38 protein-coding genes are annotated in these 43,171 nt (G+C 70.8%); 21 read left to right on the top strand and 17 right to left on the bottom strand.

Annotation, left to right across the window (positions count from 1 at the left end; genetic code table 11):
* Positions 1–1,302: hypothetical protein (locus tag P1V51_23045; protein ID MDF1565931.1), on the top strand; the 1,302-nt coding region annotated here is incomplete at its 5' end.
* A gap of 1 nt (position 1,303) precedes the next feature.
* On the opposite strand, the gene P1V51_23040 is transcribed toward P1V51_23045, so the two are convergent.
* On the bottom strand, positions 1,304–2,449 hold the full coding sequence (locus P1V51_23040; GenBank protein MDF1565930.1) for a hypothetical protein: 1,146 nt from the start codon (positions 2,447–2,449) through the stop codon (positions 1,304–1,306).
* Between the two features lie 29 nt (positions 2,450–2,478).
* Positions 2,479–3,069: a TetR/AcrR family transcriptional regulator gene (locus P1V51_23035; GenBank protein MDF1565929.1), complete on the bottom strand. Its 591-nt coding sequence runs from the start codon at positions 3,067–3,069 to the stop codon at positions 2,479–2,481.
* A 67-nt stretch (positions 3,070–3,136) separates the two neighbouring features.
* On the opposite strand from P1V51_23035, the gene P1V51_23030 reads away from it, so the two are divergent.
* Positions 3,137–3,532, top strand: a complete 396-nt coding sequence (locus P1V51_23030) for a hypothetical protein (GenBank protein ID MDF1565928.1) — start codon at positions 3,137–3,139, stop codon at positions 3,530–3,532.
* On the opposite strand, the gene P1V51_23025 is transcribed toward P1V51_23030, so the two are convergent.
* The gene (locus P1V51_23025; GenBank protein MDF1565927.1) at positions 3,529–5,025 is read right to left on the bottom strand and encodes an amidase family protein; all 1,497 of its coding nucleotides are present in this window, start codon (positions 5,023–5,025) and stop codon (positions 3,529–3,531) included. The two genes, P1V51_23030 and P1V51_23025, sit on opposite strands and share 4 nt — an antisense overlap.
* Positions 5,026–5,092: 67 nt before the next feature.
* Between P1V51_23025 and P1V51_23020 the strand changes: the two genes are divergently transcribed.
* Positions 5,093–7,531 carry a thrombospondin type 3 repeat-containing protein gene (locus P1V51_23020; protein ID MDF1565926.1) on the top strand — a complete coding sequence of 813 codons (2,439 nt, stop codon included), beginning with the start codon at positions 5,093–5,095 and terminating at the stop codon, positions 7,529–7,531.
* Here P1V51_23020 and P1V51_23015 read toward each other — a convergent pair.
* The gene (locus tag P1V51_23015) at positions 7,496–8,284 is read right to left on the bottom strand and encodes a hypothetical protein (GenBank protein MDF1565925.1); all 789 of its coding nucleotides are present in this window, start codon (positions 8,282–8,284) and stop codon (positions 7,496–7,498) included. The genes P1V51_23020 and P1V51_23015 overlap by 36 nt on opposite strands.
* An 88-nt stretch (positions 8,285–8,372) precedes the next feature.
* Here P1V51_23015 and P1V51_23010 point away from each other — a divergent pair, with 88 nt between their 5' ends.
* The 4 genes from P1V51_23010 (at position 8,373) to P1V51_22995 (ending at position 12,850) form a co-directional block, all read left to right on the top strand.
* Positions 8,373–9,824, top strand: coding sequence for a coniferyl aldehyde dehydrogenase (locus tag P1V51_23010; protein MDF1565924.1), 1,452 nt, complete (start codon positions 8,373–8,375; stop codon positions 9,822–9,824).
* 100 nt (positions 9,825–9,924) lie between these two features.
* The gene (locus tag P1V51_23005; GenBank protein MDF1565923.1) at positions 9,925–10,128 is read left to right on the top strand and encodes a cation transporter; all 204 of its coding nucleotides are present in this window, start codon (positions 9,925–9,927) and stop codon (positions 10,126–10,128) included.
* Positions 10,125–10,412 carry a metal-sensitive transcriptional regulator gene (locus P1V51_23000; protein MDF1565922.1) on the top strand — a complete coding sequence of 96 codons (288 nt, stop codon included), beginning with the start codon at positions 10,125–10,127 and terminating at the stop codon, positions 10,410–10,412. The genes P1V51_23005 and P1V51_23000 overlap by 4 nt, the downstream gene beginning before the upstream one ends.
* The gene (locus P1V51_22995; GenBank protein MDF1565921.1) at positions 10,409–12,850 is read left to right on the top strand and encodes a heavy metal translocating P-type ATPase; all 2,442 of its coding nucleotides are present in this window, start codon (positions 10,409–10,411) and stop codon (positions 12,848–12,850) included. The genes P1V51_23000 and P1V51_22995 overlap by 4 nt, the downstream gene beginning before the upstream one ends.
* 1 nt (position 12,851) lies before the next feature.
* Here the strand turns inward: P1V51_22995 and P1V51_22990 are convergent, their stop codons facing one another.
* The 3 genes from P1V51_22990 to P1V51_22980 form a co-directional block, all read right to left on the bottom strand.
* The gene (locus P1V51_22990) at positions 12,852–13,817 is read right to left on the bottom strand and encodes a hypothetical protein (protein MDF1565920.1); all 966 of its coding nucleotides are present in this window, start codon (positions 13,815–13,817) and stop codon (positions 12,852–12,854) included.
* Positions 13,818–13,911: 94 nt separating this feature from the next.
* Positions 13,912–14,886: a calcium/sodium antiporter gene (locus P1V51_22985; GenBank protein MDF1565919.1), complete on the bottom strand. Its 975-nt coding sequence runs from the start codon at positions 14,884–14,886 to the stop codon at positions 13,912–13,914.
* A gap of 9 nt (positions 14,887–14,895) precedes the next feature.
* Positions 14,896–15,942 carry an NAD-dependent epimerase/dehydratase family protein gene (locus P1V51_22980; protein ID MDF1565918.1) on the bottom strand — a complete coding sequence of 349 codons (1,047 nt, stop codon included), beginning with the start codon at positions 15,940–15,942 and terminating at the stop codon, positions 14,896–14,898.
* A 147-nt stretch (positions 15,943–16,089) separates the two neighbouring features.
* Between P1V51_22980 and P1V51_22975 the strand changes: the two genes are divergently transcribed.
* The 5 genes from P1V51_22975 to P1V51_22955 all read left to right on the top strand — a co-directional run bounded on the left by P1V51_22975 (position 16,090) and on the right by P1V51_22955 (position 24,066).
* Positions 16,090–16,344: an acyl-CoA-binding protein gene (locus P1V51_22975; protein ID MDF1565917.1), complete on the top strand. Its 255-nt coding sequence runs from the start codon at positions 16,090–16,092 to the stop codon at positions 16,342–16,344.
* Between the two features lie 277 nt (positions 16,345–16,621).
* Positions 16,622–20,977 carry an acyl-CoA dehydratase activase-related protein gene (locus P1V51_22970; protein ID MDF1565916.1) on the top strand — a complete coding sequence of 1,452 codons (4,356 nt, stop codon included), beginning with the start codon at positions 16,622–16,624 and terminating at the stop codon, positions 20,975–20,977.
* A 9-nt stretch (positions 20,978–20,986) separates the two neighbouring features.
* Complete coding sequence (locus P1V51_22965; protein MDF1565915.1) at positions 20,987–21,706, top strand: hypothetical protein; 720 nt, start codon at positions 20,987–20,989, stop codon at positions 21,704–21,706.
* 73 nt (positions 21,707–21,779) lie between these two features.
* Complete coding sequence (locus P1V51_22960; protein MDF1565914.1) at positions 21,780–22,322, top strand: TIGR00730 family Rossman fold protein; 543 nt, start codon at positions 21,780–21,782, stop codon at positions 22,320–22,322.
* A 79-nt stretch (positions 22,323–22,401) separates the two neighbouring features.
* Entirely contained in the window at positions 22,402–24,066 is a 1,665-nt protein-coding gene (locus P1V51_22955; GenBank protein ID MDF1565913.1) for a Na/Pi cotransporter family protein, read from the top strand.
* A gap of 22 nt (positions 24,067–24,088) precedes the next feature.
* On the opposite strand, the gene P1V51_22950 is transcribed toward P1V51_22955, so the two are convergent.
* From P1V51_22950 to P1V51_22935, 4 genes are all read right to left on the bottom strand, one after another.
* Complete coding sequence (locus P1V51_22950) at positions 24,089–25,498, bottom strand: hypothetical protein (GenBank protein ID MDF1565912.1); 1,410 nt, start codon at positions 25,496–25,498, stop codon at positions 24,089–24,091.
* A gap of 118 nt (positions 25,499–25,616) precedes the next feature.
* Entirely contained in the window at positions 25,617–26,147 is a 531-nt protein-coding gene (locus P1V51_22945; GenBank protein ID MDF1565911.1) for a hypothetical protein, read from the bottom strand.
* Positions 26,144–27,556, bottom strand: a complete 1,413-nt coding sequence (locus tag P1V51_22940; GenBank protein MDF1565910.1) for a VCBS repeat-containing protein — start codon at positions 27,554–27,556, stop codon at positions 26,144–26,146. The genes P1V51_22945 and P1V51_22940 overlap by 4 nt, the downstream gene beginning before the upstream one ends.
* Positions 27,557–27,561: 5 nt before the next feature.
* On the bottom strand, positions 27,562–28,980 hold the full coding sequence (locus P1V51_22935) for a hypothetical protein (protein MDF1565909.1): 1,419 nt from the start codon (positions 28,978–28,980) through the stop codon (positions 27,562–27,564).
* A gap of 68 nt (positions 28,981–29,048) precedes the next feature.
* On the opposite strand from P1V51_22935, the gene P1V51_22930 reads away from it, so the two are divergent.
* Positions 29,049–30,275 carry an RtcB family protein gene (locus P1V51_22930; protein ID MDF1565908.1) on the top strand — a complete coding sequence of 409 codons (1,227 nt, stop codon included), beginning with the start codon at positions 29,049–29,051 and terminating at the stop codon, positions 30,273–30,275.
* Here P1V51_22930 and P1V51_22925 read toward each other — a convergent pair whose 3' ends face one another.
* Together P1V51_22925 and P1V51_22920 are read right to left on the bottom strand one after the other, a co-directional pair.
* Positions 30,276–31,925, bottom strand: coding sequence for a GMC family oxidoreductase (locus P1V51_22925; protein ID MDF1565907.1), 1,650 nt, complete (start codon positions 31,923–31,925; stop codon positions 30,276–30,278).
* Positions 31,922–32,617 carry a gluconate 2-dehydrogenase subunit 3 family protein gene (locus P1V51_22920; protein MDF1565906.1) on the bottom strand — a complete coding sequence of 232 codons (696 nt, stop codon included), beginning with the start codon at positions 32,615–32,617 and terminating at the stop codon, positions 31,922–31,924. The genes P1V51_22925 and P1V51_22920 overlap by 4 nt, the downstream gene beginning before the upstream one ends.
* A 109-nt stretch (positions 32,618–32,726) precedes the next feature.
* On the opposite strand from P1V51_22920, the gene P1V51_22915 reads away from it, so the two are divergent.
* Positions 32,727–34,937 (top strand): TonB-dependent receptor, encoded by a 2,211-nt coding sequence (locus P1V51_22915; GenBank protein ID MDF1565905.1) that lies wholly within the window; start codon positions 32,727–32,729, stop codon positions 34,935–34,937.
* A gap of 14 nt (positions 34,938–34,951) precedes the next feature.
* Positions 34,952–35,752: a TerC family protein gene (locus tag P1V51_22910; protein ID MDF1565904.1), complete on the top strand. Its 801-nt coding sequence runs from the start codon at positions 34,952–34,954 to the stop codon at positions 35,750–35,752.
* On the opposite strand, the gene P1V51_22905 is transcribed toward P1V51_22910, so the two are convergent.
* Together P1V51_22905 and P1V51_22900 are read right to left on the bottom strand one after the other, a co-directional pair.
* Positions 35,753–36,940: a zinc-binding dehydrogenase gene (locus tag P1V51_22905; GenBank protein ID MDF1565903.1), complete on the bottom strand. Its 1,188-nt coding sequence runs from the start codon at positions 36,938–36,940 to the stop codon at positions 35,753–35,755.
* A gap of 55 nt (positions 36,941–36,995) precedes the next feature.
* Positions 36,996–37,265, bottom strand: a complete 270-nt coding sequence (locus P1V51_22900; protein MDF1565902.1) for a hypothetical protein — start codon at positions 37,263–37,265, stop codon at positions 36,996–36,998.
* 101 nt (positions 37,266–37,366) lie between these two features.
* On the opposite strand from P1V51_22900, the gene P1V51_22895 reads away from it, so the two are divergent.
* Both P1V51_22895 and P1V51_22890 read left to right on the top strand, forming a co-directional pair.
* Positions 37,367–37,873 (top strand): PaaI family thioesterase, encoded by a 507-nt coding sequence (locus tag P1V51_22895; GenBank protein MDF1565901.1) that lies wholly within the window; start codon positions 37,367–37,369, stop codon positions 37,871–37,873.
* A 106-nt stretch (positions 37,874–37,979) separates the two neighbouring features.
* Entirely contained in the window at positions 37,980–38,174 is a 195-nt protein-coding gene (locus P1V51_22890; protein MDF1565900.1) for a hypothetical protein, read from the top strand.
* Positions 38,175–38,201: 27 nt separating this feature from the next.
* Here P1V51_22890 and P1V51_22885 read toward each other — a convergent pair whose 3' ends face one another.
* The gene (locus tag P1V51_22885) at positions 38,202–38,648 is read right to left on the bottom strand and encodes an HIT family protein (protein MDF1565899.1); all 447 of its coding nucleotides are present in this window, start codon (positions 38,646–38,648) and stop codon (positions 38,202–38,204) included.
* 28 nt (positions 38,649–38,676) lie between these two features.
* On the opposite strand from P1V51_22885, the gene P1V51_22880 reads away from it, so the two are divergent.
* The 4 genes from P1V51_22880 to P1V51_22865 are packed head-to-tail and all read left to right on the top strand — an operon-like array spanning position 38,677 to position 41,119.
* The gene (locus P1V51_22880) at positions 38,677–39,162 is read left to right on the top strand and encodes a YbaK/EbsC family protein (protein ID MDF1565898.1); all 486 of its coding nucleotides are present in this window, start codon (positions 38,677–38,679) and stop codon (positions 39,160–39,162) included.
* Positions 39,163–39,186: 24 nt separating this feature from the next.
* Positions 39,187–39,876, top strand: a complete 690-nt coding sequence (locus P1V51_22875; protein ID MDF1565897.1) for a hypothetical protein — start codon at positions 39,187–39,189, stop codon at positions 39,874–39,876.
* Positions 39,873–40,844, top strand: a complete 972-nt coding sequence (locus P1V51_22870; protein MDF1565896.1) for an alpha/beta fold hydrolase — start codon at positions 39,873–39,875, stop codon at positions 40,842–40,844. Before P1V51_22875 ends, P1V51_22870 begins: the two co-directional genes overlap by 4 nt.
* Before the next feature lie 2 nt (positions 40,845–40,846).
* Positions 40,847–41,119, top strand: coding sequence for a hypothetical protein (locus tag P1V51_22865; GenBank protein ID MDF1565895.1), 273 nt, complete (start codon positions 40,847–40,849; stop codon positions 41,117–41,119).
* Between the two features lie 37 nt (positions 41,120–41,156).
* Here P1V51_22865 and P1V51_22860 read toward each other — a convergent pair whose 3' ends face one another.
* Positions 41,157–42,899, bottom strand: a complete 1,743-nt coding sequence (locus P1V51_22860) for an ATP-binding protein (protein ID MDF1565894.1) — start codon at positions 42,897–42,899, stop codon at positions 41,157–41,159.
* Positions 42,900–43,171: the final 272 nt, after the last annotated feature.

The following is a 43,171-nucleotide window of genomic DNA, read 5'->3' as shown; positions in this document are numbered from 1 at the left end:
GGCAACGCGGTGAGCGGCAGCGACACCGGCTCGGACACCCTGACCATCGACAACCAGTCTCCGGGTGACGCGACCTGGGGCGGCGTCTCCCCGGCCAACACCCAGATCACCCTGAACTGGAGCAACCCGGGCGACGGCGACCTCGCCGAGGTGATGATCCTGCGCAACACCGTCGCCATCGCCGACCAGCCGGCCGAGGGCACGACCTACCTGCAGGGCAACACCCTGGGCACCAGCACCATCCAGTACGTGGGCGCCGGCACCTCGACGATCGCGACCGGGTTGACCAACGGCCAGGACTACTGGTTCGAGGTCTTCAGCCGGGACAGCAACGGCAACTGGGCCGCGGGCGTGGCGACCGGTCCCCACCAGCCCTCCCTGGTCGACTCCGACGCGCCCTGCGCCGCCGCCGACCTGCGGGTGACCACTCAGACCGACACCACGATCACGATCGCCTTCGTGGCCCCCTACGAGGACTGCACCGGGACCTCGGGCAACCCCACGGCCTACATGGTGCGCTACGGCTACGAGGCGATCTCCTCGGGCAACTGGGCCGACGCCCTCGTCTTCGACGACGCCTACACCCCCAGCGTGGCCGCCACCGCCACCGAGACGATCACCCTGACGGGCCTCGACTCGAACACCCGCTACTACGTGCAGGTGAGGGCGGTGGACGACTTCTCGAACGTCGGCCCCGTCGCCAGCCTCCTGGGGGTCGACACCGACAAGACCCAGTCCACCGTCCACGCGGGCTGGAACATCGGCGGCAACGAGAACAACCTCGGCGCCACCAACACCTGCAGCGGCGTCTTCGGCGTCAGCTCCTGCATGTACTGGGTCTCGAGCGGCGTCGGTGACTGGTCGGGGGCCTACTCGGACACCGGCCCCTCCGGGCAGGTCCACGACGGCTACGGCTACTGGCTGGGCATGGCCGGCGGCGAGAACCTCACCCCACCGGGCGACTCCACCCCGACCACCAACGGCAGCACCGTCGAGGTGCCCCTCCAGAAGGGCATGAACCTCCTGGCGAACCCCCACCCCGACGCGGTGCTCCTCTCGTCGCTCCAGATCGTGCAGAACCCCGGCGGCGGCGAGACGGTCAACACCTGGGAGAACGCGGTCCTCGCCGGCTGGATCTACTCCTCGATCTACGCCTACGACGGGGCCAACTACTTCCAGGAGACCTGGGACTCCGATCCCATCCTCTGCGGCAAGCTCCACCCCCGGAAGGGCTACTGGCTGAAGCTGGCGGTGGACGACGCCAACACCTACGCCGTCCGGATCACGAACCCCAACCCCTAGGTCAGGCGGCCCCGAAGAGCTCCCGCTCGACCTCGAGCTGAGCGGGATCGCGGGTCACCTCCGCGGCGAGGTAGTCGACGTGGTGGTGGCCCGTGCGGGTGGCTCGTCCGTAGAGGTTGAAGAGCTCGTTGAGGGCGCCCATCAGCAGCGGGCGCGGCAGCGGCAGCGGGTAGCCGCTCTTCTCGACCAGGGCGGCCACCTTGCGCAGGGTGGAGCCCCCGAACTCGAGGGCGTCGATGCCGAGCTCGGCGAAGTCCTCCTCCAGGTGGGGGATCAGCGCCAGCGCGGGCAGGAGCATGTTCAGGCGGGCGAGCCGGGCCCGCGGGTTGTGCTTCTCCCAGGGGCCCATGGGGAACTCGGAGAAGTAGTTGGTGGGCAGGCCGGTGTGGCGAGCCTCGTCGAGGTGGAAGAGGGCGAGCATCTCGAGCCCGGGCAGGTGACCGAGCACCCCGAAGAGGGAGAGCGCGATGCCCTCGACCAGGATGTTCATGCCGAAGAACTTCTCCAGGCCGTCGGCCTTCAGCACCCGCTCCAGGAAGAGGTACTCCCAGGCGCTCTGGCGGGGCACCGGCACGTCGAAGGCCTGGATGAGCTCGCGCAGCACGACGAAGTGCTTGGCCTCCTCGAGGACCTGCATGGTCAGCGCCGCCCGGGCGCCGGTGCTCTTCACGCTGCCGAGCAGCTCGGCGCTCACCAGCCAGGCGTAGGCCTCGCCGTGCCCGATGGGCGTGAGGATGTTCACGATCGCCTGCTTCTGCCGGGGCGTGTACTCGGCGTCGAGGCGGGCCTTGAACTCCGGGAGGGTCAGCTGCGCGCGGACCTCGCTCTCCTCCCTCGAGAGGGACTTCTCGGCCGAGGCGACGAGCGACTTCTCGACCTCGCTGGCGTCCTTGAAGGAGAGGTAGGGCGCGTTCTTCTCGGCCTTCCAGAGCAGGCGCAGGCTCTTGTCGTAGACCTTGCGCCGCAGCGTGTCGCTCGCCCCGCCGACGAACTCGTAGTGCTCGTCGTCGTAGGGCGCCTTGCGGCCGCCGAGGTGCGCGAGGCCCAGCACCCGATCGTAGGTGCGCAGGAAGCGGTTGGTGGCCTCCTCGAGGCCGCGGTTGATGCGGGTGGCCCGCTCGCTGACCGGGAGCTGCTCGAAGCGCATTTGAGTCTCCTGTGAACGACGACCGGCTATCAGGGACCCAGGAAGAGGATTCGAGCGAGCTGTCCCGAGTGATCGGAGGTACCCCAGACCTCCTCACGGAAGCTTCCGGAGGTGGCCTGGACGAGGGCGGCGGTGCAGACCTGGAGGACGGCGGCGCGCACCGGAAGATCCGGGGGGATGATCTCCTCGCCCCGCACCTCCAGGACGCCGGAGACCCAGTCGAGGAGCGGGACGATCTCCCGGGAGAGGAGCTGGGTGCGCGAGGCTCGACCCTCGAGCACCTCGCGCAGGAGGACCCGGGCGAGGTCGGGGTGGGTCTCCAGGAAGTGCACGTAGCGCTCGAAGAGGCGGTCGAGGAGCTCCTCGAAGGTGCCCCCCTCGTCGATGGCCTCCTCCATCACCACCCGCAGGCGCACCGCCGCGCGGCGGACCACCTCGGAGTAGAGCCGCTCCTTGGTCTCGAAGTGGTAGAGGAGCGAGGGGCGGGTGATGCCCACCCGGCGAGCGATGTCCTCGAGGCGGGTCTCGACGAAGCCGAAGCGGGCGAAGGCCTTCTCCGCGGCGCCCAGCAGGCGCTCGGAGGTCGAGGGTCCATCGGGATCGAGTCGGGGCCGGGCCACGGGAGACAGTAATCTACCGGTCGGTAGGTTTTGCAAGCAAAATCTACTCACTGGTAGGCTGGCCGCGATGGCGACCGACGAACCATTTCCCGCGAAGGACTTCGCCCTGGGCTGCCTCGGGCTGCTGGGCTTCCTGGCGGTGATGGCCGGGCTCCAGCTCGGGGCGGCCTGGGCCTTCGGGCTGATCGGCGCGGAGGGCGTCACCCCCTGGCACCTCGCCGGCGGGGTCGTCTTCGCCCTCGTGATGACCGGCGTGGTCTCGATCATGGGCGAGAGCTTCATCGAGGACGTGGTGAAGCTCGTCATCGGCGTGGTCCTCGCCTCGGCGGCCCACGGCAAGTTCGGCGATCCCGGCCTCGCGGTGGGCCTCGGCGCGCCGGTGGGGATGGCGACCCCCTTCCTGGCCCGCGCCCTCTCCCGCCTCTTCCCCTCCAAGAAGGAGGAGAGAGCGCCCGGGAGCTAGGCCCGGGTCGGAGGCCGCCGATCGAACCAGGGTCGAGCCCGCTCGAGCTGACCGGCCAGGGAGTAGAGGAGCTCCTCCTCCCCGAAGCGCCCCATGAAGTGCACGCCGATGGGCAGGCCCGCCTCGCTCCAGAAGAGGGGCACGCTCATCGCCGGGAAGCCCCCGGTGTTGGCGAAGGGGGTGTAGCCGACGTAGCGCAGGAGGGTCGCCTTCATCTCCTCGATGCTCCCCGTCTGGTCGAAGTGACCGGTGGGCCAGGGCGGCTCCCCCAGGGTGGGGGTGAGGGTGAGGTCGTACTCCTGCAGGAAGCCCGCGATCACCCGGTGCGCGGCCTCGAAGGTCTGGTAGGCGAGCCAGACCGAGCCGGGACCGAAGACCTCGTCGAGGCGGGCCAGGCGCAGGGTGAAGGGCTCGAGGGGCGGCTTGCCGGTCTTCAGGGTGAAGGCCCGCAGCGCGCCGCCCAGCACGCGGCGGTTCTTCAGGAGGCGCAGGAGGGGCTCCGGCGCGCCCGCCTTCTTCGCCTCGATCGGGGCGGTGCGCATGATCAGCCCGGGCCCGGCGCTCCAGAGGACCTCGAAGGCCTCGTTGTAGGCCTCGCCGTCCACCGCGGGGCGCGCCTCGACCACCTCGTGGCCCAGGCTCTCGCAGAGGCGGGCGGCGTCCTCCACCGCCGCCCGGCAGTCGGGGTGGGCGCGCTGGCCGAGGAAGTCGGTGTCGCTGAAGGCGATGCGCAGGCGGCGCGGCTCGCGCTCGACCGCCGAGAGGAAGGTCCCCTGCGGCGGCGGACACCAGAAGCGATCCCCGGGCCGGTTGCCGTGGATCAGATCGAGGAGCGCGGCGCTGTCGCGGACGCTGCGGGTGACCGCGCCCTCCACCACGTGCCCGTCCGGCGGATCGAGGGTGGTGGTCGAGTGCCGCCCCCGGCTGGGCTTGAGGCCGAAGAGGCCGCAGGCCGAGGCGGGGATCCGGATCGACCCGCCCCCGTCGTTGGCGTGCGCGGCCGGCACGATCCCGGAGGCGACCGCGGCGGCCGAGCCCCCGCTCGAGCCCCCCGGCGAGCGATCGAGATCCCAGGGGTTGCGGGTCGCGCCGAAGAGGGCCGGCTCGGTGGTGGGCAGGAGGCCCATCTCCGAGGAGTTCGTGCGGCCGAAGACGTTGAGGCCGGCGGCCAGCATCCTCTCGACCACCGGGTGGGTCTCCCGGGCCACGTTGTCGCGCAGGAGGTTGGCGCAGAAGGTCATCGGGTGACCCTCCCAGGCCAGGAGATCCTTGAAGAGGAAGGGCACCCCCCGGAAGGGGCCCTCGGGCAGGCCTCCCCTCGCCTGCTGACGGGCGCGGGCGGAGAGGTCGGAGATCAGGGCGTTGAGCCGGGGGTGCAGGGCCTGGTGGCGCTCGAGCGCGGCCTCGAGCACCTCCTCGGCGCTGACCTCACCGTCACGGATCAACCCGGCCAGGCCGGTGGCGTCGTGCTGCTCGTACTCGGGGAATCTCATCGCTGGCGCCTCCCCGGTGAGGATAGAATGGCCGCCTGCTGGGGGGGAAATGCCGGTGGGTCTCGTGATGAAGAACCTTCGCAAGCTCGCGCTCCTGCTCGCGCTCTCCGCCCTCGCCCTCCCCTCCTCCCCGGCCCGGGCCGAGGGCTCCGCGCAGACCGATCAGCCCGCTCCGCAGGGGCTCTACCGCTACGTGACGCTCGCCGTGGACATCCTCGACGCGAGCACGGAGGTGATCGTCTGGAACGGCCGGGGGTCCATCGACGTGCGCGCTCCCAACGCCACCCTGCTCGGGACCTTCGCCTCGGGAGAGATCATCACGCCGGTGGCGGGGCAGAACGGCGCCTACCGGATCACCCTCGCCGAGGATCAGTTCTACTCGGCGACCGGGCAGCCTCCCTTCACCTATGTCCCCTGGGACGTGGCGGTCCGGGACAGCGGCACCGGCGCCCTCCACCTCGGGAGGCTCTGGTCCACGGTCTGGCAGCTCAACGCCGGAGGCTTCTCCCCCTCCGAGGCGGCGAACTACAGCGTCTTCGCCCTGGTCCCGGCGGGCTCGGCCAGCGACACCCTCGTCTACGAGCTGCGCCTCGACGGCATGGCCGGCTACATCTACATGATCGTCGCCAACCGCGCCGGCGTCCTGGGCAACGGCCTCCACCCGGGCGTGAGCGTGCCGCAGCTCGGCTACACCCTCCCCGCGGAGTACCCGATCTACCTCAACCCGCCGGCGATCGCCTCGCACACCAGCGTGACCCCCGTGCTCACCGCCGAGAGCTTCGCCAGCACCGGCGCGCTCTGCGACCTGGTGACCCCCGGGATCCACGACGCGCTCTTCGGCTTCGAGGCGAACGTCACCGGCACCTACCACCTGATCTGTGACCTGAACGACGACGGGGTCTTCGACCTCTCCAGCCTGGCGGACCTCCACCGGGTGGGCCAGGTCAGCCCGGGCAGCAACAGCTTCACCTGGGACGGCCGGGACAACGCCGGCAACGACGTGGCCGACGGTCTCCACGACTGCCAGGTGATGCTCACGGTGGGCGAGCTGCACTACGCGGCGGGGGACATGGAGACCTGCTACGAGGGCCTGCGGATCTTCCGCCTCGACGCCAACGGCGCGGCCTGGCCCACCTCGATGTACTGGAACGACGCGCTGGTCCAGTCGAGCGCAACCACGATGCCCAACGGCCTGGTGAGCGCCGAGACCTCCGGTCCCACCGGCGTCAGCTCGGGCGATCCCTCGCAGCCCGCGGTGCCCCACACCACCACCAGCGCGGGGAACGCGAGGGCTTGGGGCAACTTCTACACCCAGCCCACGACCGGCGGGGGCAAGGGAGACATGAACTTCCTCGACACCTTCACCTGGGAGGACGCCGACTACTCGAGCGTCCGGACGGTGGAGGTCATCGGCGCGAGCGTCGAGAGCGACGGCGACGGCCTCCCCGACCACCTCGAGCGCTGCACCCTGGGCACCGACCCCTCCCTCGGCGACAGCGACGGCGACAGCGTGGGTGACTTCGTGGAGACCCTCGGGGGGACAGCCACCCCGAACAGCGACGGCGACGCCCTCATCGACGCCCTCGATCCCGACGACGACGGCGACGGGATCCCCACTGCGGACGAGGACTACGACGGCGACGGCGACCCGACCAACGACGACGCAGACGGTGACGGCCTGATCGACTACCTCGACCCCCTCAACGACGACGGCCCCCTGGGGGATCTGGACGGCGACGGAGTGATCAACCCGCTCGACAACTGCCCGGCCGCCCCCAACCCCCTCCAGACGAACCTCGACGGCGACGGCGAGGGCGACGCCTGCGACGCCGACGCCGACGGCGACGGTGTGGACGCCACCGGCGACTGCGACGATCTCGACGCCTCGGTCCAGGCGGGCGTCGATCACTGGCCCGACGCGGACGCCGACGGCCACGGCGAGCCGGGCGCGCCCACCGCCTACTGCGGCAGCCCGCCCATGGGCTGGGTGACGAACGGCGACGACAACTGCCCGGCGGCCAGCAACCCCGGGCAGGAGGATCTCGACCTCGACGGCCTGGGTGACGTCTGCGATCCGGACGTCGACGGGGACGGAGTGGAGGCGGCCTCCGACTGCGACGACGTCGACGCCACCGTGAGCGAGGCCCAGGTCTACTGCTTCGACGGAGACGGCGACGGTCACGGCCACCCGGCCGAGCCCTCGACCTTCTGCAGCGCCACGCCCCCGCCGGGCTTCGCCCCGGACTGCACCGACAACTGCCCCTCGGATCCCAACCCCGATCAGGCGGACAGCGACGGCGACGGCGCGGGCGACGCCTGCGATCCGGTGACGCCCGACGGCGGCACGGGCGAGGACGGCGGCACCGACGGTGGGAGCGTCAGCGACGGCGGCGGTGGAGGGAGCGGCGACGAGAAGGGCTGCGGCTGCTCGAGCAGCCGGCGGAGCGGCGCCCCGGTGGCCCTCGGTCTGCTACTCCTGCTCGGCCTCACCCGCCGGCGCGCCTGATCCGTCGATCGCCCGCAGGCGCGCCTGCGCCCAGCGGATCAGCTCGTCCTCGAGGCCCAGGCCCGCGGCGCCGGTCACCGCCTGCACGTAGAGATCGCGGGCCTTCTCGCGCACCGGCGCGGCCTTCTCCTCCAGCGCCGCCTGGAAGATCGACTGCTGCTCGGGGGTGAGCGGGGCCGGGGCCGGGATCGTCGTGAGGCCCTCGGCGAGGTGCTCCCAGAGGGCACCCTCCTGCACCTGGGCGTGGTGACGCCAGGGCCCCGCGGGGAGCGCGATCACGCCCTCGTAGGCCGCGCCGAGGCGCTCGGCTCCGTCGAGCTTCTGCTTCAGCTGACGGGCCAGCAGACGGGTGGCCTCTCGCCCCTCCCCCCCACCGAGGGCGATCGCCTCGTAGCGCTCGTGGGCCACCTCCAGCACCTCCAGGACCGCCCCGGCGTGGGCCTCGCAGGCCGCCCCGCCCTCCCGCTCGCAGGCGCTGCGCGACTCGACCAGGGCCGGAGCGGCCGGGTGGCAGACCGCGCCCAGCGGCGCGAAGCCCTCCGGGCAGCGGGCCGCCGGGGAGGAAAGTGCCGGAGGTGCCGGGGGCGGCTCGGCCACACCGCCCATCCCGCGGGGGGCGAGCTCGGCCGGTCCGTAGACCGCGGCGGTCGGAGGCGCCTCGCCCTCGGGCTCCGGCGCGGGCCGGTGCGCCGCGCCCGGGCAGGCCGTCAGGCCGAGCGAGACGAGCGCGAGGACGAGTGGGGTCGGTCGCATCCGGACCTCCGAGCGAGGGGGACGAGAGCGGTGACGCATCGCGCCAGCGCGTGGGATAATCATAGGCTACTTTCGAAGGAGGCCCGTCATGTCCACGGCCGTCGCAGCCGATCCGAAGCCCGCGAAGGGCGGCGATCCCTCCCTCGCCCTGAAGGACCTGCTGGAGAAGCAGCAGCAGGCCTTCGACCGGGACCGCTACCCCACCCTCGCCGAGCGCAAGGCCCGCCTCGACGCCCTCGACCGCCTGCTGCGGGAGAAGCAGGATGCGATCGTCGCCGCCATCCAGGCCGACTTCGTCTGCCGCTCCCGGCACGAGACGGTGATCACCGAGATCATGATGGCGGTGGGCGCCATCAAGCACGCGAAGAAGCACCTGCGCCGCTGGATGAAGCCGGTGAAGGTGCCGGTCGCCCTGGAGTTCAAGCCCGCCACCGCGCGGATCGTCCGCCAGCCCCTGGGGGTGGTGGGGATCATCGCGCCCTGGAACTACCCGGTGCAGCTCGCCCTCCTGCCCCTGGTCAGCGTCCTCGCCGCCGGAAACCGGGCGATGATCAAGCCCTCGGAGCTCACCCCGAAGACCTCCCAGCTGATGGCCGAGCTCCTGGCCGAGATCTACGACGAGGACCTGGTGGCGGTGGTGCAGGGCGGCCCCGAGGTGGGCAAGGCCTTCTCCGAGCTGCCCTTCGATCACCTCATCTACACCGGCTCCACCGCCGTGGGCCGCCTGGTGATGATGGCGGCGGCGAAGAACCTGGTGCCGGTGACCCTGGAGCTGGGCGGCAAGTCCCCGACCATCATCCACTCCAGCTTCCCCCTCCACGAGGCGGTCAAGCGGATCACCTTCGGCAAGGGTTTCAACGGCGGCCAGACCTGCATCGCCCCGGACTACGTCTTCATCGACGCCGCCCGCCGGGACGCCCTGGTCGAGGGCATCAAGGCCACCTACGCCGACTTCTATCCGGGCCTGCTGGAGAACCGGGACTTCACCTCGGTGGTGAACGAGCGGCACCACCAGCGACTGCAGGGGCTGCTGGAGGACGCCCGGGAGAAGGGCGCGACCATCCTCGAGCTCAACCCCGAGGGCGCGGACTTCTCCTCGGCCGAGCACCGGATGGCCCTGCACCTGGTGCTGGACGCCACCGATCAGATGGAGGTGATGCAGGAGGAGATCTTCGGACCGATCCTGCCGATCCTCACCTACGAGTCGATGGACGAGGTGGTGGACTACGTGAACCACCACCCCCGGCCCCTGGCCCTCTACTACTTCGATCGGGATTCGGGCCGGGTCCGGGAGATGATGCAGCGGACGATCGCCGGGATGGTGACGGTGAACGACACCCTCACCCACGCGGTGATCGAGGAGCTGCCCTTCGGCGGCGTCGGGGCGAGCGGCATGGGCGCCTACCACGGCCTCCACGGCTTCGAGACCTTCAGCCACCAGAAGGCGGTCCTCTACCAGAGCCGCTTCCACGCCCTGAACCTGATGAACCCGCCCTACGGCAAGCTCATCGAGCGCTTCCTGGCCTTCATGATGCGCTGACCGGAGAGGGGGGCGCTTGACATCCCCGGGACGACGCCTATCCTGTGCCTGACCCCACCCCCCGGGGGGTGGGATGACCATCATCCACAGGAGAGCAGAGATGAAGACGCTGAAGGTGACGGGAATGACCTGCGGGCACTGCGAGGCCTCGGTCCGGGAGGCCCTGGAGCAGGTCACCGGAGTCGAGAAGGTGGTGGAGGTGGACCGGCAGACGATGCGGGCCGTGATCGAGGGCGACGCTGCCGACGAGGCCCTGGTCGCCGCCATCACCGAGGTCGGGTTCGAGGCCGAGGTGACGGGGTGAGCTGCCACGGTGGCCTCCACCTCGACGACGAGACCCGGAAGAAGGCGCGCAATCGCCTGCTCTCGGTCCGGGGTCACGTCGAGGGAGTCCTGCGGATGCTCGAGGACGAGGACATCTACTGCGTGGACGTCCTCAAGCAGCTCAAGGCCGTGCAGGGCGCGCTGGGGAAGGTCAGCGGGATGGTCCTCGAGAGCCACCTCCACGAGCACGTGGTCAACGCCGCGGCCCGGGGAGACTCGGACAAGATCGTCGACGAGCTGATGGAGCTGATGAAGTACCGATGAGCACCGAGCTTCGCTTCACGGTCGGGGGGATGACCTGCGCCAACTGCGTGGGTCGGGTCGAGCGCACCCTGAAGAAGGTGCCCGGCGTGAGCGAGGCCTCGGTGAACCTCGCCACCGAGACGGCGAGCGTGACCCTCGGCGAGGACGCGGGCCCCGAGGCCATGACCGCTGCCCTGCAAGCGGTGAACGCCGCCGGCTACGAGGCGGGCGAGGCCACCCTCGAGCTCGGCATCGGCGGGATGACCTGCGCCAACTGCGTGGGCCGGGTCGAGCGCCAGCTGAAGAAGCAGGCCGGGGTCGTCGCCGCCTCGGTGAACCTCGCCACCGAGCGCGCCACCATCCGCTACTTGCCGGCGATGCTGGACGCCGCCGGGCTGAAGGCGGCCATCGAGGGTGCCGGCTACGAGGCCATCGAGCTCGACGCGGGCGAGGAGGAGGAGCGGGCCTCCGAGGCCGAGGTCCTGGGGCGCGCCTTCTGGCTGGCCGCGGCCTTCACCCTGCCCCTGCTGCTGGTCTCGATGGGGCCGATGCTCGTCCCGGGCCTCGCCGGGCTGAAGACCTCCTTGATGCCCGCCCGGGCCTGGGGGGTGGTCGAGCTGCTGCTGACCTCGGCGGTGCTCTTCGGGCCGGGCCGCCGCTTCCTGCGCCTCGGGTTCTCGGAGCTGCGCGCCCTCTCGCCGGGCATGAACGCGCTGGTCACCCAGGGCAGCCTGGCGGCCTACGGGTACTCGCTGCTGGTGGTGATCGCGCCGGGGCTCTTCCCCGAGGGCACGGCTCACCTCTACTTCGAGGCGGCCGCGGTCATCCTCACCCTGATCCTCCTGGGCAAGTCCCTGGAGGCCCGCGCGAAGGGGCGCACCTCGGCGGCGATTCGCAAGCTGATGGAGCTGCAGGCCCCCACCGCCCGGGTGCGGAGGGAGGGTGAGTGGCGTGAGGTGCCGGTCGACTCGGTGAAGGTCGGAGAGGAGCTCGAGGTCCGCCCGGGCGAGCGCATCCCGGTGGACGGCGTGGTCGAGCGAGGCGAGGGCTGGGTCGACGAGTCGATGATCACCGGAGAGCCCGTGCCGGTCTCCCGGGGCGTGGGGACCGAGGTCATCGGCGGTACGGTGAACCAGAACGCCGTGCTGGTGGTCCGGGCCACCCGGGTCGGCGCCGACACGGTGCTCGCCCAGATCGTGCGGATGGTGCAGGAGGCCCAGGGTGGCAAGCCGCCGATCCAGGAGCTGGCCGACAAGATCGCCAGCGTCTTCGCCCCCGCGGTGATGGTCGCAGCCCTGCTCACCTTCGCCGGCTGGATGATCTTCGGGCCCCCGGGTGCGCTCTCCCACGCCTTCGTCGCGGCGGTGAGCGTCCTGGTGATCGCCTGCCCCTGCGCCATGGGGCTGGCCACCCCCACCGCCATCATGGTGGGCACCGGCCGGGGCGCCGAGCTGGGGGTGCTCTTCCGCAAGGGCCTCGCCCTGGAGAGCCTGGCCCGGATCGACCACCTGCTGCTGGACAAGACCGGGACCCTCACCCGCGGCCGGCCGGAGCTGACCGACCTGCTCCCCCTGGCCGACCTGGACGAGGACACCCTCCTGCGCCGGGTCGCCGCCCTGGAGGCCAGCAGCGAGCACCCCCTGGGCCGGGCGATCGTCGCGGCTGCCGAGGCCCGGGGGCTCGAGCTCCCGGAGGCCGAGGGCGTCGAGGCCCTGCCCGGCTTCGGGCTCACCGGGCGCGTCGAGGGCCAGACCCTCCGGGTCGGCTCTCGTCGCCTGATGGAGAGCGAGGGGATCGCGTTGGACGAGGCCGCCGCGGCGCAGCTCACCGGGCTGGCCGAGCAGGCCCGCAGCACCGTGCTGGTGGCCGAGGGAGACCGCCTCGTGGGGCTCCTCGCGGTGGCCGATCCCCTGAAGGAGGAGGCCCCGGAGGCCCTCGCCCGGCTGCGCGCCGACGGGCTGACCCTGGTGATGCTCACCGGCGACGGGCGGGCGACCGCCGAGGCCGTCGCCCGGGCCGCGGGCATCGACGAGGTGCGCGCCGAGCTGCTGCCCGCCGACAAGGCCGAGGTGGTGAAGGCCCTCCAGGAGGGAGGCGCGAGCGTGGCCTTCGTAGGCGATGGCATCAACGACGCCCCGGCCCTGGCCCGCGCCGACGTGGGGATCGCCATCGGCACCGGCACCGACATCGCGATGGAGAGCGCCGAGGTCGTGCTGATGACCGGCGACCTGCACGCCCTGGTGCGCGCCGTCGGCCTCGCCCGCACCACCCTGCGCACCATCCGGGGGAACTTCCTCTGGGCCTACGCCTACAACGTGCTGCTCATCCCGGTGGCCGCGGGCGCCCTCTATCCCCTGGTGGGCGTGCTGCTGAACCCCATGCTGGCCGCGGCGGCCATGAGCCTCTCGAGCCTCTTCGTCGTGGGCAACAGCCTGCGCCTGCGGCGCTTCGCGGGCTGACTCAGTCCATCACCGCGGGCACGGACGACCAGAAGAGCCCGAGGCTCGCCGCCTCGTAGCGGCTCGGATCGCCGTCGAGGTCGAGGTCGGCCGCGTCCTGGATGACGTCGAGGATGATCTCGCAGAGCCAGGGGCCGTTGGCGCCGGTCGTCGTGAGGTCCCCGCAGCGCTTCTCCTCGGGTCGCGTGCAGCGGGTGTGCGCCTCGCTCACGCAGCGGGTGTCCCAGATGCCGTCCACGTTCTTGTAGTAGACCGGCTCGGTGAGCCCCAGGCAGTCGCAGCCCCGGGCGATCTCGTTGTTGAGCCCCTCGTAGAAGTCGTCGAGGGTCAGGAAGCCGGAGAGGGTTCCCTCGGTGTAGCGGACCCAGCCCTCGCCGTCCTCCTGGCGCTTCGCCTCGACCCGGACGTCCCGGATCCGGGCGCGGAAGGGCACCCCGAGGACCGAGAGGCCCCAGACCAGGCTGCCGCCGCTGCCGCGCAGGGTGCCGCCCGCGTCGATCACCGCCTCGGAGAACCGGCCCCAGGGGACCCCGCTCCCCGGCATGAAGCTCTCCTCCCGCACCCGGAAGTGACCGCCACCCTGGTGGGCGCTCTGCCAGGTGGTGCCCTCGGCGAAGTCCACCTGGTGGGCCACCAGGGTGAAGGGCTCCTCCTGCTTCTCGTAGAAGGCGTGGTCGAGGACCAGCGCGAGGTTGCCGCTCTCGATGTTGGCGTCGATCTGGTCCTGGAAGTTCAGGCCGATGAAGATCGCAAGCCCATCGAAGAGGGCCGTCACCGCGTTGTCGACGCCCACCTCACCGTCCTCGATGAAGTCCCGGGAGCTCTCCCCGAAGTCCCGGCAGCACTCGTAGTGGAGACCGTCCCTCCGGGGCGCGAGGATCTCGTCGATGTAGGTCGGCGAGACGAACTCGTAGTCCGCGGGGCGCGCGGGCCATCCCTTCTCGCCACAGGCGAGGCAGAGGGCCACGATCGGAACGAGGGCTCCCCACCCTCCTCTTCTCGGCAGACGCATGGAGCGACAGGATAGCGCAGATCGCGGTCCGGGCACGCGCCGCGTCTCTCTAGGCGCCGGAGGTCGCCGCCACCACGAGCAGCGCGAGGTAGGCGATCATCCCGGCCAGCAGCAGCGCCCCCTCCCGACGGTCGAGCAGGCGACCGGTCCACATCAGGGGGAGGAGCAGGAGAGAGGCGCCCAGCATCCACCAGAGATCTCGCTGCAGGATCTCGGGCGGAACCGGGAGCGCCCGGACCAGGGCCGTGGTCCCCAGGATCCCCAGCAGGTTGAAGATGTTCGAGCCGACGATGTTGGCCACCGCGAGATCGTCCCGGCCCCGCCAGGCCGCCACCAGGGAGGTGACGAGCTCCGGGGCGCTCGTCCCGGCCGCCACGACCGTGAGCCCGATGATGGTGTCGGAGACCCCCAGGGCGGCCGCGATGCCCGTCGCCCCCCGCACCGTCAGGGAGGCCCCGCCGGCCAGCACGGCGATCCCCAGCGCGGTGGCGGCGAGGTTCAGCCCCCAGGCCCGGGCCCCCTCCTGGCCGTAGCTCGCCGTGGCCAGGGTCTCCTCGTCGGCGAGCTCGCCGGTGAGCGCGGTGCGCCGCCCGATCCAGACGAGGTAGGCGACGAAGGCCGCGAGCGCCACCAGCAGGAAGCCACCCTCGACCCGATCGACGAGCCCGTCGCGGGAGAGGAGGTAGAGCTGGAGCGAGGCGAGCATCATCACCGGCCACTCCAGGCGGACCGTCTGCCCCTGGATCCGCAGCGGGCGGATCAGGGCCGTAAGGCCGAGGATCATGCCGATGTTGAAGATGTTCGAGCCGACCACGTTCCCGGCGGCGATGCCGACTTGCCCGGCCAGCGCCGCCTGCACCGAGACCACCAGCTCAGGCATCGAGGTGCCGGCGGCCACCACGGTCAGCCCCACCACCGCCGGGGAGAGCCGGCCCAGCAGCGCGAGCCCGCTCGCGCCGCGCACCAGCGCCTCACCGCCGCCGAGGAGGAGGACGAGCCCGAGGACGAGCAGAAGCAGATCCATGCCGGTACTCTAGTGCCTCCAGCCCGGGTCCGGCGACGCCGCCTCGCCGAGGGCCGCCCGCACCTTCGCCGCGACCTTCGGCTTGAGGGCGTCGACGAAGAGGAGCCAGCGGAAGGTGTCGGTGAGCACCTCGCGGGCCGGGCGGTAGGTCATCCCCAGCTCCTCCCGGCTCTTGCGGGCGTCGTAGGCGAGGTGGCCGCCGTCGAGGTCGTCGACCGAGTCGGCCGAGGCCGGCGCGTCGATGCCCTCCCGCTCCGCCTTCTTCTCGAGCCGGCGCAGGACGAACTTGGCCAGGAAGGCCGGCGGCCGCAGCGTGGGGGGGCGGGTCCCGCCGAGCTCCTCGTAGAGGGCGGCGATGGCCGGCGGGGCGAGCTGCTCCCCGGTGATCAGGTAGCGCTCCCCCGCCCTCCCCCGCTCGGCGGCCAGGAGGTGGGCCCGGGCGACGTCGCGGACGTCGGTGAAGCAGACCGAGAAGAAGGTCAGCCCGCCCTGGAGCAGATCGATGATCGAGCGGGTCGCCGGGGTGAGCCGGTGATCGAAAGGACCGAAGACGCCGCTGGGGTTGAGGACCACGACCTCGAGCTCGTCACCGCTGGCGGCCAGGGCCTCCCGCTCGGAGACGATCTTGCCGCGGATGTAGCTACTCTTCGCGCTCTCCATCCGGTGGCGCTCGTCCAGCGGCCGCTCCGGATCCTTGGCGAAGCCCACGGTGGCGCCGGTGCTGGTGTGGACCAGGCGCCGCACGCCGGCCGCCCGGGCGGCCGCCACCACGTTGCGGGTGCCCTCCACCGCCGGCCGCTCGATGTCGGCCGGGTCCTTCGTGTGGTTGAGGTGGGCCGCCGCCAGGTGGAAGACCACCTCGGCGCCGGCGAAGGCCGCCTCGAGGCTCCCGGGATCGAGGATGTCGCCGAGGTGCTCCTGCACCTCCAGCCCGGCGAGCCCGCGCCGATCGCTGCCCTCCCGCAGCAGCACCGCCACCTCGTGGCCGGCCTCGACCAGCGCTCGCGTGACCTGTGCTCCGATGTGCCCGTTCGCCCCCGTGACCGCCACCTTCATCGCGCCGCTCCCCTTTCCGTGGCGCAGTTGAGCACTCTTGCCCTCGCTTGAGAACGCGCCGCGGCGCGTCTTGCTCGAAGGGCGGCGCCGCGGCTATTCCCATGACACTCGCAGTCTTCTTGCACTCCACGCGATGGGGAGAAGGACATGGATTTCGCCGAAGCTCAGGAGAAGGTGAAGACCCTCTCGAAGAAGCCCTCCAACGATCAGCTGCTCGACCTCTACTCCCTCTTCAAGCAGGGCTCGCAGGGGGACTGCGCCGGCAAGCGCCCGGGCATGCTCGACCCGGTCGGCCGGGCGAAGTACGACGCCTGGAAGAAGCTGACCGGCACCAGCCAGGACGACGCCCGATCCCGCTACGTCGCGCTGGTCGAGAAGCTCCTCTCCGCCGACGGAAAGTAGCCGCCGGCCGCCGGCCCGAAGTTGACCGAAATTCACTGACGTTCATGTCAGCGCCACTGACACGAACGTCAGTAGAATTGCGGGTGACATGGACGTCACCGCACTGACATTGGTGTCATCTGAGCTAAATGTTCAGTTTTGCAAGTGATTCTCACTGACTGACCCCGGTCACTTTTTCCGTGCGATCCCTCTCCGGACCTGCTTAGAAGCCAGCCGTCGGCCGGGGACCCCGGGGAGCGGCGCCTCCCGGCCAGGAGACTTCTGACCGGAGGCAGTCATGAATCGTAGCGTTGGCATCGACCTCGGAGCCGAGTCCGTCCGCATCGTGGAGATCGCCCGGGACGCCCAGGGGAGCTGGGAGATCGTCCGGACCGCCCGGTGCGAGCACCACAAGGAGCCGGAAGGAGCCCTCCGGGGCCTCCTGACCGACTGGGGCTGGGAGGGCATCTCCTCGGCGGCGGTGACCGGCCGGATGGGCCGGCAGATCGATCTGGTGCGGGTGCCGCCGAAGCAGAGCCTGGCGGCGGGCTTCCGGTTTCACCAGGACGAGCACCCGGCCACGGTGGTCTCCATCGGCAGCCACGGCTTCTCGGTCCTCGAGCTGCGAGCCCACGACATGGAGGTCTTCCGGGAGAACTCGCGCTGCTCCCAGGGTACCGGCAACTTCCTGCGGCAGCTGGTCGAGCGCTTCGACCTCTCCATCGAGGAGGCGAGCGAGCTCTGCGCCACCATCGCCGATCCGGCCCCCCTCTCCGGGCGCTGCCCGGTGATCCTCAAGACCGACATGACCCACCTCGCCAACAAGGGCGAGTCGAAGGAGCAGATCCTCGCGGGGCTCTACGACGCGGTCTGCGAGAACGTCCGGGTGCTGATCAAGCCCCACCTCTCTCCGCCCCGGCTGATGCTCTCGGGCGGGGTCTGCCAGGCCACGCGGATCCAGGAGAGCTTCCGCACCTTCGCCGCGAAGAACCAGATGGTCTTCGTCGAGCCGGACGAGATCGGCCTCTTCTACCTCGAGGCCCTCGGCACCGCCGTGGTGGCGGCCGAGCAGGCGGCGGCCTGCCCCGAGACCATCGACGCCCTCTTCCTGCCCGCCGAGCACCACGACCTCGAGCGGGTCCCGGGCCTGGCCTCCTTCCTGCCCAAGGTGAAGCGGATGCCGAAGCAGGCGCTGCCGGAGGTCAACGGCAAGGCGCGGCGGCTGATCCTCGGCTTCGACATCGGCTCCACCGGCTCGAAGGCCGTGGCCATCGACCTCGAGAGCCGCGAGGTGATCTGGGAGGGCTACCGCAACACCCTGGGCGCCCCGGTCGGCGCGGCGCAGGCCCTGATGGAGAGCTTCACCGCCTCCGAGGCGGCGGCCCACCCCGTGCTCGCCCTGGGCGCGACCGGCAGCGGCCGGGAGATCGTCGGCTCTCTGATGTCCACCTGCTACGGCAGCGAGCGGGTCTACGTCCTCAACGAGATCGCGGCCCACGCGGAGGGCGCGCTCTTCTTCGACGACCGGGTCGACACCATCTTCGAGATCGGCGGCCAGGACGCGAAGTACATCCGCCTGGCCGGCGGCCGGGTGGTCGACGCCGCCATGAACGAGGCCTGCTCGGCGGGCACCGGCTCCTTCATCGAGGAGCAGGGGCGGAAGTTCTCGGGCATCGAGAACGTCGTGCAGCTGGGCCAGGAGGCCCTGAAGGCCGACGAGGGGGTCTCCCTCGGCCAGCACTGCTCGGTCTTCATGGCCGAGATCATCGACGAGGCGGTGGCCTCGGGGGTGGAGCAGCGCTCGATCACCGCGGGCATCTACGACTCGATCATCCAGAACTACCTCAACCGGGTGAAGGGCAGCCGCTCGGTGGGCCAGGTGATCTTCTGCCAGGGCATGCCCTTCTCGGCCGACGCCCTGGCCTCGGCCGTCGTGCGGCAGACCGGCTCCGAGGTGGTCATCCCGCCCAACCCGGGCACCGTGGGTGCCCTGGGGATCGCCCTGCTCACCCGCAAGGCCCTGCCCGAGTCGGTGCTGTCGAACGGCGCCGAGCCGGTGGAGCCCTCGCGCTTCCTCGGGGCGGAGGTGATCAAGAAGGACACCTTCCCCTGCAAGTCCACCCAGGGCTGCGGCGGCTCGGGCAACCTCTGCAAGATCGACCGGATCAAGACCGAGGTGGAGAGCCAGGCCCAGACCTTCACCTGGGGCGGCGCCTGCTCGCTCTGGGACAAGGGCACCGGCAAGGTGAAGCTCCCCGACCTCTCCCCGGACCCCTTCCGGGAGCGCGAGGCGCTGCTCGGTGAGCTGCGCGATCGCCTCGGCCAGAAGCGCGGCCGTCCCGTGGTCGCCATCACCGACGAGTTCAGCCTCAAGGGGCTCTTCCCCTTCGTGGCCACCTTCGTCCACGGCCTCGGCCACGACCTGGAGATCCACACCGGCGCCGACCAGGCGGTGCTCAAGCGCGGCATCGAGGGCGCCAACGTCCCCTACTGCGCGCCGATGCAGCTCTACCACGGGCTGACCAGCCAGATGGCCGAGGGCGAGCCCGAGACCCTCCTCCTGCCGATGATCCGCAACCTCCCGCGCGTCGCGAAGGAGGAGCACGCCACCGTCTGCCCGATCATCCAGGGCAGCGCCGATCTGCTCGCGCAGGATCTGGACGCGCACTACTCGGGCCGCCTCGTCTCCCCGATCATCGAGGTGGGCGAGGGGAACCTCCACTCGGTGGAGCTCTGGCAGTCCGCGCAGAACCTCGCCCGGGAGCTGGGCGTGCAGGGCGAGCGGGTGCGCGCCGCCTTCGAGGAGGCGGTCTCCACCCAGGCCGGCTTCGACGCCGCGCTCGAGGGCCTGGGCCAGCGCGCCCTGGACTTCTGTGAGGAGCAGGGCCTGATCCCCGTGGTCGTCCTCGGCCGCCCCTACACCATCTACAACAAGGTGCTGAACTCGAACGTGCCCGCGATCCTGAGGGAGCAGGGTGCCATCGCCATCCCGGTGGACTGCTACCCGGTGGAGAGGGACGTCCCGGTCTTCGACCGGATGTACTGGGCCTACGGCCAGCGCAACCTGCGGGCGGCCTGGCAGATCCAGCGCGCCCCGGGGGTCTACAGCCTCTGGGCCAGCAACTACTCCTGTGGGCCCGACAGCTTCAACCTCCACTTCTACGCCTACCTGATGGAGGGCAAGCCCTTCGCGGTCATCGAGACCGACGGGCACTCCGGCGACGCCGGCACCAAGACCCGGGTCGAGGCCTTCCTCCACTGCGTGCGCGAGGACCGCGAGGCCCGGGCCAAGGGGCTGGCGGCCGAGCGCGCGCCCCGCACCCTGAACCGGGCGCGCACCGGCCTCCCGGAGCTGCAGCAGCGGGGCGAGACCCTCCTGGTGCCCCGGATGGGCGCCGGCGCCGAGGCCCTGGCCGCCACCCTGCGGGGCGTGGGGGTGCCCACCGAGGCCCTGCCGATGCCCACCCGCGACACCGTGCGGATCGGCCGCCGGCACACCTCCGGCAAGGAGTGCGTGCCGATGACCATCACCCTCGGCTCGCTCCTCGAGCGCCTCGAGGCCGACGAGACCGGCGAGGAGAAGTTCGCCTTCTTCATGCCCACCGCGAACGGCCCCTGCCGCTTCGGCGTCTACAACATCCTCCACGAGATCGTGCTGGAGCGCCTGAAGCTGGACGACCGGATGCGGATCTGGTCGCCGGGGGACGACAACTACTTCGAGGGCGTCCCGGCCGGCTTCGCCGCCCTGGTCTTCACCGGCTTCGCGGCCAGCGACCTGCTCCTGGCGGCCCTCTACGACGTGCGACCGGTCGAGATCCGCGAGGGCGCCGCGCAGGAGGTCTACGACCGCTTCTCCCGACGCCTCTGGGAGCTGCTGGAGGACGTCGGCCGCAAGTCCGATCTGCGCATCGGCCCGGCCCTGCTCCAGGTGGCCAACGGCAGCCTCTTCGGCGTCTCGGCCCTGCTCAAGGAGGCCTCGGCGGCCTTCGCGGCGGTGAAGGGCGGCGGCGAGGTGCCCACGGTGCTGATGGTCGGGGAGATCTACGTGCGCTGCGATCCCTTCGCCTCGGGCTTCCTCATCGACGAGCTGGAGGCCCGCGGCCTCAAGGTCCGCTTCGCGCCCTTCAGCGAGTGGCTGGAGTACACCGACCACATCAACCAGGCCTTCGACCGGCACATCGGCTTCGATCAGCACCTCTCCACCTTCGTGCAGCGGCGGGTGGCCGCCCGCACCTACACGATGATGGGGCAGCAGCTGGGCTGGCCGCCGCGGATCAGCGTGGCCGAGACCATCGAGGCCGGCAAGGAGTACATCCGGCCCAAGCTCCTCGGCGAGGCCATCCTCACCGTGGGCGGCCCCCTCCACGAGTGGCACGAGGGCCTGATCGACGGCGCGGTGAACATCGGCCCCCACGAGTGCATGCCGGCCAAGCTCGCCGAGGCGCAGCTCTACCACGTCGCCGAGCGCGACGGCCTGCTCTCGCTCACGCTGCCGGTGAACGGTGATCCCATCGACCCCGAGGTCCTCGACAACTTCGCCTTCGAGGTGCGGGCGCGCTTCGCAGCCAAGTCCCGGCCCACGCCGAAGCCTCGCAAGACCGGGCCGATGATCCCGAAGGCCTTCAAGAAGATGCTGCCCATCCTGGGCGCATAGAATGGCCTGATGAAGAAGATCCTCGCGGCTGGCCTGCTCCTCCTCGCCGCCCTGGCCGGGGCCGGGGTCTACTACCTGGTCACGAACCTCGACGCCCTCGTCGAGTCGGCGATCGAGACCCACGGCTCCGCCGCCGCCCGAACCCGGGTGAAGGTCGGGGGCGTGCGGATCGACCTGAAGGAGGGCGCGAGCACCATCCGCGGGTTGACCGTCGCCAACCCCGAGGGCTTCGAGGCCCCCCTGGCCTTCTCCCTCGACGAGCTCACCGTGGAGGTGGCGACCGACTCCCTCACCGAGGACGTGATCGTCATCGACCGCATCGTCGTGCGCGACCCCGAGGTCTTCTTCGAGCTGCGCGAGGACGGCCGCTCGAACCTCGAGGAGATCGAGCAGGGCCTCGGCGGCGGTGGCGGCGGCGGCGCCAAGGCCTCCGGCGAGGGCGGCGGCCCGGGACCCCGCCTGATCATCCGCAAGCTCCTCTTCGAGGGCGGGCGGATCGAGGCCAACCTCCTCCCCCTGAAGCGACAGGAGGAGCTGAAGCTGCCCCGGATCGTGATGACCGATCTGGGCGGGAAGCGAGGCGCCACCCCGGAGGGCATCGCCCGCCAGATCCTGGGCACCCTCACGCGGCGCGCCTCGGCCGAGGTGCAGAAGAAGGCCCTCGGCCGCGCGGCGGACTCCCTGCGGCGGGAGGCCGGCAAGGCGCTCCAGGGCCTGCTGGGACGCTGAGACTTCTTCCCCGGTTCGCGCCGGAGGTGCACCGGGTCATACTGCGGCCTCACCTCACCTCTGGGAGACAACCTTGAACCGCATCTGCATCTTCGCCGGCTCCCGGGTCTCCGACGATCCCTCCCACGCCGAGGCCGCGCGGCAGCTCGCCGCCGTGCTCTGCGAGAAGGGGCTGGGCGCGGTCTACGGGGGCGGTGACGTCGGCATGATGGGCATCTTCGCCGACGCCATGCTCGAGCGCGGAGGAGAGCTCCACGGGGTGATCCCGGGCTTCATGGTGGCGAAGGAGCTGCAGCACCCGCGGGTCTCCCCGATGCACGTCGTCGAGAGCATGGCCGAGCGCAAGGCGCTGATGACGGAGCTCTCGGTGGCCTTCGTGGCGCTGCCCGGCGGGGTGGGCACCCTCGACGAGGTCTTCGAGATGCTCACCGCCCGGCAGCTGAATCTCCAGCCCCACCCGGTGGGCCTCCTCGACGTGGGGGGCTACTTCGATCCCCTCGATCAGCAGATGAAGCTCGCTCACCGGCACGGCTACGTGGGCGACCTCGACATGGATCGCTTCATCGTCGAGACCGATCCCTCCCGACTCATCGACCGCCTCCTCGCGGCCCGCTAGCCCCTGCAAAACCGGGGGCTTGCCCGATTCGCGCGCCGGTCCTTGAGATCCCCCTCCCTTCCCCCTAGGTAGCCTGACCATGGCCAGTATCCTGATGATCCTCGGCGGCGTGGGCGTCTTCCTCTACGGCCTGCGCATCATGAGCAACGGCCTGCAGAAGGTCGCCGGCGATCGGCTGCGGGCGATCCTCAACGGCCTGACCCGCAACCGCTTCACCGGCGTCTTCGCCGGCTTCCTCATCACCTGCGCCGTGCAGTCCTCGAGCGCCACCACGGTGATGATCGTCTCCTTCGCCAACGCCGGGCTCCTGGATCTGGTCCAGGCCATCGGCCCGGTGATGGGGGCCAACATCGGCACGACGATCACCGGCTGGATGGTCTCGCTCCTGGGCTTCAAGATCTCGATCACCAAGTTCGCCCTGCCGATCATCGGCATCGGCTTCCCCCTCTCCTTCATCAACTCGCGCCACGCCAAGCAGTGGAGCGAGGTGCTGGTGGGCTTCGGCCTGCTCTTCCTGGGGCTGAAGTTCCTCAAGGACGGCGTGCCCGACCTCAAGCACAACCCCGAGCAGCTGGCCTGGCTCCAGGAGTGGGCGAACCTCGGCTTCTGGTCGATCCTCCTCTTCATCCTGGTCGGCACGGTGCTCACCATCATCGTGCAGTCCTCCTCGGCCACCATGACCATCACCCTGGCCATGGCCGCCAAGGGGTGGATCGGCTACGACGTCGCCGCCGCCATGGTCCTCGGGGAGAACCTCGGCACGACCATCACCGCCTACCTGGCCTCGATCGGGGCCAACCGGAACGCCAAGCGGGTCGCGAGATCCCACACCCTCTTCAACGTCTTCGGCGTGATCTGGATGCTCCCCGTGATGGGCGGGGTGCTGGCGCTGGTGGACGGGATGATCCCCGGCGATCCCCTCACCGATCCGCTGGCCACCCCCACCCACCTGGCCGCCTTCCACACCTTCTTCAACCTCACCAACACCGCCGTCCTGATCTGGTTCGTGCCCGTCATCCAGAAGGCGGTGATGTGGCTGGTGCCCTTCTCCGAGGACGAGAAGGACGAGCAGGAGCACTTCACGCTCCTGCAGACCGGCCTCCTCTCGACCCCCGAGCTGGCCCTCTACGAGGTGCGCCTGGGCCTGCAGAAGATGGTGGCGGTGATCCGGGGGATGTTCGACCAGGTCAACGAGGTGCTCTGCCACCCGGATCAGAAGCTCGGCCCACTGGTCGACGAGATCAAGCGCAAGGAGGACCGGACCGACCGGATGGAGGAGGAGATCGTCGCCTTCTGCGCCGAGATCGGCCGGGCGCCCATCTCCCAGAGCGCCTCCGAGGAGATCACCCGGGCCCTGGACATGGCCAACGATCTCGAGCGGATGGGCGACCACTGCAACAACCTCGTGCTGCTCGCCGCGCGCCGCTACGACAAGAAGTACGCGGTCGTCGAGGAGGCCCGGAAGGACCTCGACGAGATGATCGACCTGGTCGTCGAGGCGATCGAGCTGGCCCACCAGGCGCTGACGCCGGAGCAGGAGTCGCTGGTGGGCGAGGCCCGGATCATCGAGAAGAAGGTCAACGACCTACGAGATCGCGCCCGCAAGGCCCACGCCACCCGGATGCAGGAGGGCGAGGTCGAGGTGCGAGCCGGCCTGATCTTCATCGACATGATGACCAACATGGAGAAGCTGGGCGACTACGCCTTCAACGTCACCAAGCTGGCCGCCCACACGACCTGGTAGCCGGTGGGGAGCGCTGCGGCGGCTAGGCGCTGCCTTCGCTCGCTTCTGCCGAGGTCTCGGCCGGCCGCCACCAGAGCTGGGTGATCTTCCCGTGGAAGCGCAGCGGCGCGAACTTGCGCCAGACGCCCACCAGGATCAGGCCGTAGATCAGGAAGACGCCCATCGCGAGCCAGCCGTAGAGGGGGTAGCGCTCGGGAAAGGCCGCCACCGTCATCGGGATCCCCGCCACCAGGATCGGGGCGGCGAAGACGATGGCGCCGGCCGAGCCGAGGACCGTGGTCACCGGCGCCGGGCTCTTGAGATCGGGGTCGACGATCCGCAGCAGCGCGAGGCCCATGGCGAGGGTCCCGGTGCTCATGCCGAACCAGACCAGGGCGTGCTCGAAGGGCGCGTCGGGGAAGGCCCGGCTGGCGAAGTAGAGCACGGCGATGAGGGTCGCCACCCCACCGAGGGTGGTGACCAGCACGACCGTGACCCAGTTGGCCTGGAAGACGGCGAGCTGCACCGCGGCCAGGGAGGCGCAGGTCATCACGTCGACCGCGACCCCGGAGAGCCGGGTGACGAGCTTATCGTTGACGGGGGTCCCGCCGGGCAAGCGGTCGAGCAAGGGGCGGACCCCCAGGGCCACGCCCGCGCCGATCATGAAGTGGAAGCCCCAGACCGCCGACGCGATGTCGGGCATGCCGGCCAGGGCCGTCGAGAGCCCCATGCAGACGAGCCAGGTGATCCCGTAGACGCCCAGGACCACCACACCCTGGAGGGTCAGGCTGTCGAGGGCGCCGGGCGCCTCGAGGGCCTCGCCCTCCCCCGCGGCCTCGAGCTCCACCGCCACCTCGGGGGGCTTCGACACCCAGCCCTTGTGGCGGCCGTAGATGGCGAGCGGCACGCCCAGGAAGACCGACCAGGCGTAGCCCAGGGCGGCGATGATCAGGCCGATCTGCGCCCCGTCCTTCATGCCGTTCTCCTCCCAGGCGGCGCCGAGGGCGAGGGCCTGACCCGGTCCCTCCTCGAAGCCGAGGGTCAGCATCACCCCGATCCCGGGGTGGACCGCCTCTCCCAGGGCCAGGCCGAGCGAGAGGATGATCAGGAGCCCGAGGAAGGTCTGCAGGGCCTGCATGAAGGGGATGCCGAAGGTGAAGCTGCGCACGCCCCCGGCCACGTGGCCCTTGGTCCTGGCGGGCGACTGCAGGCTGATGGCGATGAACATGATCGCGAGGCCGTGGTAGACGATGACCTCGAGGACCTCCCGGTCCAGGGGCAGCAGGCCCGCCACGTCTGGCCCGAGGAAGAAGCCGAGGACGCCGGCGAGGATGCTGACCGGGATCGCCCACTTCTTCAGCGGTGGAAAGATCAGCCGCAACCCCATCGCCGCCAGCAAGAGCAGCGCGAGGATCATCAAGGTGACGACGACGCTGTTTCCCCAGTACTTCATCGAGCCCCCGGAGCAAGAGAGAAGCCGACCCTAGTACCAATGGGGGGAAGGCTCCACCAAGCGGGGGCGACACCGTTCAACTTCTGGCCCCTCCGGCACCGTAACGTGACGTGACGCGTCATCTCGAGCTTCCCGTCAGATCAGGTAGTTGAGGCCACGCCGGGAAGCTGGCCCGGCATTCGCTAGGGGAGAAGACATGGACCACCGCCGCCTCGCTCGCCCGCTCGTCTCCGCGCTGCTCACGGCCGGCCTGACCCTGGGGTTGGCGGCGTGCGGGACCGACACCTCGGCCTGGGACGCGGCCCTCGGGGCCGAGCCCGGCGCTCGCGAGGGGGTAGCCCGTCGCAGAGAGATCGACCGAGAGGGTGCCCAGCCCCTCGACCAGGAGGAGGGGATGACGGGCCGCTCCCTCACCGAAGCGCTCCACCGCCAGGGAAAGGCGCGCGTCGTCGGGCACGGGCACGATCACCAGCGCCCCCGCCCCGAGCGCCGGAGCGGCGGCCTCGCCGGCTGCATCGAGGGGGAGGGGTTCGAAGCCGTAGCCCGCCGCCTGCAGCGCCGCCTCCAGCCGGGGCAGCCAGCCGGTGCCCCGGTCGACGGTCTGCGTGGCGAGGTAGAGGGGCGGCGCCTCCCGCTGGCTGACGCTCATGGCGCGCTCACCAGCAGGCGGTTGCGCAGGCTGCCGGTGGCGGGGTCCGGCTCCCCCACCGCCAGGAAGACATCGCCCCAGCCGTCGCCGTCGAGGTCCGCGGCCGGGACCGCGTAGACGCCGCCGCCGAAGGCGGGCAGCCCCGCGAAGGGGAGGAAGCTCCCACCCCCCTGACCGTGGAGGATCTCCAGGGCCTGCCCCCCGTGGTCGAGGGTGTCCGAGGCGTTCCCGACGAGGATGTCGAGGTGCCCGTCTCCGTCGAGGTCGGTGACGAAGAGCCCCCGGCTGTCCCGGGGCCCCGCCGTGGAGGGCAGGACCTCCAGGGCGAAGTGGCCGGCGCCGTCGTTCCAGAGCGCCACGTTCTCGGTGGCGACCGCGGTGCCGCTGCTGGTGCTGGCGTCGGTGATGATCACCAGATCCTGATCTCCGTCTCCGTCGAGATCGGCGAACTCGCAGTGGTAGCTGCGCACGGTGTCCGGGGGGAGGCGCGGCGCGCCGCTGCCATCGTCCAGGGTCTGATCGGAGAAGGTCCCGCCGGCGTTGATCAGCAGCCGCTGCTGCCGCTCGGCCTCCCCGAGGAAGAGGTCGAGGTCCCCGTCGCCGTCCACGTCGCCGGCGGCGGCGCAGATCGTCCAGTCCTCGAGATCGGGGATCGCCGGCAGCCGGCCCGCGGGATCCACGACGAAGGTGCCGAAGCCGTCGTTGACGAGGAGCACGCTCGGCATGTCGTCGGTGAAGTCGAGGCTGAAGGAGAGGGGGAGGAAGAGCTCGGGGGCCCCGTCGCCGGTGAGATCGAGGAGGACCGGGCGGGCGAAGGAGAGGCCGTTCACCTCTCCGTTGATCAGGGGCAGCGAGGTGTCGTCGAAGGTGAAGGCACCCGCGCCGTCGTTCAGCAGGAGCGCCACCTGGGCCGAGGTCCGCGCCGGCCGGGTGAGCACCACGTCGAGATCCCCGTCGCGGTCGAGGTCCCCGGCGGCGCCGAAGGTCCAGCTCCCGGTGGTGGGCATCGGCGAGGGCACGAGGTCGGCGCCCCGGCGCAGGAGCAGCTCCACCCCGCCCTCGTTCCCGGCCGCGTCGGTCTGGGAGACGAAGAGCAGGTCCGCCACCCGGTCGCCGTCCGCGTCGAAGAGGAGGGCGTCGGTGGTCGAGCTGGCCGTCGAGGGCAGCCGCTCGCTCGCGTCGACGTAGCGGGTGGGTCCCCCTCCCCCGCCGTCCGGGCTCCCACCGTCGCTGCCGCCGTCCACACCGCCCCCGTCGGGGAGGCCCCCATCCGCGCCGCCGTCGACTCCGGCGTCCCCGGCGCCACCGCCATCGCTGCCCGCGTCGTGAGCGATGCTCACGACACCGTCACCACAGCCCGAGGCCAGCAGGCAGAAGGAGGTGAGGAGGAATACCGAAGGGCGGCGCATGACGATCAGGGCTCGAGGTAGATCGGGTTGGCGTAGATCCAGACGAAGTCCTGCTCGTCGAGGAGGTGCTCGTAGTCACCGAGGTAGCCCCGCAGATGGAAGGGCCGGATCCGCACCTCGGCCCGGTAGGCGCCGGGCTCCGAGGGGGTGTGACGCAGGGTCCCGCCGGTGGCCGGCGCGCTGGCCACCTCGACCCAGCCGCCGGCGGTGGCCCGGAGGAGGCGCAGGGTGAGCTCGGGCTCGGCGGCCTCGGGGTCGAGGTTCTGGATCCGGGGCGGCTCCACCACCAGCTCCGAGCCGACCACGACGCTCGCGCCCATCTCGCGGACGACGCCGGCCTCCCGGGCGTGGAAGTCGAAGCCGCGCGGGAAGCCGAGGTAGTCGAAGCTGCCGTAGAGCCGGCCGGCCCGCAGGGCGTCCCGCAGTTGACGATCGTCGAAGCCGCCGCCGGTGCCGGGCTCGATCAACAGATGGTTGGAGAACATCCGCATCATGCGGCGGAAGCTGTCCATCCGCTCGCCGTCCTGGAGCAGGTCGGGCAGGGAGTTGCGGTGGGCGTCGGTGGCCAGGGTGGTCACCCGCTGCACCCCGCGGGCGAGGACCCCGCTCCACCGATCGAGGTAGCGCGGATCCTCGGAGAAGAGCAGGGCCAGCACGACCTCGGGGTGGGGCAGGAGCTCGAAGTTCTCGGGATCCTGCGCGAGCAGGATCAGCTCCAGGGCCGGGCCGGCGTTGAGGAAGAGGTTGGCGTGCAGGTTGTACATCTCGAAGCCGTCGAAGGGCTTGAGGGCGAGGTCGTCCTCGCTCCAGTCCTCGGTGTGCTGGGCGAGCACCACCGCGCCGGCGGCCTTGAGGCGCATCAGATCGGCCGGCTCGGTGCTGCCGTAGATGCGGGCGCGCTCGGCCGGATCGGGATCGACGTGCCCCTCGAGGGCCACCGGCATCGCGCCGGTCTCGGTCCCCGCGAGGACGAGAGTGCTCTCGTCGCCACAGACGATCCGGTTGGCCACCGGCCCGCTGCCCCGATCCACCAGGGTGTCGCCCTCGGCCGGCCGGTGGAGGAGCACGTCGGGGAACTCGCTCCGGGCGAAGCTCTCCCCGTGATCGGAGAGCATCACGAAGTCGTGGCGGGTCTGGCAGATGGCCCGCCGCAGGTCGTCGAGGCAGGCCTCGTCGATGGCGTCGGTGACCGGATCCCGCGGCTCCCCGTCGCAGGCGTCGTGCGAATAGGGGGAGTGGCCGTGGATGATGCCGCGCGCGTCCTGGAGACCCCGGCCCGCCGCCGCGCCCGCGTCGCCCTCGGCCCGGTAGACCTCTTCGGGTGTCCAGGTCGGTCCGGGAGGCTCGGGGCCGGGTCGGGGTCCGCAGGCGGCCAGCAGGAAGAGCGGGAGACCTGCGAGCAGGAGGGCGATCGAGGTGCGCATCGGCCCCCATCCTACGGGAGCCGGTTGACCGATGCGAAGGCCTCGCCGGATGTTCTAGGAGAGGAGCCTTGAGTCGAGAGCCCTACCAGACCCTGGAGGGCGCCCGGTGGCCGGTGAAGGCCTGGATCCGCGGCGTCCCCCTGGAAGACGAGGCGCGGCGTCAGCTGATGAACGCCGCCTCGCTCCCCTTCATCCACCGCTGGATCGCGGCCATGCCCGACGTCCACTGGGGGATGGGGGCGACGGTGGGTTCCGTCATCCCCACGGTGGCCGCCATCATCCCCGCGGCAGTCGGCGTGGACATCGGCTGCGGGATGATGGCGGTGCAGACCTCGCTGATGGCCAGCGACCTCCCCAACCACCTGGAGGGCCTGCGCTCCCAGATCGAGGGGGCGGTGCCTCACGGCCGCAGCAAGGGGGGCGGCCGGGGCGACGTCGGCGCCTGGCAGAAGATCCCCGCCTCGGTGGGCGCGGCCTGGGCGCCCCTCGAGAAGCGGCTGGAGCGGATCCTGGAGAAGCACCCACAGCTCCGCCGCTCGAACACGGTGGTCCACCTGGGCACCCTCGGCACCGGCAACCACTTCATCGAGGTCTGCCTGGACGAGGCGCAGCGGGTCTGGGTGATGCTCCACTCGGGCTCCCGCGGGATCGGCAACCGCATCGGCACCCACTTCATCGCGCTGGCGCGCAAGGAGATGGAGAAGAAGGGGATCGGGCTGCCGGATCGGGACCTCGCCTACCTGAGCGAGGGCTCGCGGCTCTTCGAGGACTACCTCGAGGCCGTCGAGTGGGCGCAGGACTACGCCCTGGTGAACCGCGAGCTGATGATGCGGCGGGTGCTGCAGGCCCTCAAGAAGACCAAGGGCGTCCCGGGCTTCCAGGCCGAGGTGCAGGTCGTCAGCTGCCACCACAACTACGTCGCCCGGGAGGTCCACTACGGCAAGGAGGTCTACCTCACCCGCAAGGGCGCGGTGCGCGCCCGGGAGGGGGACCTGGGCATCATCCCCGGCTCGATGGGGGCGCGCTCCTACATCGTCCGGGGGAAGGGCAACCCCGAGAGCTTCTGCTCCTGCAGCCACGGCGCCGGCCGGGCCATGAGCCGGGGGCAGGCCCGCCGCACCTTCACCCTGGCCATGCACCGCGAGGCCACGCTGGGGGTGGAGTGCCGCAAGGACGAGGGCGTGCTCGACGAGACCCCCGGGGCCTACAAGGACATCGACGCGGTGATGGCCGCCCAGCAGGATCTGGTGGAGGTGGTGCACACCCTCAAGCAGGTGCTCTGCGTGAAGGGCTGATCAGCCCTTGCCGAGCAGGGTCGAGGCCCGCAGGGCGTTGGCCATGATCGTGAAGGTGTTGGGGACCCCGCCGGAGGTGGGCAGGGCGCCGCCGTCGACCACCAGCAGGTTGGGCACGCCATGCACCCGGCAGCGCGCGTCCACCACGCTCTCCTTCGGATCGCTCCCCATCCGGCAGGTGCCTCCCTGCAGGAAGCCGGTGAAGCCCCCCGCGGTCTCGATCTCGGCGGCGGCGGCCCCCGCGGCCCGGAAGACCTCGATCCCGATCTTCGTGACCTCCGTGACCCGGGCCCGGGAGAGGGGGTGCACGCTCACGTCGATCCGCGCCGCGGGCAGACCCCAGCGGTCCTTCACCTCCGGATCCAGGCTGACGAAGGTCTTCGGGTTGGGCAGGAACTCGGCGAAGACCTCCAGCTCCAGCTCCCGCACCTCGTGGTAGTAGCGGTGGAGGGCGGCCTTGAGCTTCGCGCCCCAGAGGCCGGGCCGCCCGCGCCAGGAGAGGCGCTCGGCGGTGTAGATGGGGTTGCGGTGGGGTCCGATGAAGTTGAGGGTGCCGCCCTTGTCGTAGCCGCCGGCGTGCTGCTTCAGGAAGTAGGTGTCCTGCACCGAGCGTCCGAGGAAGGGCATCCCGTCGTCCTCGCGCAGCTGCGCCGGCAGCGCCGCTCGCTCGAGCTCGGCCCAGGCCTTGCCGAGGGCCGAGAAGTGGAGGTGCCTCCCGACCTGGCCCTCGGCGTTGCCGATCCCCTCGGGGTGCGCCTTGCTCCTGCTGGCCAGCAGCAGGCGGGCGCTCTCCACCGCGGTGGCGCCGACGACGACCACCCGCGCCTTCTGCTCGACGATCGTCCCCTCCTCGTCGAAGTAGCGCACGCCGGTCGCCCTGCCCGAGGCGTCGGTGACGATCTCGAAGACCATGCTCCCGGCGCGCAGCTCGCAGCGGCCGGTGGCGAGGGCCAGGGGGACCATCGTCGAGGCGGCGCTCGACTTCGCCCCGACCTCGCAGCCGAAGGAGCCGCAGAAGGCGCAGTAGACGCAGGGGCTGCGACCCCGGTAGGGGCGGGAGAGCACGGCGCGGGGCGTGGCGAAGCCGTGGAGGCCCAGCCGGGCGATGCCCCGATCGAGGACCTCGGCCAGGTTGCTGTCGGCGAGGGGCTCGAGGGGGTAGTCGCCCGCGCGAGGTGGCTCGAAGGGGTGCTGCCCGGCTTTGCCCGAGACGCCGATGATCTTCTCCACCTCGTCGTAGAAGGGGGCCAGGGCCTCGTAGGTGATGGGCCAGTCGGCGAGCTCGGCCCCCGGCAGGTCCGGGTAGCGGCGGGCGAGGCGGAAGTCCTCCGGATGGTGGCGGTAGAAGAAGCCGCTCATGTGCACGGTGCCGCCGCCGACGCAGCGGGCGATCCACCCCTCGGGGCTCTTCTGGGGCTTGCCGCCCTCCTTCACCAGGACGTGCGGATCCTCCGTCGGATAGGGCACCCACATGTCCCGCCGCACGCTGGCGATCTCGTCGTGGACGTAGTCCTCGTCCCGGTACCAGGGCCCCTTCTCCAGGAGCACCACGCTCTTGCCGGCCCGCGCCGCACCGTAGGCGAAGGTGCCACCTCCGGCGCCGCTGCCGACCACCACCACGTCCACGGTCTGCCCCGCGAAGGTCTTCACTCCCCGTGACCCCCGTGAGCGCCATGGCCGGAGTGGCCGGGCCCGCAGGCGCCGCTCGGCGTCGGGCAGCCCGGCGAGAAGTCGATCCACTTCCAGGCCAGCTTCTGGTGGTTGCCTCCGTACTTCGGGTCCCCGAGGTAGCCCTCCAGGGCGAAGGTGAAGACCAGCTGGAAGAAGCGCCCGGTGGGATAGGCCCGGGGCATCGGCGGGCGCACCTGCCAGTCACCGAGGAGGGCCTCGCGGGCGGCGAGGGGGAGCTCGGCGAAGCTGCGTCCGTGATCTCGCTTCGCCTCCGTGTCCAGGCGATCGAAGCCGTCCCGCAGCAGCCGGGCGTAGGAGGCGTAGGCCGGCGTGGCGAGCACCCGATCGAGGTGGAGCAGCACCCGGGTCTCCCGCGCGCCGGGGCTCCCGGGCGGGACGTCCGAGGGCAGGAGCAGCTCGAGCACCGCCTCGGCGCAGTGGGCCTGCCCCGAGAGGATGGCCAGCCCGGTCGCCCACCCGGGCAGGGGGGGCGCCTCGACGACCGCCGGCGCCGGCGCCGGCGGAGCCGCGGCGGGCGGAGCGGGCCGGGCCGGTGGCGGGGCGGGCGCCTCCTTCTTCGAGCAGGCTACCGCGCCCGGCAGCAGCAGGCCCGCCCCCGTGGCCCGGCCGAGGCGGAGCAGAAAGGTCCGCCGGATGATCCTCGCTCCCACGAGCACCGACCTTTTCACGATCCGGGCCGAGATGCATCGCCCCTTTCCGGCGCCGGGAGACGACACGGAAAGTTCCGGACCGACCAAAGAAAGGCTATGTTCGATCCCGATGATCGGCTGGGGTTTGAGGAGACGGGGGGTCTTCGCACCGAGGGGAGGGCTTCGCCTGCTCCCCTCCGTGCTCGGCCTCGCCCTCGCCCTCGCCGCCCTCCCGGCCCTCGCGCAGGAAGAGGAGACCACGCCGGACGAGCTCGGGGATCTCGGCGAGCTGGACCTGGGCGAGCTCGACATGGGGGACGAGTTCGCCCTCCTGGCCGAGGAGGACATCGTCGTCTCGGCCACCCGCCACGCCCAGCGGATCAGCGAGAGCCCCTCGACGGTGACCGTCCTCACCCGCAAGGACATCGAGCGCAGCGGCGCCACCAACGTCGCCGACCTCCTTCGGAGGGTGCCGGGCGTCGACATCTTCAAGGTCTCGACCGCCCAGCCCATCATGGGGATCCGCACCAACAGCACCATCGCCGGGGACCTGATCCTCGTCCTCATCGACGGGCGCAACGCCGCGATGAGCGCCTTCGGCACCGTGAACTGGACCGGCCTCCCGGTCGACGTCGGCAGCATCGAGCGGATCGAGGTCATCCGGGGCCCCGGCTCCTCGATCTACGGCGCGAACGCCCTGCAGGGGGTGGTGAACATCATCACCCGCCGCCCGGGGGAGGACGCGGTTCAGGCGGAGGTCGACGCCTGGGGCGCCTGGGGCACCAACGTCGAGCTCGACCTCCGCGCCCACGGCACCCTGGGCAAGCACGGCTGGTGGGTCAGCGGCGGCCTCTCCCGCCTCTCCCCCCTCGATGATCCCCAGAACCTCCTCCTCTCCTCCAACCGGCTGCGCCTGAGCTACGCCTACACCCCCGCAGAGGACCGCCGGCTCGGGGTGGAGCTCGGCTACTCGCTGATCGACACCAACCTCTACACGGTGGTCAGCGACGTCGACTTCCTGGCCCACTGGGGCTACCTGCGCGGCTCCCTGGACTGGGGCGGCTTCCACGCCCAGCTGGTCCTGGATCTGCCCCGGACCCGGGCCCACTTCCAGTTCCCCCTCTACCTGGACACCGGCAATGGAGAGCCGATCCTGCTGGCCGAGATGCCCCCGATGACCATCGTCACGCCGGGCACGGAGTTCGAGCTTCATCAGGATCTGACGCTGCACGAGGATCTCCGCCTGATCGCGGGCTTCAGTGGCCGCCTCTACCACCACAGCTCCAAGGAGGCCGTCACCTGCCCCGAGGTCCCCTTCTCCGCCTTCGACATCGATCAGTGCTCGGACCTCTCCAAGTGGGAGGTGGCCGCGGGCCCCTTCGCCCAGGCCGAGTGGAAGCTCCTCGAGCGCCTGACCCTGACCGCGGGGATGCGCCTGGACTGGAACTCTCTCTACCCCGATCTGGGCCTCTCCCCGCGCGTCGCGCTGGTCTGGGCGGCCACCGACGAGCACGCCCTGCGGGCCTCGGCGGGGCGGGCCTACCGCAAGCCCACCACCACCGAGTCCTTCTCCCATGTCCGGCTGGAGGGCGGCGAGAACGCGCCTCCCGACATCGTCCGGCGCCTCCAGCACATCTTCGGGACCTCGCTGGGCAACGAGGACCTGATCTTCGAGCTCTCCGACTCGGCCGAGCTGGGCTGGCGCGGCGCCTTCCTCGAGGGTGAGCTCGACGTCACCCTCGACCTCTTCTACGCCGTCCACCGCAACCCGATCTGGATGCAGGTGGAGAACCTGGTCGAGACCTTCGCCGGGGTCCCGCGGATCAGCGACGACGCGGTGGTGGAGTTCCGGAACGGTGACGGAGAGACGACCTCGGTCGGCGGCGAGCTGATGATCTCCTGGAAGCCTGACGAGCGCCTCGAGCTGATGGTGGCCTACGCCCGGGATCAGGTCCTCTCCCAGCCCCCCGACGCTCCTCCCTTCCAGCTCGAGCCCACCCATCGCCTGATCGGCTCGCTGCGGCTGCGCCCCCTGGAGGGGCTCCACCTCGGGGTGGACGCCTTCTGGGCCTCGGCCTACGCCGACGAGGTCGGCGACCCCGACTCGATCTTCGCGGAGTCGACCCGGGTCGACATGGGGGCCTGGACGACCCTGAACGCCACCGCCTCCTACCGCCTCACCTTCGCGGAGCGCTCCGTCGAGCTGGGCGTGGCCGCCGACAACCTCCTGGACCCGGAGGGGAGGCGAGAGGCCGCCGGCAGCGACCGCGCGACCGGGGGCAGCTACGGCGGGGAGCGGCTGCGGCGGCAGGTGCGCGTCTTCCTCCGGGGCCGCTTCTAGGAGAGGATCCGCGCATGGATCTCCTGACCGACCTGAGCTTCTGGGCTGCCCTCTTCTCGGTGACCCTCATCCAGGTGGCCCTGGGCGCCGACAACCTGATCATCATCACGATCATCGCGAACAAGCTGCCCGCCGAGCGGAGGAAGCGCGCGATCCACCTCGGCCTCATCCTGGCCGCGGTCTTCCGGCTCGGCCTCCTCGGGGGGGTCAGCCTGATCCTCGAGTACGCCGCCACGCCCTTCTGGGAGTTCGACACCACCGTGGCGGGCCTGCACCTCTCCGGCGCCGTCAGCGGCAAGGCCCTCGTCCTCTTCACGGGCGGCCTCTTCCTCATCTGGAAGGGGGTCCACGAGCTGCGGATGAAGGCCACCCGCCGCGAGCAAGAGGTGAAGCAGGCCGACCGCTTCGTGCAGGTGGTCGCCACCATCGTCGGCCTCAACGTGCTCTTCTCGGTGGACTCGATCCTCACCGTGGTGGGGATGACCAACCTCTACTCGGTGATGGTGGGCTCGGTGATCATCTCGGTCGGGCTGATGCTCGCCTTCGCCGGCAAGATCTCGGACTTCATCAGCCGCAACCCCGACTTCGAGATCCTCGGCCTCTTCGTGCTGCTCCTCATCGGCTTCGTCCTCGTCCTCGAGGGCGGGCACGTGGCCCACCTGATCGTGGGTGAGTCGAGCTTCCCCTACATCCCGCAGTGGATCGTCATCTTCATCCTGCTGCTGATGTTCGCGGTGGACCTCTACCAGAACTGGCTGGACAAGCTCCGCGACCGCGATCCGGCGCCGATCCATCTGCACCGGCGCAAGAAGTAGCTACTCGAGGACGACCTTGATGACGCCCTCGCGCTTCGCGAGGGCCTTGCGGACGGCCTCCCGCCAGCGCGCCCGCGGGTAGCGGTGGGTGATCAGGCCCTCGGTGGAGAGGCGCCCCTCGGCCAGCCAGCGGCCGGTCAGGTCGTAGGTGGAGAGGCGCTCCCCCTCCCACTCCTCGACGCCATGGATGAGGCTGCCGACGAGGTCCACCTCCTGATGCCAGACCGGCGTCAGGTCGACCTTCATCCGGGAGAGGGAGAGGCCCACCATCACCAGGGCGCCGCCGGCGCGGCAGGCCCGCAGGCCCTCCTGGGTGGTCCGGGCGCTGCCCACGCAGTCGTGGATGAGATCGAAGCCGCCGAGCAGGGTCCGGTTGCCGAACTCACCCTGGTAGAGCTTCGCGCCGGTGACCTCGGCGGTGGCCTCCAGGAGCTCCCCCTCGAGGATCCTCGCGCCCCGGGCCTCGGCGGCCGCCCGCTGGTGCGGGTGCCGGGCCAGGGCCCAGACCTCGGCCTCGGGTTGCACGATCCGTAGAGCGTCGATCAGGCCGAGTCCGATGATCCCGCAGCCGATCACCAGCACCTTCTGGCCCGGCCGCGGCGGGCGCCGCAGCGCGGCCCGCACCCCCACCGCCAGAGGCTCGAGGAGGACCGCCGCCTCGTCGCCGAGGGTGTCGGGCACCCTCCAGAGCTGAGAGGCGTGGACCACCATCTCACCGGAGAAGCCGCCGCCGATCTTGTGAGGGCCGACGTTCGCGGACTGGTTCTCGCAGAGGGAGTAGTTCCCCCGGGCGCAGTGGGGGCAGGGGGGCGCGAGGCCCTGGGAGACACAGGTGGCCTCCTTCTGCAGCGCCACCCGGTCGCCCACGGTCAGGCCCTCGACCTCCGGGCCGACCTCGGTCACGACCGAGTAGACCTCGTGGCCCAGATAGATCCGCTCGTAGCCGGGCAGCGCCGCCCCGTGGATCATCGGATCGACATCGACCTGCAGGTAGTGCAGGTCCGTGCCGCAGATGCCCGAGAGGCGGTTCTCCACCCGCACCCAGCCGGGGCCCGGCAGGCCGTCCACGCGCTCCTCCCCCTCCCGGATCGGAGAGAGGGGAGAGAGGGTGATCCCGGGCCAGAGCCGCTTCAGGGCCAGGGCCAGGAGGATCCGCGGGACGGACTTCTCGAGCCAGACGGAGTGCATGGTGCCCCCGGAGGTTCCTCCAGGGGTGGACCCCCTGGCAAGGCGGCGCCGGACCTCAGGCCTGAGCCAGGGAGGAGGGCAGGATCGAGCGCCGTTTGCTCTCTCCCATCGACTGGTCCGCCTCGAGCCGGTGGGCCTCGAGCTCCCAGGCGGCGCGCGCCACCAGGTTGGGATCGATCCCGGCCTCGCGGGCGATCTCCTGGACCTCGCGAAGGGTCAGCCCCTCGTGCTCTCGCCCCCCCAGGATCTCGGAGATCACCTCGAGCTGCACAGCTCGCTGCAAGATCAGCTCGATCTCCGCCTCACCGAAACGTCGCTCGTTCATCGTCGGACCCTCGATCTGTTCCCCACGACAGAAACAACTCGTCCCGGTAGGAAAGATAGGTCGCCGATCGCCGGGTGGCCGCAAAGAAAGAGAGCGCATCGATGGGACGAAAGATCGTGGCCCGACAGCCCAACAGCCGCATGTGCCTGGTCTGTGGGATGAAGAACGACTTCGGGCTCAAGACCTCCTTCCACGAGCTGGAGGGGGGTGAGCTGCTGGCCACCTTCCAGGCCCGGGACGAGCACCAGAGCTACCCGGGAAGGCTCCATGGAGGGATCGTCTCCACCATCCTCGACGAGACCATCGGGCGAGCCATCCTGGTCGGCTCCGAGGAGGAGATCTGGGGCGTCACCGTCGATCTCCAGGTGCGCTTCAAGAAGCCCGTGCCCCTGGATCGCGAGCTCCGGGTCCTGGCCCGGATCACGAAACAGAACCGGCGCTTCTTCGAGGGCAGCGGTGAGCTCCTGCTCCCGGACGGAACGGTGGCCGCCACCGGCAGCGGCCGCTACCTGAAGACCCCCCTCGAGCAGATCGCCGACTTCGACGCCGAGGCCGAGGAGTGGCGAGTCCTCGAAGATCCGGCGGACCCCGAGGAGGTCGAGATCTAGGGTGGTGGGGTCCCGTTTGCTTCCGGACGCGGCCGGATCCAGACTCCCGGGGCGGTTCGTTCCCCCCTTTTTCCTTTCAGGCGTGTTCAATCCAAGGAGAGACACCATGGCGAAGTACAAGTGTGAGAAGTGCGGCATGAGCATCGGCACCATGACCTGCGGCGAGTGCGGCGCCGAGCTGAACCACAGCTCGATCGACAAGCCCGACGGCAGCACGGTCCACATCTCCGAGTGCCCCAACGGCCACGGCAAGGTGAAGTCGCCGCAGTGCTGCGGCAACGACATGAGCTGCGAGCTCTAGAGCTCTCGCTCCGGGTGGCGCCCGGCTCTAGCGAGCCTGGAGCGCCGCCCGGATCTGCTCGGCCTGTGCGTCGAGCACCTCTCGCGCCGCCGGACGCCCCAGGGGCACCAGCGGCCGGGAGATCACCGCCCCGGCCAGCTTGAGGAAGTCGCGCCGCTGCCGGGGGATCAGGTGGAGGTGCACGTGCGGCACGCTCTGGTTGGCGCCCTTGCCGTCGTTGAGCACGAAGTGCAGGTCCGCGCAGGGTAGCTCGCTGGCGCGGATGGCCGCGGCCAGGCGCAGGCCGAGGGCGAAGAGGGCCTCGGCCTCCCCCTCGGGCAGCTCGGCGACCCGCGCCGCGTGCCGCCGGGGCACGACCAGGACGTGGCCCGGTCTCCAGGGGTGGATGTCCATGAAGGCCAGGAAGCGCTCGTCCTCGAAGACCCGGCTGGAGGGCAGCTCACCTCGCTCGATGCGGCAGAAGATGCAGGCCATGGCGGGAGCCTACTAGACTCTCCGCACCATGGGCCGACCCGACCATCCGATCACCCTGGGCGTGCGCTTCCTGCGAGAGCACGAGATCGACTTCGTGCCTCACCTCTATCGCTACCAGGGGGGCGGCACCCGCGGCTCGGCCGAGGCCCTGGGGGTGGATCACCTGCGGGTGGCCAAGACCCTCCTCTTCGAGGACGAGACCGGCGCGCCCCTGGTCGTGGTGATGAACGGCCCCTTCGAGGTGGGCACCAAGCAGCTGGCCCGCCACCTGGGGCGCAAGCGGATCGAGCCCTGCGCCATCCCCCGGGCCGAGAGCCTCACCGGCTACAAGGTGGGCGGCATCAGCCCCTTCGGGCAGCGGACCCCCTCCCCCACCTACCTGCAGATCGACCTCTTCGAGCACGAGACCATCCTGGTCAACGGCGGCCAGCGGGGCTTCCTCGTCGAGGTCGCGCCCGAGGCGCTGGAGGCGGTGCTGCAGGCCGAGATCGTCGACGTGGCGGTGCGGCGTTGACGCGGCCGGTGCTATCGTCCCGCCATGCAGATGCTCCGACTCCTTCCCCTGGCTGCCCTGGGCCTCGCGCTGGTGGGCGGCTGCAGCACCCTCTCGGGAGCGCGCCCCCTCGCCAGGGGTGAGCACGAGGCCGGCCTCACCCTGGGCGGCCCCCTCCTGAAGCTCGGCGGCGCGGTGCTGCCCATCCCCAGCGCCAACCTCCAGGGCCGCAGCGGCCTCCCCGCCCTGGCCGGCCGCCCCTTCGACCTCGACTACGGCCTCGGCCTGACCCCGCTGGCCTTCGGCATCGTGCAGGGGCACGTGGGCGCGGGCTGGGGCTTGCTCGAGGAGAAGGGCGCCCTTCCGGCCCTTACCCCGAGGCTGCGCCTCTTCTGGGGTGTGGCCCTGCCCGGGGGTGAGGGCGACGCCGAAGGCATCAACGGCCTCTGGGGCACCTTCGAGCTGGCCCTCCTGGCGAGCTGGTCCTTCGGCAGCAAGCACCTGCTGGTCGTCGGGCTCTCCGACTACCTCGATCCCGCCTACCCCAGCCTGATGCTCACCCCGACGATCGGCGGCCGCCTCGCCCTGGGCGAGCGCTGGGCGCTGGAGCTCGACGTGCGCTACTTCTCCATCAACCGCCGCCCCGACGCCCGGACGGTGGTCTGGTTCCCCGGCGGGACCGGCGCCCTGGGCGCCGCGATCTCGATCTCGATGCAGCTGGGAGGTGCGTCATGAGGCGGCTCCTCCTGCTCTCCCTGCCCCTCGCCCTCCTCGGCAGCTGCGTGGATCTCGACGCCTTCGTCTACGGGGGCGTGCACTGCAGCGCCGTCGGCCCCGAGACCTGCGAGGATCCCGCGGACTGGAACAGCGTCTGCCTGCCCTGCGAGACCCCCTACGACTGGAGCCGGAGCTACGACTGGATGGAGGGCACCCTCGAGGCCGGCGAGTCCATCCGCCCCATCGATCCCTCCCGGGTCACCGCGCACCGGATCCCCACCGCCGACGGCGAGGGAGAGCTCGACGCCTACCTCATCGCCTCCCACGGCGACGATCCGGAGCTGGCGGGCACCACCCTCCTCTACCACCACGGCAACTACGCCGGCCTCGAACACTACCTGCCCCGGATCCAGATGCTCCACGAGCTGGGCTACACGGTCTTCGCCTGGGACTACCGGGGCTACGGCAAGAGCGAGCCGGCGACCCACCCCACGCCGCTGCAGTTCCTCGCCGACGCCCGGACGGTGCGGGCCTACGTCGACGGCCTCGTCCCGGACCCGGACCGGATCGTCCTCTACGGCTACTCCCTGGGCACCATCCCCACGGTGGAGGCCGGCCTGGCGGATCCGGGCTGCGCCATGATGGTCGAGGCACCCTTCACCTCGGTGCGGCAGATCGCCCGCTCTTCCAGCGGGCTGGCCCTGCCCCCGGGCTTCCTCTCCTCCGGTCACTTCGAGAACTCGAAGAAGATCGAGGGCTACGACGGCCCCCTCCTCGTGATGCACGGCGGCGACGATCGCCTCTTCCCACCCGAGGACGTGCGGGCCTTCCACGACGCCGCGCCCGGCCCCAAGGAGCTGTGGACCGTCGAGGGCGCCGACCACGGCATCGACAACGGCGGCGTCCCCGAGGACGGCCTCGCCGAGTACGGCCGGCGGATGCGCGCCTTCCTCACCACCCACGCCCCCGGCTGCTTCGGACCCTGACCATGAGCAAGCTCGCCCTGCCCTGGCGGATCCTCCACTGGATCATCATCGTGAACCTCGTGATCCAGGTGGCTTACGGCGCCTACATGGTCTTCGGCGTCGTCACCTTCGATAGCGTCGAGGGCCCCCTGGCGACGGCCGCCAGGCAGGTGCCCTTCGAGCTGATGGCCACCCGCCGCCTCTACGCCATCGAGACCTGGATCGCCATCGTCGGGCTCTCGGTCTACCTCGGCCTCACCGAGATCCTGCCACGGCGCCTGAAGCGCGAGGCGTAGGAAGAACCGCCGCCCTCCTGGCCAGCGGCTCGACTCCCTAGTCGCCGACAGGCGGCGAGTCCGGCGCGGTGTGCTCCTCGATCAGCGCGAGGAGGCGCCCCATGCTGAAGGGCTTCTGCAGCTGTACGTTCGGTATCGACGCCATGAAGTCCCCTGACTCCTCCGTCGTCGCGCCGCCAGTGACGAACACCAGCTTGGCCGCCAGATCGGGCGCGACCTCGTTGAGCCGCCGGTACATCTGCATGCCGTTCATCACCGGCATCATCAGGTCGCACAGCACCACGTCGTAGTGCGCCTCCGGTGCCAGCAAGCGCTCCAGCCCCTCGACCCCGTTGACCGCGACCGACACCTCGCACGACTCTGCCAGCAGCCGCGTCATCGCCCGGGCGAAGTCCACGTCGTCGTCGATGATCAGCACACGCGCCTTGCGTGCCGGTGCGCTCGCCTCGGGGCCATCCTTGCTGCTGACCACGGTCTCGCTCCCCGTGGGGAGCTCGACGCAGAAGGTCGACCCCTCCCCCAGGTGGGTCTCCACCCTCAACTCGCCACCATGCTGGGCCACGATGCGCTGGCACATGGCGAGGCCGAGCCCGGTGCCACCGGTGCCCTCCCGGGTGGTGTAGAACGGGTCGAAGATCCTTGGCAGCACCTCGGGGGGGATGCCTGGTCCGGTGTCCCGCACCTCGATGAGCACCGCCTGATCCACCGCACGGGTGGTGATCCTGATCTCGTTGGCCTCGGGCGGGCCGGAGATGGCGTGCGCAGCATTGAGCAGGAGGTTCGTCAGCACCTGGCCCAGCCGTGGGGCGACGCCCCAGATCGGCGGCGTCGGTTGCTGGTCGACGATCACCTTCGCCGCGGCTCCCACCTCCGCCGTGGTGAGCCGCAGCGATTCCTTGATCAGGTGGTCGAGATCGACCCGCTGGCGCGCCGGGAGCTCGTCGCCCCCGTACAACCAGGTCTTCATGTCGGCCAGGACGTGGGCGATGCGATCGGCGGAGAGCTGCACGTCGTCGAGCAGCGGGGCGAGCTCATCGGTGGACACCTCGTCCTTCGCCACCGAGCGCTGGAGGCTGCTCAACGTCGCCAGCATCGCCGCGAGCGGGTTGTTGATCTCGTGAGCGACGCCGGCGGCGAACCGGCCCACCGCGAGCAGGCGCTCCGACTTCGAGATGTGCTCGGCGGCCCTCAAGAGCTCCCGCTCGCTCGCCTCGCGGTCGCTGTCGGCGGCGGCGCGGTCAGCGTCGGCGGCCTGACGCTCCTTTTCGGCGGCCACGCGGTCCTTGTCGGCGGCGGCGCGATCGCTGTCTGCCGCCGTGCGATCGCGCTCCGCGGCGTCACGATCCTTGTTGGCGGCCTCCCGGTCGAGGCCCGCGGCCTCCCGGTCCCGCGAGGCTGCCTCGTAGGCCTGCTCCGAGATGGCGCGGTCGAGCTCGAGCAGTTTCTGCCAGCCGATGTGGTCGAGTGACGCCGCGGAGAGCAGGCGCTGGCCCAGGGCTTGCTCACGGGCCTGGTTGGCGAGATCGCGCGCCCGCGCCGCCTGGTCGCGGACTCGCGCCGCGTCGTCGCGGACCCGTGCGGCATCGTCTCGGGTGCGCGCGGCTTCGTCCCGAATGCGGGCGGCCTCGGCGCGAATCCGTCCGCCCTCGGCGCGCGCGCGCGCTCCCTCGGCACGGCCCTCCGCTGCGAGCTCCCGCTGGCGCGCGGAGAACTCGCGGGCCCGGTGCTGCTCGGCCTGGAGTTTCCAAGGAGCATGATCCGCTTCCGCGGTGGGATCCATCGTGGCCATTCTTTGTCCCCCCCCAGGCAGAGGTATAAGGCCTCCGAGGCGACACGGATACAGCGCGAGCGGCCGAAAGAGGTGCCGAAAGAGGTGCTGCCGAAAGAGGTGCTGCGAAAGAGGTGCTGCGAAAGAGGTGCTGCGAAAGAGGTGCTGCGAAAGAGGTGCGAAAGAGGTGCGCGAAAGAGGTGCCACACACTTGGTGGAAAGAGGTGCTGGAAAGAGGTGCCACACACTTGGTGGGGCGAAGACACCCTCCCCGACCCTGGAGC

The sequence above is a fragment of the Deltaproteobacteria bacterium genome (genome assembly GCA_029210625.1).
Taxonomy (GTDB): Bacteria; Myxococcota; Myxococcia; order SLRQ01; family SLRQ01; genus JARGFU01.
Note: the sequence above shows the minus strand (reverse complement) of the source record. Positions and strands in the feature narration are given on the sequence as shown.

Bases quoted from the DNA above. Each gene is read 5' to 3' on its own strand.
- P1V51_23040 (MDF1565930.1), bottom strand. From the start codon at position 2,449: ATGCGCTTCGAGCAGCTCCCGGTCAGCGAGCGGGCCACCCGCATCAAC.
- P1V51_23030 (MDF1565928.1), top strand. From the start codon at position 3,137: ATGGCGACCGACGAACCATTTCCCGCGAAGGACTTCGCCCTGGGCTGC.
- P1V51_23025 (MDF1565927.1), bottom strand. From the start codon at position 5,025: ATGAGATTCCCCGAGTACGAGCAGCACGACGCCACCGGCCTGGCCGGG.
- P1V51_23020 (MDF1565926.1), top strand. From the start codon at position 5,093: ATGAAGAACCTTCGCAAGCTCGCGCTCCTGCTCGCGCTCTCCGCCCTC.
- P1V51_23015 (MDF1565925.1), bottom strand. From the start codon at position 8,284: ATGCGACCGACCCCACTCGTCCTCGCGCTCGTCTCGCTCGGCCTGACG.
- P1V51_23010 (MDF1565924.1), top strand. From the start codon at position 8,373: ATGTCCACGGCCGTCGCAGCCGATCCGAAGCCCGCGAAGGGCGGCGAT.
- P1V51_23005 (MDF1565923.1), top strand. From the start codon at position 9,925: ATGAAGACGCTGAAGGTGACGGGAATGACCTGCGGGCACTGCGAGGCC.
- P1V51_22995 (MDF1565921.1), top strand. From the start codon at position 10,409: ATGAGCACCGAGCTTCGCTTCACGGTCGGGGGGATGACCTGCGCCAAC.
- P1V51_22985 (MDF1565919.1), bottom strand. From the start codon at position 14,886: ATGGATCTGCTTCTGCTCGTCCTCGGGCTCGTCCTCCTCCTCGGCGGC.
- P1V51_22980 (MDF1565918.1), bottom strand. From the start codon at position 15,942: ATGAAGGTGGCGGTCACGGGGGCGAACGGGCACATCGGAGCACAGGTC.
- P1V51_22975 (MDF1565917.1), top strand. From the start codon at position 16,090: ATGGATTTCGCCGAAGCTCAGGAGAAGGTGAAGACCCTCTCGAAGAAG.
- P1V51_22970 (MDF1565916.1), top strand. From the start codon at position 16,622: ATGAATCGTAGCGTTGGCATCGACCTCGGAGCCGAGTCCGTCCGCATC.
- P1V51_22965 (MDF1565915.1), top strand. From the start codon at position 20,987: ATGAAGAAGATCCTCGCGGCTGGCCTGCTCCTCCTCGCCGCCCTGGCC.
- P1V51_22955 (MDF1565913.1), top strand. From the start codon at position 22,402: ATGGCCAGTATCCTGATGATCCTCGGCGGCGTGGGCGTCTTCCTCTAC.
- P1V51_22950 (MDF1565912.1), bottom strand. From the start codon at position 25,498: ATGAAGTACTGGGGAAACAGCGTCGTCGTCACCTTGATGATCCTCGCG.
- P1V51_22945 (MDF1565911.1), bottom strand. From the start codon at position 26,147: ATGAGCGTCAGCCAGCGGGAGGCGCCGCCCCTCTACCTCGCCACGCAG.
- P1V51_22940 (MDF1565910.1), bottom strand. From the start codon at position 27,556: ATGCGCCGCCCTTCGGTATTCCTCCTCACCTCCTTCTGCCTGCTGGCC.
- P1V51_22935 (MDF1565909.1), bottom strand. From the start codon at position 28,980: ATGCGCACCTCGATCGCCCTCCTGCTCGCAGGTCTCCCGCTCTTCCTG.
- P1V51_22915 (MDF1565905.1), top strand. From the start codon at position 32,727: ATGATCGGCTGGGGTTTGAGGAGACGGGGGGTCTTCGCACCGAGGGGA.
- P1V51_22910 (MDF1565904.1), top strand. From the start codon at position 34,952: ATGGATCTCCTGACCGACCTGAGCTTCTGGGCTGCCCTCTTCTCGGTG.
- P1V51_22905 (MDF1565903.1), bottom strand. From the start codon at position 36,940: ATGCACTCCGTCTGGCTCGAGAAGTCCGTCCCGCGGATCCTCCTGGCC.
- P1V51_22900 (MDF1565902.1), bottom strand. From the start codon at position 37,265: ATGAACGAGCGACGTTTCGGTGAGGCGGAGATCGAGCTGATCTTGCAG.
- P1V51_22895 (MDF1565901.1), top strand. From the start codon at position 37,367: ATGGGACGAAAGATCGTGGCCCGACAGCCCAACAGCCGCATGTGCCTG.
- P1V51_22890 (MDF1565900.1), top strand. From the start codon at position 37,980: ATGGCGAAGTACAAGTGTGAGAAGTGCGGCATGAGCATCGGCACCATG.
- P1V51_22885 (MDF1565899.1), bottom strand. From the start codon at position 38,648: ATGGCCTGCATCTTCTGCCGCATCGAGCGAGGTGAGCTGCCCTCCAGC.
- P1V51_22880 (MDF1565898.1), top strand. From the start codon at position 38,677: ATGGGCCGACCCGACCATCCGATCACCCTGGGCGTGCGCTTCCTGCGA.
- P1V51_22875 (MDF1565897.1), top strand. From the start codon at position 39,187: ATGCAGATGCTCCGACTCCTTCCCCTGGCTGCCCTGGGCCTCGCGCTG.
- P1V51_22870 (MDF1565896.1), top strand. From the start codon at position 39,873: ATGAGGCGGCTCCTCCTGCTCTCCCTGCCCCTCGCCCTCCTCGGCAGC.
- P1V51_22865 (MDF1565895.1), top strand. From the start codon at position 40,847: ATGAGCAAGCTCGCCCTGCCCTGGCGGATCCTCCACTGGATCATCATC.
- P1V51_22860 (MDF1565894.1), bottom strand. From the start codon at position 42,899: ATGGATCCCACCGCGGAAGCGGATCATGCTCCTTGGAAACTCCAGGCC.